Below are 57,671 nucleotides of genomic sequence, written 5' to 3' on the forward strand. Positions count from 1 at the left end.
GTACAGACCATGCTTGGCAATAGCTCAGCAGGCCCCTTCGACAACGGATCAACCACCTGAACGTGGCACTGCGCTAACGGTAACTGCTTTAAATCCTCTTCTTCTAAAATATGAAAAATGCCTGATTCCTTTGATGTTAACTGACTAAAGTACAGAAGCAACCCGCTCGATTCCCCTCTACTCGAACTCTGCTTGAGCCGCAAATCAAAATCTTGAACCCATTCAGCTGTAACACGTCCGGTCACTAGCGGATGAGGCATAAACGAATGCCAATTTCCTTCTAACGTATCCAGATTAAGCAGGAAGAATTGATTCTTCTGTTCTGATTCAGCAACTCTCGTAATGTTTTTAAACAATTCAAATACGATCACATTAGCCAACATCGCTCCTGCCGTGGAAGTGAAGCTAGGTAATTGCTCGTCATTCCTAAACACAGATTCGTGTATGCTGCGCCATGCAGACTCCCAACATCCTTCAGAGCCTGGATGAACCAAAGGACCTGCCAAACCCACTTGGTGCAGAAATATAGCAGGGAGTAACACTTTTTTCTCTTCCCTACAAATCTTATGAAGAGCTCTTAGTTCCTCTACATCGCCTTCCTGCGACACATACAAAATTGAATCAAACGGTTGCACAATCTCCCTCCAAGAATTTCCCCCGTCCTTTTCCAGGATGACTTCCTCTATTGCTACCTCGGGGTCCGTTTTTCGGGCATGCCCTACCAATTCTTCTAACCGCAGCTGATTGGTCGGTACAGAGTCCGTTATCATCACATGGAATTTAGACAATCCAGACTCAATCAATGAAGAAACCAACGAAACAAAAAAAGAGCCAGAGCCTATCGCCAACACTCTGGCCTGGCGGTAGGCTTGAAAACGGTACGCAGCTGAATCTCCAAAACTTTCTAAAAACTCAATTTGAGAAGCATACTTTTTAAGGACTGGATCCGCCAATTGATGCGGACGGTCTTGACTTGCATCCCGAGCAAACCCGTTTTGATACAGTACTTCTGCAATTTCATATACACGTTCTCGATATGGACCCGGCAATCCGTTTGTTAAACTCTCCAACGTATACTCTCCATTGAACATTGGTATCAGCTTTTTCACCCATTGATCTATCATACTGCCTTTCATATGGAACGAACTTATATTATTTCGAAAATACACACCGCTGTTTGGATCAGGGAGAAAAAAAGTATCCCTTTTCACTTTCAAACGCATAGAAGGGTTCAAATTTGTCATTCCGCTCCTCCTTATCCGTGAACTGTTCTCAACTCTAATATCACCATTTTCCATTTCCACTATAATCCTATGTACTGTAATTTGTCTCTTATGTCTAATCTTTTAGAAAAAAGCCCCTGCAACTTATGCAGGGGCTTTCCTCCATAGATAACGATGTTTTTTATTTGAAAACTAGAATTATCAGCTGCCGCAACGACCTCCGCCACAACGACCTCCACAATTGCCACCACAACGGCCTCCGCAATTGCCACCACAACGAAAGCAGTTGGAGCAACGAAAACAATTAAAGCAATTAAAGCAAGTAAAGCAAGTAAAACAGCTAAAACAACTAAAACATCGGAAAAAAATCCCAAATTGTCGATCTTGATCCATATTATTTGGATCCCAAGGAATGGCTTGATTCGCTTGGAAATCACCAACATCCAACATTTGAAGTTCATTTTGGAAATTATTCATTTTTCATACCTCCGTATTTAAATTAACAAGGTGTGCTAACACCATAAAAGAGAAGCAGAATGAAAACAACTGTATAATAAGAGGCTCAAACAATACTTCGAATACTCCCCTCAACAAAGTATGAACTCTGCTTGGGTGTTGTTACTGATTCAAATACCTATTTTGATTCATTTTTAAAATTAATACCTGACCTCGATGCATGAAAAGAAGCATAGTTCATTGGACGAGCGAAACGATTTAATGCTGCTCTTTCCAAAATGACCGTAATCCCAGCTTTACTATTTTTACAGATACTAATGCACGCTTCTATCTTTTTCTACTGACATTATGTCGCAGACAGAATGGGCCAACACAAGGGTTAAACCCTCCTGCATTAACAATGGGTTTATTTGTTGAGATGTAATTAAATGATTTCTAGCTTTGAGAGCTTTAAAGGAAGAGAACTATTTGAAAAATAGTTCTGCAACAGAAGTTGTAGAAGTACTATTCAGAAGGCTTTTAAAATAGCAAAAACTGATAAAGCAGTAGCTAAAAGGTTGCATGATAATTATGTTTCTATTTATCATATGCACAAATAAATGAATAAGAAAAAAGCACTTACCCTTTAGAGAATAAGTGCTTTTTCACTATTTATTGATTTAACATTCTTAGCGTTACATGTTTCGTTCCTACTTTCAGTTTTTCGCCGTCTTCTGTATCTTCAGTGAAACAAAGACTGTTTAGCAGTAAGTTCTCTTGCAACAAGCCTTCAAAGCTAGTGACAGCTTCCTTCACTTCCGCATCGCCGCTAAGTTCCAAATCAATGCGTAAATTCACCGGCAAATCCAACTTTTTACGATAGTCCTGTACTGCTCGAATGACTTCACGAGCTAACCCTTCCTGCACCAGTGCTTCTGTTAACGCGGTATCTAACACGGCGGTATACATGCCGTTTGATGCCACCGCAAAACCCTCTTTTGGTACTTTTTCAACCAGCACATCAGCTGTTTCAAGCGTTAGCTTTTCACCTGATGGGAGCGTGACCCTCCGCTCACCTTGTTGAACAAAATCTTTCGTTTCATCTGCTGAAAGATTTTTCAACGTTTGATTCACTGCATTAACTTGTTTTCCAAACTTCGGCCCTGCCTGTTTAAAGTTAAGTTTTAACACGTACGAGACGAGATTTTCATCATCTTGCTCCACGTTAAATTTCTTTACATTTAACTCATCTTTGATGACATCACGGTACGCATTCCACTCGATATCTTCATTCGTCACGACAAGAGACAAACTCCGTAAAGGCTGCTTCACCTTTAACGAATGCGTATTTCTGATGCTTCGTCCTAGTTCCACTACCTGCAAGACCGCTGCCATTTCTCTTTCCAGCTTTTCATTCACTTTGCCTTCATTATAAACAGGATAGTCTACTAAATGAACGCTTTTTCCCGTCAGATTTTCATGAATATCATCCGCAACAAACGGAGTAAACGGTGCTAACAACTGACTGAGCGTGACTAATACTTCGTGAAGCGTATCATAAGCTGCTGCTTTTTCTCCGTCCATTCCCTCTGACCAAAAACGATCGCGGGAACGTCGTACATACCAGTTGCTTAGCTCTTCAATGAATACTGCGATTTCACGAGCCGCGCTTGTAAACCCGTAATCTTCAAGATGTGCCGTTACTCGTTTGACCGTGCTGTGCAAACGTGAAAGAATCCATTCATCCAATTTTGTTTTTTTCAATTCATACGTTTGCTCCGGGTCATAGCCGTCCAGCTTTGCGTACAACACGTAAAAGCCGTACACGTTCACTAGAGTATCAATAACTTTTGACTTCGCTTCTTGCACCACGCGCTCTGAAAATTTCTTCGGGTTCCAAGGCGCACTGTCTGCTAAAAGCGCCCATCTAAGCGCATCTGCACCAAATGTATGAATAAGATCAACAGGGTCCAGCGCATTTCCTTTACTTTTAGACATCTTTTGACCGTTTTCATCTAACACGTGGCCAAGAGACAGAACGCGCTTATACGGTGCTTTTCCTGTAAATAGCGTTGAAACTGCCATCAAGCTATAAAACCAGCCCCGCGTTTGATCAATTCCTTCTGCGATTACGTCTGCTGGAAACTGCTTTTGAAACAATTCGTTGTTTTCAAACGGATAGTGATACTGCGCAAACGGCATCGAACCGCTGTCAAACCAAACGTCAATTACTTCCGGCGTGCGCTTCATCTCTCCGCTGCAGGCCGGACACGTCAACTGCACGTCATCTACATAAGGCTTATGCAGTTCAATACTGTCATCAACGGAATGAGACGCATGCTTTTGGAGCTCTTTGATGCTTTTTGGCGCTACTTGATGCTGACATTCCCCGCATTCCCATACGTTCAGCGGCGTTCCCCAGTAGCGTTTTCTGCTGATGTTCCAGTCCACCATATTTTCTAAAAAGTTGCCAAAGCGGCCGTGCTTGATATGCTCGGGGTACCACGTCACGCTTTCGTTGTTTTTCAAAAACTGTTCCTTCAACGCCGTCGTTTGGATAAACCAGCTTTCATTTGCATAATAAAGGAGCGGCGAGTCGCATCTCCAGCAAAACGGATAGCTGTGCTCATGCTTTTCTTTGTGATACAGCACGTCTTGATTCGCTAAATAACGTACGATATCAACGTCGCAGTCTTTCACGAAACGCCCTTGAAACGGCGGCACTTCAGCCGTGTACTGTCCTTTTTCATCCACCACGTTCACAAATGAAAAGCCGTTTTCTTTTACTACTCTGTAATCATCTTCGCCGTAAGCAGGTGCTAAATGAACGACACCCGTTCCGCTTTGATTCGTTACATAATCAGCTGTTACCACTTCATGCCCTTTTTCCACTTTCACAAAATCAAACGGCGGCTCATACGACATCCCTTTTAACTCATTTCCTTTATGACGAGATAAAACGGTATACTCTCCTTTTAACACTTTGTCTGCGAGCGCTTCTGCCACTATATACACACTGTCGCCTTGCTCAGCGCGAACATAGTCCATCTCGTTATGCACCGCAAGCGCCACGTTTGACGGAAGCGTCCAAGGCGTTGTCGTCCAGCCTAAAAAATACTCATTATCGCGGTTTTTCACTTTAAATTTCACTGTTACCGTTAAATCTTTTACATCTTTATACCCTTGCGCTACTTCATGCGAACTTAGTGACGTTTGACAGCTCGGGCAGTACGGTGATACGCGGTGTCCTTTATAAAGAAGTCCTTTATCATGAATCGTGCCAAGCACGTTCCATACGCTTTCAATGTATGAATTCTCCAAGGTGATGTAAGGGTCTTCCATATCAACCCAATAGCCAAGCTGCTCCGTGAACGCGCGCCATTGCTTTTCATACACAAATACACTTTCCTTACACTTGTTGATAAAAGCTTCTACGCCGTATTTTTCAATGTCATGCTTCCCTGAAATTCCAAGCTGCTTCTCGACACCGAGCTCAACCGGCAGTCCGTGCGTATCCCAGCCTGCTTTCCGGATTACTTGATGCCCCGTCATCGTCTTATAGCGAGCCACCACGTCTTTAATCGTCCGGCCAAGCGCATGCCCGACGTGAGGAAGACCGTTTGCTGTCGGAGGCCCTTCATAAAATACAAACGAAGGATGCCCTTCTCGGTTTTGAACCGACAGCTGAAACACATTTCCCTTTTGCCACTGCTGCTGGATACGCTGTTCTCGCTCTTGCGAAGACTCCCTTACATTCACTTCTTTCATGTGATACCACTCCTTTTAAAGTTAAAAGCACACAAAGAAACCCGTCCCTATGACTAGGGACGGGTTTCAACCGCGGTACCACCCTGGCTTCTATTGATCCGTTCATCAATAGCACTCAGCAACGTACAATCATACGCGTTCTTTTTAACGGTAGACTACCGTTCAAACTTACTTATAGTTCAGTTTGACTTCTCAGAGAGGATATTCCCCTGCAGCTTGAACACCGGCTTTCAGCTAGCACCGGCTCTCTGTGGAACAAACTTGCAGCGTACTGATTCTCTTCAACGAATTTGTGTGCTTTTATTAGTAGCTATTGTATGCGTTTTGGAAGGGAATGTCAATGTTTATGATATTTATGTATGTTTCTCCCTATAATGCAGTCGTCTGTTGCCTATAAACAATGAGAGCGTCGTTTTATTGATAGAAGAACTGTTTGCTACAATATTTACTGCCTTTTTCACGTGCTCAGGAAAGCAAAAGGAAATATACACAAAAACCCATCTCATTTAAGATGGGTTTTATTTACCTCTCTGACTTGAAAGATGATCTTTAAAACCAGTTAATAAACGGCGGGATGCTCTGAGGGAAATGAAATAGATTGAACGGATCATATGCTCGTTTCACTTCTCGAAGCTTTTTAAAATTCTCTCCATAGTACGCCGTTGGCCAATCTCTGATGAGGCGATCCGGCCAGTTCACATAATCTCCAGTTGTATATCTCGATAAAGCATTCCTTAATTCTTCGATCCATCGAATGTTTGGTCGCCCCTCTGAAGGATGGCTCCATGTAGCAAGATATTCCTGTGCTATAATAGCATCTCTATAATAGAAAGCCGTTTCATTAGAGGCAACTTCCTCTACTGCTCCTCCAAGAGACTGGTGCCAAATACTAGATTTTTCATTTGGAGCATTTTCTAAAAAATGCTTCATTGTTAAAATTGCCTCTTTCGGAAAAGTTTTATTAAGAAAAGAACCTGACCTTTTTCGGGGAGCAGGTTCGTTTCCGCTCGGATCGTCAAAAAATTGCACAGCTTCAATATATGAAACATCCTTTATTACTACTTTTTTAGGACAACCAACATCTATTAAAGGCTGCAGAAGTTCCTTCAACTTGAATGATGAACCAACGAATTCACCTTGAGCGATAATCTGATTTGCTTCTTTCGATTTTAACTCAATCTCCGAAGTTAAGCGCTTATCGGTATTCGGGGCCCAGCGCTGCCAGGCGTCAAAAGCAGCTTCAAAATCTTCCCATCCCCATGTAATTGAAAAGATTGACACCTTTGAGATAGGCTGCACCTTGAATGTAAGGGACGTAACAATACCAAAGTTTCCGCCCCCACCCCCACAACACGCCCAAAAGAGATCACTGTTGTGACTTTTATTTGCCTTAATGAGTTCAGCCTCTCTCTGTTCGTTTACTCTTGCCATTTCAACTTCAAGCAAATTATCACAAGTAAGCCCAAAAAGCCTTGATAACATCCCAATTCCTCCGCCAAGCGCAAGGCCTACAAGACCTACACTGCTTTCGGTTCCTGCAGGAATAGTCGTTCCGTTTTTCCACAATTCATTATATACTTTCCCTAGATTAGCTCCTGCTTCTATTTTTGCTGTCACGTCTTTAGAGTTGAACGTGATTCTATCCATTTCACTGACATCAATCACTAATCCACCGTTTACTAGTGAAAAATTTTCATAGCTATGCCTGCCGCTCCTTATTCGAAATGGGACATGATTTTCCTTTACCCACTTCAATGCATTTAATACATCGTTTGTATTCTGACAAAATACAATTATTCTCGGAAATTTAGGCACACCTAAATTATTATTTGTTCTAGCCTGATCATATTCCGCATCATCAGGTGTAACGATTCGTCCAGTAAGCTTTGTTTTTTCCAAGGTATAACCCCTTTCTTAAACAATACAGATAAGATGCTATATCCTATGAATTTTTTTTAGAAAAGACACACAGTTTAAAGGGAAGAAACAGAGAATAGAAAACTCACTGGAGGGGTTCAGGATAAGTGTGCTAATTTATTTTCAATGCAGCAACTCTCTTGTTGTAGATAAGTTTCCAATTGAACAAATTTTTGCTTTATATTAAAGTTTTCCTGGCGGTGTTGTAAACTGCATAAATTGAAGTACTTTTATTTTCCGTTAAATTATTTAAACGCGCTACATCACGGATTTTTTTCATTTGAGTATAGGACAATTTATATTCTTGAAATGAATGATCCGTCTCCCAAAAATGAAACTTCTTAATTATATCTGCCTAAAAAACCATTGAGCTTAGCCAACGGTTTTTGTAGCGTTCTTTATTTTATCTATTATTCAGGTATTGTATTATGCTAGATCAATATAGTACTCATCATCATCCATTACCTTCTTCAAAAACTCTTCTAAAGAATCGGCAATTTTTATATCATCATAATAAATCGCATTATGCTGCTCCTGACTTATTTCTATCAGCAGCAGCGCACTTTCGTTGGCTTCAAAAAATAGCAATTTGCCCTCTTCCAGCTCTTCGTAAAGTTCGATATCAGGGTAAAATTCAAAATCGTTCACTTTTAACCTAGCATCTCTAATGGAAGAAGGCCCCATAATGCGGTTTACATTATATTCTGAGCCCTGAAGGAAGCCATAACCCACCTCTAAAAGAAACTTCCTAAACTCAAAAGGAAACTTTAAATTTAATGTTCCTTCTACCTCTTCAATATCAGTTTCACATACGGGATAAAATTGATTATCTTCTTGATCCGCGACAAAGTCGTACCTCATCATTTCCTCTCCTTTATAACTTACACATACGTACACTCATTACACATTGCTTAACTTAATCCTCATCAGACAAAGCAAAAGCATCACTAACATCCTCTAATTCTTCCATGAGGCTATTTAAGTCACCCTCTATATGCAATAATGCCCCCATCTGGATAATCCCCACACCATCCACAAGGCAAATACCCGGATCTATGTAATTTAAATATACTTTCAAAGAAGTTATTTTTAGTACCATTAACCGCTCTACTAATTGCACAATTGTTTAAATCTGCTACGACGTCTTCAAAAAAAGCATCATAATCTTCTAGGCTCTGTCGTAAGTTTTCAGCTATAACTTCTACTATTTCTTCTAACTCACGAGGTTTTTCAGCATCCGTTAAATCATAATATCGCTCCCATACGTCACTCATTTTTAATTCTCTAATGTCTTTCCAACTGTATTCTTCTTCACCATATACCTCTTCATATGCAAGATATTCAGCCTTACCATAATCGTATATTACTTGTATTTTATCTACACCTTCTTTTTCTAGAGAAACCTGGCCATAATTTTTTGATAGCTCAATGACCTCTTCTACTAGAGTATTAAACTTACCACCATTATTCATTACTTATGGAGCCGCCTTTCCAAATTGTGATTCTTTCTTTTTTCCGAATGAAGCCTTGTATTATAACCCCCTAATCAATCCCGAGAGATTTCCACTAATCCTTTCAAATGATTTTCTTTCATAATCTTCTAGCTTTACCTCTCCGCTTTTATTGTCTACTACTAACAGCAAACCGTTAGATTCTATCCCTATAGGAATGTTGACAAGCTGATGATTATGAGCTGCTTTATAAAGCTTTGTTTCTTGTTTGAGATCTTTTAATTCTACCCCTGGTACAACAGGATCTAATACTAAGTCATATCCATTATAGGTTCCAGTCAGTTCTAAAAACCAGTAGGAATTAAAATAGGCCTTAATATCCGGATACAGCTGAACGTTAAGTTCCTTTTCTACATCTTCAAAATTACTGTCCACCTCTTTTTTCAAAGGTTTCCAAGCTATATAGCCTTCTTCATCTTTTTCACCTTCAAAAATAAACTGTTCTGTTTCTTCCGTCCACTCAATCATAGGCAAAGTACCGTTAAAAGCTTTCCATTCTTTTAGTAATTTGGTAAAGTATATTTCCATTGCTTGTTTCACATTTACTATTCCTTTCCTCATCTTCTGGATAAATTATGATTTCTTCAGCTTTATCTTTCTTATTAATTCCTCAAGAGAATTTTCCAATAAGGTTAATTGGTTTGTTTCATAATCTTCTATATAAACTTTTCCGCTCTTATTATCTATGTTAATGGCCATTTCATCCGGAGAAATAAAACCTATCTGTATGTATCTAAATTCCTTTCCTTGACTCTCATTATAATGCGTAAGATGTTTAAAATAACTTCGTACATCCTTACCTGGTTCAATAGGCTCAAGGCATATATATTTTGAATGATAAAGACCTTCTAAACTTAAAAATAAATAACTGTTAAAATACTCTTTAATTGAATGATGCAAAGGCATTTTAATTTCAGCTTCGATGACACTAAAGTTTTCAACAGCCTTTTTTTCTACTGGTTTCCAAAAAACATACTCTTCTTCATCAGGCTCACTTACATATAGCAGTGGATGTATCTCTTTATCCCACGGTGCCTTTGGAAATGTATTATAGTTTTCATTCCAATAATCTAGCAGTTTCTCAAAATAATCCGTCATGGCCGCTTTTACACTCATTTTAAGCCTCCTATTCACACTTGCAAACCGGTCAAATTCAACAGCCCCTACGTTTATCTACCTATTAATAGTTGTAACTTTCAAGGTTAGCTTTAACGTCTAGTAGATTCGTTACAACACTATATCCTGATACCCTACTTCTTCTACAACTTCATCTTCCATTTTAATTCCCATGCCATTTTCAATATCCCAAGAGACATCGCAAAGCAAACCTAGCCGTCTTTTTCCATTCTTCCTTACTCTTCTTACGATTAATTCAGTGGGCTCCACTAATCTTTTTAAACCTGAGACGGAATCAATTTTTGGAACAACCTGATCTGCTTCTGATTTATTACATACCATCTCTCTATACTCTTCATAGTTCTCACAATAGTAATCGTATATGTGCTTTTCTGCCTCATTCATTATGTTTTCCATGTCTTGAATAAAGCTAAGAAATGCTTCTCTCTGTACATTTGAAAAATCAGTATTTTCGTATGTATCAACACTTAAAAGGATTTCTTTTTCCACATCAAACATTTTAATCATAGTTTTTCCTCGCCAAAAGTTGTTTTTATATTTAAGTTTTCCAAATAATTCATCATCAATCATTGCCATTCTAATCGCTCTCCTACCTTAGCTTTTAGATTAAATAGACTTTTACATTATTCGTAGTAGCTACACCTTCTTCTACTCTTCAATTAAATCAATGTAATACTCATTATCATTTATAAATTTCTTTAAAAAATCTTCTAGTGAGTCTCCTGTTGGAGTGTCCAAATAAAAGACTGGATTATTAGGTAATTTTAAGTCTAACGATATGTACACTCCTTCATTCACTTCAAAGAAAATAAGTTTATCTTCTTCATCAAATTCCTCTAAATCTGAATCAAATTCAAAAACTCCTTCTCGTAATTTAACATTTGCTACCGTTTTTGGCCCCATAATTCTATTGATTGCAGTATTACTTGGCTCCTTAATAAATCCATATCCAACTTCTAAATATAACTGCCTTAAATCGTTAGGAAAACGAATACCCATTCTGTCTTCCGCTTGTAAAATCTCCTGTTCAGATACATGATAAATTTTATTTGCTCCATTATTAATAAACGCAAAATCCGACATTGCTATTGCCTCCTACGGGATACCGCTCGTACACTTTTTATGATCAATTAAATTGCTCCATTGATGAAGAAGTCAGAAGGAGTACGATTATTTTAGAGAAAGTATAAAATATCTATTTTACTTAAAATCTAATTGAGAAATTAGCTCTTTTAAACTGGACGACAAATATTTATAACTTTTATCCTCACCGTTTTCTACGAAAATCTCTCCAGACTCATTATTCATAACAACTAGCATACCATTGCTTTCAAAACCTACCGGAATGTACGTGCTGTTTTCTTTTTCAAAAATGTACTCCTTTACACGTTGACAAAATGCTTCAGGTTCTACACCGGGAATGACAGGATATAAATGAACGTTATACTGAGACACCCATCCAATCATTTCAAGAAACCAAAACGAGTTAAAATAAGCTTTTACATCCTCATGAAGTAACACGTTTATTTCTTGTTCAAACTGTTGAAAGTTTGTATTTTCATACTTTTCTAGAGGCTTCCAAGATATATACCCTTCTTCATCTTGAGAACCTACATAAATACGTCCATCTGCTTCTTCATTCCAAGGAATCAAAGGTAACGTTCCATTGAACTCTTCCCATTTTTCCGATAGTTTCTTAAAGTATTGTTTCATTACAAGTTTCAAAAGCTTTCCCCTACCTTATATACAACTGTATTTCCAACTCGATACTCTCCGCCCTGTTCACACGGAATATAACCGCTTAAATTCATACCTAACAATTAAAATAGGATTTCAGAAAATCAGAAAAGGTAGGCCACGTCGCCTCTAGTTCTCCTTTGAACAGCAGCTCGTCTCCTCCTTCAAAATTAACTATGTACACGTTATCGGTTAAAGTATCAAGTACTAGTACCGCATTTGCTGATATTTCACTTAAAATCAGATATTGTTTAGGAAAACCGTATTCTTTTCGGCAAATAAACGTATATGCTTCAATGTTATTTTCTTCATCTACTAAGTCGAGTAACTCAAAAGGTACGTATTCTTCCCAGAATGGTCCAGCATAGCGGTTATAAAATTCTGCAAAAGTATGGGATACCTTTACTTCTAGCCGCGCTAAAGCATCCTTTATTGAAGTTTTATCTTCACGTATATATATTTTTTCTTCAAGAACTTGGTTCAATTTATTTGGCAACATCTTGATGTAAAATTCCTCCTAAGTCTTGTTTTCTACTAATTAATTAACTAATCAACGTTTACCGAAATAAATGTAGCCACATCACTCGGAAAATCATCTGGAAATGCATCACAGGCTAACTTTTTTGTAATGATTTGATATAAAAAACCGGTCATGGACAGTGAGTAAATGTAATTTCCAGGCAATCTAGATTCATACACCGCCACTTTCCATTCTTCGGGGCTCCCTTCAGTTAGCCAATATAATTCGTCACCATTCTCCGTATATCCCCAAGGAAGAATCTATCCAGTTTCTGGATAAACATGATATTTATAATATTGAGGGAATTGAATATTAAACTTCAGTTCAAGCTCTTTTAAGGCCTCTTTATTTACTCCTGGATTTAACTTATGGATACCTTCAACATATTTATTTCTTCAACAAATAGCTTTAGTTCAAGATTTTCTTAATAAAGCTCTTCGCCCATTTATAAAACCTCCTATTTATTTAGACTTCATAGGGACCTATTGTCTAACTCCTACCATTATCACCTGCATAACCTAACTTCTACATAATTAGTAAAAGAGATACTCATACCTCTCCAACACATCAAATAAACATATACAGAATGATACCTCTATTGGGATTCGAAAGGAGAAATCACCTTTGACAAAATATCGGATTATGACCTTTGATGGAGGCGGTACTTTAGGGGCTTTAAGTTTACAGCTTTTGAATAGATTGGCTCATCAAAATCCAAAGTTAATTAGTGAAACCAATGTTTTTTCAGGAAATTCCATTGGTTCATTCACTGCTCTTGCACTAGCAAGCGGAAGATCACCAGAAGAGACGTTTCAGTTTTTCAAAGATCACATCTTACCGGCGTTCAGCGTTTCCCGACCGGGCGGACCTGTTTTTAACCAACAACTACCCTATTCTGGTTTTATTAAAGCCATACGAACGTTTTTCCCTCGAGACCTCCGCCTTAGAGACTTAAAAAAACGAATTGTTGTGCCATCCTTTCACTTATTTTCACCGGAGCTGAATCGTTGGAATCCTGTATTATTCCATAATTTTCCTGATTCTCCCTATCTTAATGAAAAAGCAAGTGACGTAATACTTAGGAGCAGCGCTGCCCCCGCAACGCAAAGAGCTTATCAAAACTATGTGGATGGGTATACAGTAGCAACTAACACCAGTACAGCTAGTATCGCCTTTGCAGTAGGAAAAGCAAAACAGCCGTTGGATCAAATTGCCGTATTATCCATCGGAACAGGTGAGCAGCCAACTCAATTAAGAAGAGATACGAAGGGATGGGGAATGCTTAGTGCCGATAACATACGACCTGAAGATATGGAGGACCTTCCGCCAAATTGGGGCGTACTTTTAGACCGGTCTCCTAATGAACCGTTGCTGCCGTTTCTTCAGATTATCTCCGGTGGATCGAGCTACTATGAATCAATGGTCAGCTCTGAGCTTTTAGGCGATCAGTTTTTTAGGTTGAATCCGAGGATTCCTAATTTCTCTAAAACAGATCCTTCGGTGGTGCCCGCCCTTATTTCGATTGCTAATAAAACTAATTTACGGCCTGCCTTTCATTTCATTGAAAAAAACTGGAAGTGTTAATATTTTTTAAGAAGAGTATTGAAATACGGAATTTGTTGTTTTATCAACACAAATTCCTCTTTCAGATAAACCCTTATATTTCAGCTAGTCATGCTAATTCGTTCGTTATTATAATCGTGCTTTTTTATTCTTGCTCGTTTCCCCTATTAAAACTTTACACTTTTCAGCATTTTCACAATCAACTTGTCTTGTTTTTCCCCTTGTTTCTCCGTTAAATGATCTCCAGTGTATTTGTAATAAAGCTCGATTACTTTATCCGTATTTTTATCTGCTATATATGCTAGATATGTATTTGGAACATACTTAATATTGTCCTTTACAACTTTTTCTTCAGTTCCTTTAAAATATGTATATGCTGAATCGTAATATATACTGATATGCGCTGTTTCTATCTTTTTTGGTTGATTCACATGTAGGTTCTTTTTGAACAGACTCTCTACATTTACCTCCTCATTTTCTTTTACCTTCTCTGCCAGTTCTACGTTCATGTATGAAATTTCATTTTTATGTTTAAGGAAATTTTCGGAAGAAGCCACCCATCGCTCATAAAACTGACCGTTGATAGCATAGTCTTCTTTATTTTCATGAATTAACTGATACTCCTCTGGAAACCACATCGTATACTGCCCTGTCTTTGACTTAAACTCGTAAAACTCGTTATCTGCTTTTTTGCCTTTATCTAAGAATTCTCGTGTAAAGTGATCATTAAAAGCGGGGACGTTTGGATAACGGGTTTCATTTATCATCCATATACCTCCTATTAAAATAGTAGCTCCAGCAATGACTGCACTAACTATTTTTGTGCGTTTTTTCATCATAGCACCTCCTTTTACTTATGTTACGACCTATATTTTATACATGTTCGATACTACCACACTTATACTAGGAGAGACATGAGCTTAATGAATGAAAGACTCACAAATAGTCGCTACCACTCTACAAAAAAAGGAAAAGTCGCCTCCAACCACAACAACCGCTAGCCCTCAAAAGGAACTAGCGGTTATTCATAATCTCTCAGAAACCACTCACTCTTCCACCGGCGTCTGTTCATCTGTTAACGTATCAATTTTAGTAATTTGAAGTTTATCTTTGCCAGCAGCTTTCACATGATAAATTCGTTCTTTTTTAAACTGCGTACTTGCGTCATATGAGTCGGTGAACGTATATACTTCGTTTGTATAAATGTTGTAGGTTCCGTTGTCATGTGATTCTGTTTTTGTCACGAGAAACTGATCGTTAGCAAACGATACGTTTTTTCCGGCGAGCGATATGATATAGCTTTTTAATTGTTTATACACTGGCTGATCCGAGTCAATATAGGGCGCCATCGCACTAAAGTCGCCGCTATTTAAGCTTGAAAAGTAAGCGGCTTTATAGGAGATAAAAAAGTTTTCAAGATCTGTTTTGCTTACGTCAGCTGGTTTAGTCTCTTCATTTTTTAACGGCTTGGTGCTGGTTGTAGCTTTTATATTTGAGCTGGTTTCTGCCGTTTGATTGTCACGATTTATATATACAATTGTCAGTAATAGGACAAGGACGATAGCGCCTCCTATTAAAACAGGAAAAGTGCGTCGTGATGATTGATGCTTTTTGAGCACGGGAAAGTCTGCGTAAGATGGTAGCGTAACAGGTTTTATATCTACCTTTAACCGAGCTAATGGCTTTAGCATCTCCGTGCTTTTTATACTGTTAAGCGGCTGAAGTGCTAAAAATTCTTCGTATGTAACAATAAATTCGTTTACTGCTATTCCTTTATACATGCCGTAAATTCGATTCCACAGTTCTCGACACCGAGTATCCTTTATATCTTCACTCAGTTCGTTAAAAAATGGTCGTGATTTTTTAATAAAAGCCGCTAACCACGTTTGATGAACGTCAACTTCATGGACTCCATTTAGGTCCGTAAGTGATTGCTTTAACTTGGCGTGTTCATTGGCATCATGTTGGGTAATGACTTCCATACTGCGTTCCGTTTCTTTCAGCACGGTAGAAAGAATTCCGCTCATTTTTTCTTGCAGCGCATCAAACAGACTGCGAATATCAGGCCAGTGAAGTTCGAGTAACTGTTTTTGTGCAGTCGTGGCTTTTCGAATACTTTCATTTAGCTCATGCTGCTTTGTGCGAAAGGCGGTCGCTTTTTGTTTGGTCACTACTTTATTTTTGCTTAGCTGATGCCATTCTTGCTTCAAGCTCTTGTCTTCTTCGAGTACTGTGGCTATCGCTTGTTTTACATGTTCATGCTTTTTTTGAAAGTCAACGAACGCTGACAAATACGTATTCCAGTTTTCCTTCATTTCTTTTAGCAATGACGTGTTAGCGTGTTTTTCTGTTAGTTGAAAAAAGTCGTTTCTAAACGCTACCATATCCGCTTCAGAAAAAAGTTCTTTTCCGAAAAGCTCTGTCACATTCCTATGTATGCTTGTTAACTGTTCAATCTGTCTCATATTGCTTTGATGCTTTTTTATGTACTCTGGATAGTCGCTTGAAAGAAACGTCACCATTGTATATTCACTGTTGTTCATGTTGTCCTCTGTCCGTTCTTTTCCCAGTTCGTCATACACTTTCTGCAGATGACGTTCTACTATGGAGAGAAATTTTTCTTTGTCCATCCCGTCTACTTCTTCTTTTAGCATGTTTAAAGATTTCGTTTCTTCAATAAGAAATCCCTTTTCTTTATATAGCTGTATCCATGCTTCTAGCAGCTGCGCTGCTGATTCATTCCAGTGGCTTGTATTCATCGTTCGCTTCACCTGTTGTTTTTATTTTTATCCTTTTTTAACTATACAGGAATTTAACAGAAATTCTATTACAGTTTTATTACTCTTGAAAAATGAGGTTTAAGCTTTCTAGAGCCGCTTCTATCGTTTGTTTGTCTCCTTGGTCGTAGCTGTGTGCCACAACCACTACGGTTGTAAATACGGCTTTCCATTTTGCCAGTCTGTGCGTTTCTTCGTCTACTTCTCCGTATTCTTTAAAAAAACGCGTTCTTCCTTTAGAGGGTAGGAAGCTATAGGCAATCGCTAGGTCAACTGCCGGATGACCAATATGAACATCTCCCCAGTCAATGATTCCTGAAGCAATATTGTTTTGATTGACAATCATGTTTCGAATATGAAGATCTCCGTGAACAAGTACGTTTTTCTCTTGATAGTGAATTTCTTGTATGTCGTTTACATACCTTTCAAGAATATCTTGTTTAGAATAAAGGTTACGCTCCTTCATTTGCTTGACATACTTTTCTAACACCGGCTTTCGCTTCATCATATCAAGCCGATTTAACTCATCAAACGGCACACCGAGCTCTTGCGCTTTTGAATAAGGATAGTGATGTAACGTGCGAAGAAATCTTGCTAGTACAGAAGCGGATTGTATGCGTTCTTCTTCTGTTAATCTTGCAGGCGGATTTCCTTGCACATAGTGATAGCCCGTAAACGGCCAAGGATATTCTGCATTCGGCTTACCGAAAAAAATGGGCTCGGCAATTGATAGAGGCAGCTGAGAAGCAAGAGTTGGTAAAAGCTGATTTTCCGTTTGTAATAATCGGGCTGCGAGTGCTCTTCTAGGAAAACGAAAAACAAAGCGGTCGTTTACTTGATAAACCGTATTGTCAAAGCCGTAGCCAAGCAGCGAAATCGCAGTGGGCGCAAGTTCTGGAAACTGCGTTTCGATTAGCGTTTTGGCAAACGGTGCTGATACAATTTGTTCTGCATCCCATGCATTTGGCATTGTGATCACCTTTCTTTAACGTGTAGTTTGTATGTAAAGTATACTATAAATAATTTTGACCCTAAAAACCCTCTGACGCAAAGCCAGAGGGTTTCAGTGAATATATGTAACGCCTTCTTTTTACATAAATAAGATAGATGCCTTAGAACGGTACAACAAGCCTCTGAGTTAGTAGCTACATGTACGTTTACTATTTAATACGTACACCAAAACACCTCATCAACCGTTTCTTCAACGTGCACAATCTCAGTAAAGTTCAATAAAAGATTCGTTCCATCATTTCCAGTGTACTCATCTTTGTCGACATTATAAAATTGAATAAAATCGAACTTGTACACACCGTTTTTAATATCAATTCTATACTTAGAACAGTTTTCGTCGGGCACTGAATGATCTTCAAACTGAGCGGCCATTGTAAGGCAGTCATAATCTACGAGATACAATTGATTATTGGTTACGTTTATATAACCTGTTGCTTTCCTAAAGTATGTACCGATATCGGACTCTGTTCCAATCTTCACTTCCACGTTCCAAGAGCGTTCAATTCCTTCTTCCGTCATTTGACATACTAGGACATTTCCTTTTTTCATTTCACTGCCGAAGTGGTTCAAGAGCTGATCTAGCTCCCAATCCTCATCGACAAATGAGTGATATTCTTTTGCGTTGGCTACTCCAATAAAATTAGTATCGCCAAAATTCATACAAAACTTCACTTTATCTCCTCCCAACTTTAAAGTAATTTTTATTATCAATTAACATATATCCGCAAACTTCTTACACGCTTTCTCTAACTCTTCTTTTTTAGCAAGCTGACGAACCCACTCTTCAGGAATACCATCCAACTGATAATACATTCCTGCTATAGTACCTGTTATAAATCCAATTGTATCTGTGTCTTCTCCAAGATTTACAGCAGTAAGTACAGCTTCTTTGTAGTTATTACTTTGAAGAAAAGACCAAAGTGATGCTTCTAGCGAGCTGACGACGTAGCCGGTAGATTGGATTTTATTTCTCGCGGCGTGCGGCAAGCTTAGGTTTAGTACTCGTTCATACGCGGAAAACCCTTCTTCATATTCCGTGCCTGTTAACTGCTTTTGACAGAGATTTATCGTTTTTTCATATGCTTCAAAGGGCTCGTCGCCGTGAAGAAGACGAATGAGCATTTCCACATATATAATACAGCCAAGCGTGGATCGCAAGTGGCGGTGCGTGACGTGAGCAATTCTTTCTATTTCTTTTTTTCTTTTTATAAAGCTAGATTCATCACATAGTGTAAACGCAAGCGGGGCAATACGCATAAGCGCTCCGTTTCCGTTGTCGTACTCAGCGCTTCCTCCCCACTCTTCTTTAGGAAGTCCGCTTTTATAGCGGCGAATCGCTTCGCTTGTTGCGATGCCAATATCAAACATTTCTCCGTACGGCGTCCAGTAGCCATCCGACCAATAGTTCGCAAACTTTTGCATCAAATCATATTCATCTTGTTTGTCTATTAGATTATCAATCAAGCACATCGTTAAAGACGTATCATCTGACCATGTTCCTTTAGGCTGGTTATATGTACCGTAGCCGGTCATAGTCGTAATTCGAAATGAATCGCGCTTTTTAAACTCGACTGGAACGCCTAAAGCGTCTCCAACAGCTCCTCCTAGGATCGTAGAAAGGACTTTGTTATGTAGCGTCATGTAATCAACTCCTTTCTATTATTTTAATTGTTTGATTTTGGAATTTGCAAGAGACAGCCTGCCTAGACGCTTTTTCCTCTTTTTAAAAAGGAATTTAACAGCGTTCATCTAATTTAATAAGAGGTAAAAAAACATGTGAGGTGCGGTAGATGATTCATTTTTTTGAATATAATTGGCAAGTGAGAGATGAATGGTTTAGCTGGTGTTATCAACTTTCAAGAGAAGAACTGTTGAAGGAGCGTACTGGAGGAGTGGGCAGCATTTTACAAACTCTTTTTCATATTATTGATGTGGAATACAGCTGGATACGCGCCATCCAAGGTAAACAAGATATCGTGCTTTCTTTTGAAGAACACGATACGCTTGAAAAGCTTCAAGCGCTCTCTTCTGCACATAGACCCAAAATTGCCGGCTTTCTAAGTCATTTGAATTTTTCTAACAAAAGGTACGTAACAGCCCCTTGGGATTCTAGTTCTTACACAGAAGCTGACATCTTGCATCACATCATCATTCATGAAATCCATCACATCGGTCAGCTTTCTATTTGGGCAAGAGACGTGAATAAACAGCCTATTTCTTCTCACTATGTAGGAAGAAACATAAAGGACATTCCTTCATACTTCTCTAAAAACAATTGACCAATAAGAACAAATGCTCTATAATCACTCTTGTAAATATATGGAGGTAAAAACGATGAGACCTGAACTTACAAATGACTTATCTATCAATGACTTTACGGATTTTTACTGGCTCAAAACAGAGCTGCAGCAATTTTGCCGTGAAAACACCATGAGTCCGTCCGGATCTAAAATGGAACTGTCAAAAAAAATAAAAGTGTTTTTAACAACCAGTGACACTCAACAATCAAAATCACCGTCTAAAAGACGCTCGTCCTCTAAAACGCAAGCTCCGCTAACATTAGATACCGTCATTACTAAAAATCATCGATGCAGTCAAGAAGTACGGGCATTTTTTAAGAAAGCCATTCATCCTACATTTCATTTTTCCACGTATATTCAAAACTATCTTAAAGAAAATACAGGGAAAACCTATCGAGATGTGGTAAAAGCGTGGTATGAGGAAGAAAAACGAAAAAAGCAGCCTTCCTATCAAAAAGAAATTGCGCCTCAGTTTGAGTACAATCGCTTTATCCGTGACTTTTTTAACGATCCAAAAAACAAAGGAAAAAGCCGTGATGATGCGATTGCGGCGTGGAAACACTTAAAACTTCAGCCAGGAAGCAATCAATACCGCTCTTAACTATTTGCTGGGGAACAAATTTGAGGCAAATCTACATATAAACGCCATTAACACACCACCTTAAGAAAAGGTGGTGTGTATGTACGCCTGTAGATTTCTTCACATACACATGTGCTTTTTGTTACGGCAACATGTATTTAAAATCTTTAACTATAAACAGACTCTTTTTTAATTAAACCAAGCGTCTGTGATGTAGAAGCATGAATCTCGTTAAAGAAGTCTGGGTGATCAACTAATGACATGCCGTAGGAAGGAATCATTTCTTTTATTTTTGGCTCCCACTTGTTCATGTTTTGCGGGAAGCATTTTTCCAACACTTCAAGCATAACGTGAACGGCTGTTGATGCACCAGGAGAAGCGCCAAGAAGTGCAGCAACAGAACCATCAGCGGCACTTACAACTTCTGTACCAAACTGAAGCGTTCCTTTTCCGCCGGCTTCCGTGTCTTTGATTACTTGCACACGTTGGCCTGCTACAACGATATCCCAGTCTTCGCTTTTCGCATTCGGGATGAACTCACGCAGTTCTTCTACACGTTTTTCATTTGATAACAGCACTTGCTGAATTAAATATTTCGTTAACGCCATTTCTTTGACGCCTGCTGCTAGCATTGTTAAAATATTATTCGGCTTTACAGAACTGATTAAATCCAAGTTTGAGCCTGTTTTTAAGAACTTTGGTGAAAAGCCGGCAAACGGACCAAACAACAGCGTCTTTTTGTTATTAATATAGCGCGTATCAAGGTGCGGAACCGACATTGGCGGAGCTCCGACTTTGGCTTTTCCGTATACTTTCCCGTGATGCTGCGCAATCACTTCAGGGTTATTGCATACCATAAATAATCCGCTTACCGGGAATCCTCCAATATGCTTGGATTCAGGAATACCTGTTTTTTGAAGTAAAGGCAAGCTTCCGCCTCCGCCCCCGATAAAGATGAACTTTGCCGTGTGGTATTCAACTTTGCCGCTGTCTACATCGGAGACTTTTACTTCCCACATACCGTCACTTTTACGTTTGATATCTTTTACACTTCGTTTGTAGTGCACATTAACGCCTTTATTCTTCAGGTGGTCAAACAACATGCGTGTTAAAGCACCGAAGTTTACGTCTGTTCCCGAATCAATCTTAGTTGCTGCAATTGGTTCTTTTGACGTACGCCCCTTCATAATTAACGGAATCCATTCTTTTAGCTTTTCAGGACTATCGGAATACTCCATTCCTTGAAACAACGGATTGTTTGACAGCGCTTCAAAACGCTTTTTCAGAAACGATACATTTTTTTCCCCTTGTACCAAACTCATATGCGGAATTGGCATGATAAAATCTTGCGGATTGCGAATCAACTTGCTGCTTACAAGATAAGACCAAAACTGTCTTGACAGCTGAAACTGCTCGTTAATTCGGATCGCTTTTGTTATATCTATAGATCCATCAGCTTTTTCTGATGTATAGTTTAGTTCGCACAGCGCAGAATGGCCCGTCCCTGCATTATTCCATTCGTTCGAGCTTTCTTCCCCTGCGTCTGCGAGTTTTTCAAATACTTTAATGTCCCATTCAGGTGCTAACTCTTTGAGTAATGACCCCAAAGTTGCGCTCATGACTCCGGCACCAATTAAGATAACGTCTGTTTTTTTCTGTACGTTGCTCATTATAACCTTCCTCATCCCCTATATTTGTAAAAAGATGTAGGCGCTCCTGCTTACGTAGTAAAAAAATTCAGGTGCGACCTAAGAACACACCTTTTTCTGTCTCACTTATAACTATATCACAGTATAATTGTCTGATGATTATAAACTATTCAAAAATGATAAAAAAGTGAGAAAATCGCCCACAAATTCCAAAAAACTTATTAAATTCCCTCTGCATTTTCTTTTATTAGTAAACTTTTATACCTACTTCTAAGTGTCAAAACAAGAATTGATAAAATAACAAACTATTCCAAAAATTCAGCTTAAAAACCAAAATAACTTTCTTGAAAATTTCACCTACTATAACTATACTCACTCGAAAGAACAATCAGCACTATAAATAGAAATGCCTTCATTCTTTTTGACTAGTTATACGTAGACGTATATATGTATAGAGCACCAGTTCGTTCAGGTGCATATTTAGAAAAATAAGTACATTTTACAACAGCTGATTTTCAGCTCATATTGTAAATTACAATATCTATGTCATATAACATACCATGAAATAAGTGAATAAGTAAATGATTATTCAGAAATTTATGTTATAAAACCTAACATGTATGTTGACTTTTACATAGGACATACTTAACAGTACTTTACATGCTTCTTTCATTTTAAATTTGTTTAATTGCCTTGTTCATGCGCCATGGTTGTTGCTGAGTTCAATCAAAATAAGCCACGATTAGCACGTGACTTGTTTTGCTTCTTATTGAGCTGGTTGAATATCATCTTGTGTAAACGTCCAAATACCACGATTTTTACTAAAACCGCTAAATTCAAACTTGAAATTTCCTTCTTTTGATATATCAAACGTCGCAATCCCGCTTTGTTTTTCTCCTGGTGAAATGTTTCCATTCAAATGATTCTCTGTTGCACTAGAAACAACCGTAGCAAAGTATTGAGTGTCTCCTTTTTGAATATTAAAATGAAGTAGCTCACTTATTTTATGATTTTTCTTTCCTTTATTCTCAATCGTAATATTCATTTTGATAAACTGTCCGTTTTTGTTTTTAGATAACTCATCATCCGGTACGACTTGTGGAGATTCTACTGTAATAGTAAGATCATCAACATTAGCAGTTTCACCTAATTTTTTGGTGACCGTATTGTAGAATTTATCTGTTTTTTCTTTATCAAACTTCGCATCAACATTTAGCTCTTTATCGTCCGATTTCTTTTCTGATGACTCAGCTGAGTGTTTCTCATTTCCACTAGCCTTTTCTGATTCTCCGCTCGAACAAGCCGCAAGCCCTAATACTAGGAAACATGTACTTGCTCCTATTAACCATTTTTTCTTACTCATTACGGGTTCTTCCTTCTTTCAATTAGTATTTTATTAGTATTTTATGTATAAAGAGTTAAATCTACGTAACTCTTAATCCAAAAATAGGATATACCAAATACTAACAATCTGTCAAAAGTAAATATATTACAACTGTTCTATATATTAAATAAGGACCTGTATTGTGCTACTGTGTTAATAAATATTATGATTCTTTCCTTAAATTCAATCCCTTCAGAATGCTCTGGAAGATCATATCCCATCATATGATTTTACCACGGCTCTCTATTAGACAAACACTCTAGTAGATTAAGTAGATCACTCTTCATCAAAGAAAAAAAGTCTTGGATGACTGGCTGTTTGTCTATTAACATGAAAAACCTCCTAATAGCCTAGTAATATACTATATCCCCTAAGACCGTACTTCTTTTTCTATTTTATCATTGTATAAAGCACTCCATGAGCGTACATTCATCGTGAGTTTGCTATTTCACACAACCTTGTTTACTTCGTCAAACAAATTATAATACATGCAAAAAAGCACCTTTTGTCATTAGACAAGAAGTGCTTTTTTCTTCAGATAATATATTAATAAATATACTTAGGTTCTTTAATTCAAACTCTAATCTTCATAAATAACAGAACCCATATATTTAAGCTTCCTACCATCAAGTTTTGCTTCCTCAACAAGTTCTTCATATTCAAAATCATATAACCGAATAACAATATTGTACGGTTCTTCTAAGCTTTCACCATAAAAGTCTTCAAGTTCACTTATAAGTGAATCAGAATACGAAGCATTCTTTAGTAATTCGGACAAAGAAGATGTAGGATATTCATTGTAGGTACATTCTAATAAGTCTTGATTGTACTCAAGGAAATTTATTTGAAAATCATTCATAAAGCTCGAAGGAATTCTATCTCCCTCATTATCATATTTTATTTCTACATACTTGCTTAACAAATCCTCATCACTACAATTTCCAAACCAAAGAGAAACAGCTCCTGGGTTTTCCATCATAATCCCCCTTTTCTAATTACCTAAGTCCTTCTGGCAATGAATCAATTCCACCTTTTAACCTATAATGTGCCCAATTTCTTAATTTCCTTTTAAATGTATCGTAGTCAAGTGAGTAATCAATTAAATTGAGAAGCTCTCTATGAGCTTTGCCAGAACCATCAAACCCATGTCTTCCTACCGGATTAACAAATTCAACATCTTTCGTTAACGTTCTCATTTCTGCTATATCTTCAGCCGTTACACCCCACCGCTTAAAAATTGGCGCTCGTGATACTAAGTGCCATTCATGGTACCCACCAGGATAACGAATTCTACTCTCAATAATAGTCCTTAGTTTTGGAGTAGACCAAGCTAGTTCAAATTCATCTACGCTCAATTCATTAAACCATTTTGCAAAGGCTTTACTTCCGGGCATAGTCTCTGATGTAAAGGTTCTAGTCCTCGCGGTTTCTTTTACAAAATGGTCTTTTACCAGTTTATTTACTTGCGCATTTGATAATTTTTTTCCTTCTGTTTTTTATTAGCAGAAGGTTTTTTTCGAGTGTCAGGTTTCACTCTACTTGCTTTAGGTCTTACCGGCTTCGGTATACTAGTGTTTGATCTGCTTTTGAAACGGTTCATACACCTTTTTCGACCAATTTCTTACTACTTTTTTACTGACGACATTATACCTATCACTTCATATTTTGGTCGTTTTAGGTGTATATATGCCCGGAACTTCTGTTACTTTTGAAACAGATTTTATGGCACCTGCAGATTTTGCACACCCTACATTTGTAAACCGGACGAGTTTATTAAATAAAAGCAAATAAGCACCTATTGTCTAGAAGACAATCAAGTGCTTTAAGTTCATCTGTTTTTAAGCATCATTAAATTTGTAAGTGTTATAGTAACAGTATTACATCAAAACTTACTAGTTTGTACGAGTTCGTTAATTTCATGTCCATTCTATGTGTTTGTTTATATTCATCACCCAGTAAAACGTCATCTCGCCTAATCTCGTACTTCTTTTTCTATTCTATCATTGCACATCATACTCCATGATGGTACAACCATCATGGAGTATGCACTTTTTAATAGTCTACTCTTTTTCTTTCGACTGCAAATACACTTTATTTTCTACTCACCCACATATATATTTGTTATCTTTGACTACAAACCACATTTTTTGGCGTTCTCATGTGTAAATTATAGTTTTAGCATTTATAAAGTCACTGTAATCCATTTCGTATATTTGCTTAATCTCTTAAATTATTAATTACAACATATAAAATTTGGTAACTAAGGATTCTTCAATCCATTAATAAAACCCTTAAAGCTATCAGCTATTTTATACGTATTTTCTTCTTCACTAGACTGCGGAAAATAAAAAGAGTGATCCCAATAATATACACCATGGTTTTCAGTATCTGTAATAAGTACAATTAATCCTGAACCTGGATCATCTCCTATTATTAAACTATTCGGTAACATATCTTCTTCAAACTCTTCATAGCATTCACTTAAATCAAAAGTTCTTTTTACACCTATACCATACAAGACATCTAAAGGGATTTCCTGATTTAATTCTTTAACAAAAAATTTACTATACCTAACTTTCGAAGTCCCCCCGTTATATTCACTTAAAAATTTTTTATAATCTTCCGGAAGTAAAAATCCTAAAAACTCTTCTAATTCTTCAATCGATTCTTCAGTTGCTTTACCAAAAGCATTTAAATTCATTTATTTCACTCCCATTTAATCTTTTAACTTCTTAGCTAATGACATTCCACCCATATGTCGAAATCTTCTGTGCATCTCTTTATTAACTTCTTGCATTGTTGTTAAATCTTGATGATGGTGCCACGTGTTTTCATCTAATTTCGGTCCATTTGGAGCTAATTCATCAGCCTTAGCAAAATCAATGTCATATCTATTAAATTCACCTATCGGAACTTCTTGTCTTACCAACCCAGCAGATTTAAAGTCCGGAAAACCTCCAGGATAAGAAACTTGATTTGGAGGAATATCCCAATCAATATAAGTCCATATTCCTTCCTCGCCAATTTCGATTTTCCCACCTTTTTTCTGCCATTTTTCAGGATCTCTAGAATATGGGGGTTTAGTAGATAATTGTTCCTCTGTAAACTTCACTATTTCTGAATTTTTACCCGTACCCCTAGCAACAGCCTCCTGATCATAAGCCCCTTCAACATTCGCCTTACCACCAGGCTTTTCCACTTTCTCCAACGCATTCGACTGCCCTTTTGAAACACGTCCAATCTTATACGTCGTTAACCCATGTAACGCTTCACCAACGGTCTTTCCAGGTAACGCCTCTCCTATCCCTACCAGTTGAGGTTGAGGACGTAAAGTCGGTATCTCAGCATCTAATAAAGGTTGAAGCTTCTTCTGAACAGGTTCATACACCTTCTTCGACCAATTGCTTGCTGCTTGTGTGCTGACGACATTCCGCATGTCACTTAATGTTTTGGTTGCTTTATGTGCAGGTACACGCGGAACGTTTGTTACTTTTGGAACGGATTTTACGGCGCCTGCGGGTTTCGCTCCTCCAATTACGCTCGCAAACAGAAACATACTGCTTTCCCAGTGCTCTTTTGAGAGAGGTTTGTCAGGATTAAGTGCCTGCTTTCCTACATCTAAGAGTCCCATCGTTGCGTGATTGACAAAGTCATACGGTGAATCCAACGATTTTTTCCCTCGTTCATTCAACCCCTCTTTGAAGGAAACAGCTCCATCAAATCCACCCATCGTTATATAGTTTCCAAAGTCATACAAGGAGTTGTGCCGTTTATCTGCTCGCTCTCCCATACCGGCCCAAACGTCTTGTGCTACTCCTTTAGTACCCGTAACTGTACCTTTTGCTAAAGTTATAGCACCTTCTCCTACGTCCTTGACTACAGCTTTTATACCGGTTTCTTCTTTTTTAGCCGCAGGGTTCTCGCAGATTTCTGTAAAGTCAAAGGATTCAGCAGTTTTTTCAGGTGCCACATCTCTAACCTGCCCCTGACTTACCACCGACTGCATAAGCATTCCCTCAACGCCCGTAGCGTTTTGAAGAATCTGTTGAGACGTTAGCATGCCCACAGTTGAAGAATCGTTGAGCGCCTGCAGGTATGGACTTTTTTCAAGTTCCACTGCTTGCTCTGCAGGTGACAGTTCCGCTAGTTTTTTCATGTTAGCAGGTGCTGTATCCTGCTGGATTTGCGTTAGCACTTCTCTTATGTAAGGCGACGTTTTTTCAAGCCTGTGAATTTCTTTTAACTGTTCAGCAGGCGTCATCGCCTGAAGCTGAATCAGCTTTTCAAGGCCTACTTCCTTTATCACTTTCTCTTGTTTTTCTTTTCTTGTCAAGGTTGTTTGAATGCCTTTTTCAAAAACCGAGACGCCTCCTGCATCATTCATCGCTTTTTTCGCCAACGCGCTCAGCTCACTTACATTGCCTGGCTGAATGGAACCATTTTGAAACCCAGCTTTCACTTTAGAAAGCAGCGAGTTTAAAGACGTCAGCTGATCTTGAATGCCTGAAAGGCTTTGCGTTTGCTGTTCGTCAAAACGGACTAAATCGTTCATCGTTTTGTCCGCTTTGTTTTTTGCTTGTTCTACTTCTGATAAAAAACCTTGATCGTTAAGCACTGAGACAGAAGCAAGGTGACTTACTTTTTGAATCGCTGCATTCGCTTGATCAACAAGCGAAACGGTTGTATTTCTTGTTTGATTTAAATGCGCAGGAATAGTGTCTTGCAGAAACGGCTGCGTGATGTAGCCGTCTTCGCTCGGTTCAAATGAGCGCAGCGCATGTGTGATTTGAGTTAATCGAGTTTCATAGGAAGTGAGTAATGAATGATACAGCGTTAAAAAAGAAGCATGTCCCGTTTCGTAAAAAGACCGAATCGCTTCTCCTCCTTTTCCTTTAAACGCATCATCTAAGCTTGAAAATGCCTGAACCTGTGAAATCAGGCCCTGAATTTGGTCTTTTTGACTTTTAATAGAGTCTAAGATAGCTTGAATATTTTCGTGAAAAGCATCGACATCAAGTGTTTTCAATAACCTGTAACCTCCTAGCTGTATCGATGTAGAAAAACAACGAACGGTTAAAGAACAATCCCTCGTCATTTTTCTAAACCCAAGCGGACGCTCCCCCCTTATAGGGCTTGCATCATCCGCTAAATAAAACCTTTTTATTTGAATGCTAAATCTATGCTGTTTGAAAGATTGTTTTTGATAGCTTTATATGAAATATGAACATTATTTAGCGGCGTTTGCAGCGTTTGCAGCTTTTTCATCTGCTTCTTTTATGGACTGTACGGATTTTTTGGTGGCGTTCAAATCATCGAGGAGCGTTTGCTTGTAGTCCACAATTAACGTTTGAAGCTGCTGGTTCAGCTGATTTAATTCATCGAGCACCGCTAGTTCTTGTCCGCTTCCTACGTGAAACGGAAAAAGCGGCTGAAACTGCTGCGCAGCAGCGCTTAGGTCAATAAGCGTTCTATTAATTTCACCATCTATTACTTTAATTTCGTCTGCCATACTGCATCACACCTTATCTTTTGCTTCGTCTTCTTGCATTTTAATGGCGCGTTCCATCCCTTGTATATCTGATTGAAGCGCCGTAATTTTTGCATCAATTGTCGTGATGGAATCCGTCAGCTGACGGGTCAGCAAATCATCGTATTCGTCTAACATAGACGTGCGGATGTCTTCAAACCCAACAGCAAGGCTGCCTGACCAAGTGGCGGAAGTGAGCTCTGGTTCTTTTACCTTTTCCTTTGCACGTTCGAGCTCTCCTTTGACTTCCGTTAACGTGTTTTTACTAGCCGTAAGCTGCTGGATATCTTCATGTGCCTGCTTCACTTGGGTATACAGATGAGCAACAAACATCTCATTCATATGATGACACTTCCTTTATATCTATCTCTTGGATCTTCTAACAGTAATTCCCTTTTATAGCATATCAAATAAAGAAAGAGAGCACATCGGCACGTTTTCTTATATTTTTTGGGAATAATGTAGGTTTTTAGTTCAATACCCACTCTTCAGGATAAAATAACCAAAACTATCTTACCATTTACAATTTATCAAGATTTTTGGACTACTTCATTTGTTATTTCCATGCCAATAAAAGGCCTTTTTACACAATTTTTTTGTTAAAACGCATTCATTCTTTCTATTCCCAAATATTTAAACATGCGCTAGTATATACATAATATAAAGAGGAGGTTGAGTATGAGAGAAAAGCTCGTAAGACTCGGTTATTTACTGGGGTTGGCTCTTGTTTTGTCCGGCATTTTATATTTCTTTGCATCGAACTGGCAAGGCTTTGACCGCTACACTAAAATTGCGCTGAGCGTGGGGCTGATGATGCTGTTTTACGGAAGTGCGTTTGCAGTGCGAAAGCTGCTTCCTCAGAAGGCGTTTTTAAGTCACTGGACGCTTTTGGCCGGCGCTCTTTCATTTGGATTAAGCATCGCGCTTCTTTCTCAAATTTACAACACGCACGCTGAATCGTACTGGCTGTTTTTAATTTGGCTTGTGCCGGTTATTTTGTTTAGCTTTTTTACAAAGTATCAGCCGTTTTACGTGTTATCGTTTGTTTTATTTCAATTCACCATGGCTTTTTTTATTTCACCAACAGGCGCAGTTTCACAGCGAGGCGAACACGAGACGCTTTTACTTTACGCAGGAATGGCGTTTGTGAACTTAATTATTTTTTGGATCATAAAAAAGAAACAGCGCTCGTCTCCTGTGATCATGTATGCGGCGTTTTGTTTGTTTCACTACATTTTTTTAACTCTTTCCCTGCCGGATTTCACAGGCAGCTCTAGCTTACGGATTGGTCTTATTATTTTTTATTTGCTGTTTTTACTAAGCTCCTTTTTTTATTTTTCAAAAGTGGAGCCGCAAAGGTCGTTTTTAGGGATTTCCATTGTGGCATTTGCTTTATTTGTTATTGAACAATTTTTCTCTTTTATTTTCAAACACTACGCTGAATGGTCACTGTTCTTAGCTTTAGGATTCGTGATTTTATTTATTGGTGCAAGCGTATGGTTTGTCAAATGGCTCACTGCCAACACTTCAGCACAAAAAACCTCGCTCCGCGTAATCAAACGAATAGCGGTGATTGGGATTACTGCCATTGCATCGGTGATCGGCAGCAGTTCTTTAGGAGGACTTGTCACTCTTATTACAGGAACGTACCCAACAAACGGAATGCTTGTGATCGGCGTTTTGCTGATTGTGGCATGTTATTTGATTAAAGCAGATATTCCAACGGTGAAATATACGCTTTTAATGATGGGGATATTAATTAGCGCCGGCGCTTCTTTTTTTGTGCACGACATTCTATTTTTTATCTACGTCATCGCACTTGTGGCACTTTTCGTGTTCACGAAGCATACGCCCGTTCGCCTGTTGTTTTTTGTACTAGTGCAAGGGCTTCTGTTAATAAAGGTTCCGACTACTTACTATGACACTATCAAAATAGATTATGTGCTGCTCGCTTTGTTTCTATTAAATGCAGCTGTGTATACAATAAAGGTACATCACGCGTTTAAAAAAGCAGCGCTGCTTCTTGCTTTGATCTTTTTACTGTCCCTGACTGAATTAAGCGAACCGTCTTTTTTAAATATCATTTACTGCATGGTGTTTTTTGTGATTTCGACTGTCTTTTTATTTGTGACGGTACGAAAAGAGCCAAAATATGATTTTATTGTCGGCATGATTTTCTGGTTTGTTTTTTTAGCGATGAAATATTACGACTTTGTGTGGGATTTATTTAATAAGTCACTTGTGCTTATTATTCTAGGTCTTATCTTTCTTTTCCTAAGCAGGAAATGGGACCTGTCAACGCCTGATCAGCCGCAGCCTTCGTTTCTTGACCGCAGTCGAATCGCTGTATGGGTCATCATTCTTGTTCAGCTCATTATTCTTAGCGGAATCTTCACTAAAAACGAAGTGGTTCTTCAAAACGGAAAAGAAATTAAGCTCGCTTTACAGCCGATTGATCCGCGCTCGCTGCTGCAAGGCGATTATGTCGAGCTGAATTACGACATTGCGCACGTTACATTACCTCATGTGAAAGACGGTGAAAAAGTGAAACTCGTTCTTCGCCCGAACAAACAAGGCGTGTATGAATACGCAAAAATCTATCAAGCGGATGATGACTGGAATAAGCCGTACACTTCTAAAGAAAAAGACGTTGTCATTACGGGCAGCTATCATGACTGGGGAATCCATTACGGGATTGAGCATTACTTTATTCCAGAAGGAACCGGCACCAAAGTGGAAAGCGAAGCTCATTTTGCCACTGTACGAGTTGGAAAAAACGGAGATGCAATCGTTACAAAAGTGGGTAAATAAAAAAAGCAGCCGCTTCAACATCGAAGCGGCTGCTTTTTATTTTAATTGATAAATACGCCGATGATCATCGTTAGAATAAGGATCACAAAGAAAATAATTATTCCGTAGCCAATCCATTTTATTCTTTTTGGCGTTCCTTTTACATTCATATCCGTTATTTTTCCTTCAATACGTTTTTGATGTTCAGTAACATCATCGTATTTGTTGTTAGGCGAAGTGATATTATCCTTCCTTTCTATTCAGTCGTTTTCTCTCTTTTAACAGCTCTTCGTATCTTTTTTCAAGCCGCTGCTTTTCTTTTCCTTCTGGGGTGATGGAAAGCTCGCTAATAACTTTTGTTACTTCTAGTTGAATCGCTAGTTTCTCCGCTTCATTTTGCTGCTGTGACGCTTTTTTGCTTTTACCCGTATCTTCAATCGCCGTGAGCTCCGCTTTGGACTGTTTTAGCGTCAAAACATGCGTCGCAAGTTTTTTAACAAAGTAGCGGTCGTGCGTCACAAATAAAATCGTCCCTGGATAAGCTTTTAATACTTCCTGCAGCGCTTCTTTTGTATGAAGATCAAGATAGTTGGTCGGTTCATCTAAAAGAAGAACGTTATAGTTTCCTAAAAAGACTTTTGCTAATGCCGTTTTTACTCGTTCTCCTCCGCTTAGCATCTCTACTTTTTTATACACGTCTTCACGTTTAAAAAGTAAGCGCGATAGTACCGTACGAATAAACTGCTCGGTGTACGGACTGTCTTCTTTAATGTTTTCTAAAATACTTTTAGCGGGATCTAGATTTTCAAGACGCTGATGGAAAAAGCCGAGTTTTACAGGCTTTGCAACCGTGATGCCTTCTGCTTGCTGCTCGATCATATTCAAAAGCGTAGATTTTCCGGCACCGTTTTTACCGACAATCGCTACTTTCGCCTTTGGCTTCACACCGCCTTTTAGACCTTGAAACAAGATATGGTCCCCAGCTGATGCCGAGACTTTGTCAAAGCTCAGTACCTGCTTGCTGTGAACTTGGTGAAACTGAGATAAATCAAAATGAATTTCTTCCATTTCTTTTGGCTTTTCTTTTTTCTCCAGCTTTTCAATTCTTGTTTCAATCGCTTTTGCGCTTCTATCTAGCTTGGCTTTTTGTTTTCCGACCGCTCGTTTATGAAGTCTCGCTTCAGAGTTCCCCATACGGCTCGGCGCTTTTTTAAGCGACTTTGATTTTTGGTTTTTTTCTTCAGACGCCAGTTCAAGCCTCTGCTTTTCTTTTACATACTGCTCATACTCAAACTGCTGTCTTTCAACTGCATGTTTTTTTTGCGTCACATACTCTTGATAATTGCCTTCGTAGCAGTGAACTTTGCCGTCTTCTACTTCCCAAATAGACGTACAGAGGCGGTTTAATAATTCTCGATCATGTGAAATCAGCAGCAAACTGCCTGTAAAAGCCTTCATTTCTTCTTCAAATTTCTCTACGCCTTTTACATCTAAGTGGCTCGTTGGCTCATCGGCTGCAAGTAGTTCCGCGCCCGATGAAAGAGCAGCAGCAATTTTCTTTCTGGTTTCTTCTCCTCCGCTAAGAAAGTCGGCTTCATTTGGCACGTTCCACTGACTTTTCATCTCGGGAGATACAGCTCCTGTAGTTTGAACGTCAAGCTGCGGAATCAGTGAGGAACGGCCATACGTTTGCACAATTCCTTGATCCGGACTCATTTTTTTCATTAAAATATGAAGCAAAGTCGATTTGCCTTCTCCATTTTTTCCAACAATTCCAATTCGCTCTCCGCGATGTACTTGAAGCTTCTCTGCTTGAAACAGCAGGCGGTCTCCATAGCTTTTTTCAATATTTATAGCTTCTAACAATAACATAAAAAAACCTCCCTAGGATTTCTAGAGAGGATTAGAGGTCATAATTAGGCATACGCAAATATGCACCCTTTTTATAGAGTAAAAAAAGGGAGAAATCAATTCATATAAGACATATAGAAATGGCACCTAAAAATGTACAGACTAATCCTATCTAGACAAATGTTCATTTAAAATAAAGTTTTAAAAGAATGTCTAAAAAAATAGGATTACTTATCCATTGTCTACGGTACCTTTCCTTTCTTAGTATAAAATGACTTGCTTCTTATAGTGTATGATGAAGTTTTTTAAATGTCAATATCGATTTGGATGATATTCCCTTCTTTTCCTAAGCACAAAAGAATCCTCAGCTGATCACAGCCGAGGATTCTTTTATTACACGTATTGGTTCACTTTACCTGTAAAATCAGGCAGCCACTCACCGTGAGCTTCAATTAAATCATCGCACATACGAATGATGTCATCCATGGATAATTCCGCATTTGTATGAGGATCTAGCATCGCAGCTTGATAGATGTGCTCTCTTTTTCTAGTGACAGCTGCTTCAATTGTTAATAATTGCGTATTAATATTCGTACGATTTAACGCCGCAAGCTGCTCAGGTAAGTCTCCTACATAAGTCGGCATAATGCCGCTTCGGTCTACAACACATGGAACTTCTACGCACGCTTTTGTCGGCAGGTTACTAATTAAGCCTCCGGTATTTAATACGTTACCGGCAAATTTAAACGGCACGTTTGTCTCTATCGCTTCAATGATTCTAGAGCCGTACTCATGTGAACGCGTATGAGTTAGCTGACTGTTGTTGACCATTTCTTCTCTCATTGATTCCCAATTGCTAATTTGCTCTTCGCATCGGCGCGGGTATTCATCAAGAGGAATGTTAAACTGATCAACAAGATTTGGATATTTATGTTTAATAAAGTATGGATGATATTCTGCGTTATGCTCAGACGATTCGGTAATATAATAGCCGAACTTATCCATTAGCTCAAAACGCACCATATCTTGATGCTTTGTCTTTTGCTTTTCTTTTGCTAGACGCTTGATTTCTGGATATAAATCTTGTCCATCTCTTTTTACTTCTAGCAGCCATGCCATATGGTTAATGCCTGCGATTTTCTCTTGTATTCCTTCATGATCCATTCCGAGAGAATCAAATAAATCTTTTGTACATACTTGAACACTGTGACAAAGGCCTACCGTCTTTACATTGGTATAGCGCAGCATTGCACCTGTCAGGGTTGCCATTGGATTGGTGTAATTTAAAAACAGCGCATCCGGACATACTTCTTCAATATCTCTTGCAAAATCAAGCAGCACCGGAATCGTGCGCAGTGATCTGAAAATCCCTCCAATTCCTACTGTATCTCCAATCGTCTGACGCAAGCCGTATTTTTTAGGAATTTCAAAATCAATGACGGTGCTTGGTTTGTATCCGCCTACTTGAATCGCGTTGATCACATACTTTGCTCCTGTTAAAGCTTCTCTGCGGTTTAAATAGGCTTTAACCGTAATATTCACTTTATAGTTTTCTTTTAAATTGTTTAGCATATTTTCCGAATCTCTTAAACGCTCAGCATCTATATCGTAAAGAGCAAATTCAAAGCCAGCTAAGGCAGGCACAAACATGCAGTCTCCTAAAATATTTTTTGCAAAAACTGTACTTCCCGCTCCGATAAATGTGATTTTAGACATCGTCATCTTCCTTCCTCGTATTGGTTTTATCCTTTCACAGATCCTGATGAAAGCCCTGCAATAAAGTATTTTTGTAGCACTAGAAATAAAATAGTCATTGGAAGCATCGCAATAATAGCTGCTGCTCCTACTAAGCTAAGATTATTTTGATTTTCAGCAAAAAAGCTTGCTAATGTAACGGTCAATGTATGCATTTCCTTATCTTGAAGGAAGAAAATTGCAAACTGATAGTCGTTCCAAATATAGACGCTGGCAATAATTAAAATAGACGCAGTGACGGGCTTTAACAGTGGAAATACGATTTCAAAGAAAATCGTTAACGTACCGGCACCGTCAATTCTTGCTGCTTCCTCGAGCTCTTTAGAAATAGTGGAGCGAATGAAGCCTGCATACAAAAAGATCGTTAGCGGCAAAAATGCTGCGACATTATTTAAAATGGCAATTTGGTACGTATTCATCATTCCCATATTCACAACCATTTTGTACAGCGGAACTAGCGCTGTTAAAGGCGGTATTACCATCACGGCAATAAAGATAAAATAGACGTACTTATTTAATTTCGTTTGTCGGCGCGCTAAAGGATACGCAGCCATTGATCCTAAAAAAATAAGCAAAATTGCCGAAACGAACGTAATAATAAACGTATTCATAAAAGAGTTTCCTAAATTAGCTTGCTCCCAAGCTGTTGTGAAATTTTCGAAATGTATGCTTTTTGGAAATACCCATTTGGAACTAAAATCCCCGGTTTCTTTTAAAGAAGTTGTAACTAGAATATAAAAAGGGACAATATGAACGAGCGTTATACAAAGAGCTAGAAAGGTAAAAAATCGTTTTTTCCGTTTATTTGTATAGTCCATCACGCTTCTGTCTCCTTTCGTTTAAAGTACACAAGTGCTGATAAGCTAATGACTAAGATAATAAGCGCCATGCAAACACCTTGAGTTGCTGCATAGCCAGCGTCCTGTCTTCTAAAATATAAGTCATACATAAAAGTAGACATCGACTGTGATGCATCTCCAGGTCCTCCTCCTGTCAGCGCAACAATTACGTCAAACAGTTTTAAACCCCCGATAATATTTAAAACGACGTTAATTGTAATAGAAGGCATAAGCAATGGCAGAGTGATATTTTTAAACTGCTGAAGAGCAGATGCTCCGTCAAGCTGTGCTGCCTCGTAGTAATCTTTTGAAATACTTTGCAGCCCCGCTAAATAAATAATCATCGCAATTCCAACGAATTGATACGTATTGACGAACACGATAATCCAAGAGTTAAGCTCCGGAGTTCCCAAAGCATTAATCTTCTCAAAGCCTAAAAATACAAGAAGGTCATTTAAAGCGCCTCCTTGGTAGGCAAAAAAGAAGTACCAGATATACCCCATAATAATTGGGCTGATAATAACCGGAAGGTAGACAATTGTTCTTGTTACAGCTTTCATTTTAATGCTTTGATTCAGAAGCAAAGCATATAACAAGCCAATAATATTTTGAAAAATAGTACTGCCTATTCCGTAGAGCAGCGTATTTTTTATCACGAGCCAGGTCGTTGGATCTGCAAGCAAACGTTTATACTGCTGGAGCCCAATCCAATCGTACGTTTGTGAAAATCCATTCCAATTAGTAAAGGAAAGTCTAATTCCGTTAATAAAAGGATAGATAATAAAAACGGTGATAATTACTAAGCCGGGAAGGTACATCCACCATAAAGAGGACTCTGTTTTTAATTTTTTCTTTCGTTTTTCCGTATCTCTTACTACAGAAACCGGCTCTTTCCTGACTAATTCATTCATCGTGTTCACTCCTATTTCAGCTTGTGTTGAAAAGAAGCAGAAGCCTATCTCCCTGCTTCTTAGCGAACAAGGAACTTTTGCACACTATTTTATTGTTTACTGAGACGCTTGTACTCTTTTTCCATCTCATTTGATAATTGCTTTGGCGTTAAACTTCCCGCTAGCAATTCTTGACCTGTAGAAGACATCACTGCCCACATGCCGCTCGGTAAATACTTTCGGTCGAAGTATGGCTCAACTTTAATATCGTTATACTTATCGTAGTATTCAGAGTAGTAGTTTTGGGTTTTATTGTTTGTCAGAGCCGATGCTGAAGACGTTCCTTCGGCAATCTTTTTGGCAACTTCCGGCTGTGACACAAATTCAATAAATTTCTTCGCTTCTTTAAGGTGCTTAGAATCCTTCCAAGCAGCAAGGGTAAAGCGCTCTCCGCCAATCCAGCTTTGCGTACCATCTTTATGAATAGCTGGCACCGGTACCGTTCCTACTTTTACTTCAGGATTTAATTCTGTTGCATCCGGTCCAAGAGATCCGCCCACAAATGTAAAAGCAATTTTATTTTGAGCCATTAATTCCGTTGCTTGAGATACTTTTGCGGTTAATACATCTTCATTCAGCAACCCTTTTTTCTTCATTTCTGCCATTGTTTCCGCTAGCGGCGTGTAGTTTGACCAATTAAATGTTCCTTTTTCTAACTGCTTAGCGTAGTTCTTATTTTTTGCTGTAATAAGCTGAGGTGTGGCGAGCTGATCAAAAACTTGAGCAATATTGCCGTTTTCTCCTCCTGGAATCCATAAAGGAGCTACTTCTCCTTTACTTTTCTTCTTTACTGTTTCTAACGCTGTTATAAATTCATCCATTGTGTTAGGAGGCTTTATTCCGTATTTTTCTAATAGCGTCGCATTATAGCTAATTCCGTCTTTTGCTTGATTTAAAGGGTACGCATACACTTTGCCGCTTTTATCTTTTAAAATTTGATTCAGCGCCGGATCTAAATGCTGAACCCAATCCATATCTTTTAAATCTGCTACATATTCCCCGTAGCGAAGCTGAGACCAGCCGTGCGTATCAAATAAATCGGGCATATCATTTGCACCCATTTTCACACGAAGCATATCTTCATAGCCGTTACCCGGAAAATTCGCATCAATTTTAATATCTGGATTTTGTTTTTCAAATTCTGCAATCGCGTTTTGAAGCGCTTTTCTCTCGCCTTTATTACTCATCGTAGAAAAAAGCGTTAACGTTGTTTTCCCATTTCCGCCTGTTGACGCTTCTTTATTTCCGCAGCCTGCTACCACAACAGAAAAGACTAGTAATAGAACGAAAAGATACGTAAGCTTTTTCATTTATCTTCTTTCCTCCTTATACTCTATCAAGACATAAATAACTGAATATTCAGTATTTTAATCATAGACAAATTTATTGCACAACGAAATAAAGTCACTTATAATTTAGTCCTATACTTTTACAAAGGTTCAAAGAGTCCTAGAGATGAAAAAGCTTTTTCATTTACATACTTATCTGCCAATAAGTATGTAGTTTCTAGGGCTTTTTAACCTGCTTTTTCTATGTTTTTTTCTATTTTTCTTCCCCCTTATCACTCTTTATGTATGAATTCTTCTTTTCTATCACCCCCTTTCAAGTTATAACTTTTAGGCTACTGTTTTTTGAGTAAGGCTCCGCAGCTTTCACGATAAATTAATTTAGTCGGCACCATGACTTTTAAAGGAACGGATCTGCCGCTTAGCCGATCTACTAGCATTTTAACAGCCTGCCTTCCCATTTCTTCAGTATATACTTTAACCGTTGTGAGCGGCGTGCTCGCAAATGCTGCGATATCCACATCATCAAAGCTTACAATCGCTACGTCTTCAGGAACCTTTATATTGGATTGCTGCAAGGCACGCATTGCTCCTATTGCCATTGCATCACTTGCGATAAAAAATGCCTGAGGAAGATTTCCTTGCTTAATCGCTTGTCCCATCAGCTCATATCCTTCATTCATTGAATATTCGCCGACATAAACTTTCTCAGAATCAAGCAGTCCTTTTTCATACATAACGCGTTCAAAAACCGTTTGACGCTGATCTTCAATAATAGAACTTCCATTGATATAATGTTCTCTTTCTGTCCCTCCGATATAGCCAATTCTTTTATAACCGAGGTCAAATAAATGATTTAATGCATGTTTAGTAGCTTTCTCAAAATCAATCATGACCGAATCGTACAAATCCTCATCCGCTTTGTGATTGATAAAAACAATAGTATCTAAATGATTGCTCACTTCTTGAACCGTTTCTGGACTAACTCTTCCCACTACAATCACTCCATTAAGATCCTGCAGCAGCTCTTCTTGTTTCATGCCTTTTAGCCTAAATGACTTTACTGTAAAAATTTCTTTTTCTGAGCATTCACTCTCTATTCCATGGCGAATAGAGGAGAAAAAAGGGTCTACTAACTCTTCTTCAAGAGATTGAGCAAAAATAATACCTATCCTTGGAGCTTCTATGTCTTTTCCGTTTGCCGTTCCTTTGCGTATCTTCACGGGTGTATATTGCAGCTCCTTGGCTGCATGAAGAATGCGCTCACGGGTAACCTCAGATACAGAAAGCGTATGATCATTATTTAGTACTCTTGATACGGTTGAACTCGAAACATTAGCGTACGCCGCTATATCTTTTAAAGTTGCCATCTTTTTACCTCTCTATTATAATCTTCTATTTTTACTAAATATTTATCTCTTATATTGGAAGAATAGCACATTAATAAAACGCTTTCAATAAATAATTTTAAAATTTCAGTAAATTCATTAAAATATTCCCCAAAATCCTTCATTTATTTTGATGATCCTCCCTGTAAAATGACAAAAATACTACTATCATTACTTTATTTTTATTGCACCTTACTAAGACCGAAGTAAACTTTTAGTAAATATTAATTTTCATAATAATTTGTTCGTTGTTGATATAAAACGATTTTGTTGGGGAAAATAAAAGAAGAAATACTTATAAAGAAAGAGAGCCCATATGATTAGCCAACATTCTTATTTTCAACACTGTCTGCCTGCCATTCAACAATTGCATAATATAAATTTCACTAAAGAAAAGCTGTTGCAAAAAGACTTTTTGATCGGTCAAGAACATGAACTAACCATGTACTACTCGCCTCATAACGACTACATAAATCCAGACGCTCATATTGTTATTGCAGGTATCACACCAGGGTGGTTTCAAATGAAAACAGCTTTTAAACAATGCATTTTCAGCCTGTCTCATCATCATTCACTTGAACAAGTACTGTACGAAACAAAAAAAGCCGCTAGCTTTAGCGGAACGATGAGAGTAAATTTAATAGAAATGTTAGATCGGTGCGGCATTCCAAAAGCCATGGACATTAACAGTGCCGCTGAGTTATTTGCTTCACAGCGAGATTTGCTGCATACAACGTCCGTATTAAAATATCCCGTATTTTATAAAGGAAAAAACTATACCGGTCATCAGCCGCCAATCGAACGCTCAGCGCTTCTTTCTCGCTATGCCTTTGAAGTGTTCCAGCATGAGTTGAACGAAATGAAGAATGCGTGCTTAATCGTTCCGCTAGGAAAAGCGGTTGAGAATGTTTTAAGAAAACTTTTACTTGAACCTTCGCTTTCTCGGCATACGTATCTATTTGGCTTTCCTCATCCATCCGGAGCAAACGGACATCGAAAAAGGATATTTGAAGAACACCTAAGTGAATTTACGGAAATTGTGGAGGATTGGGCTGCAAAGAGAAAGAGCTAAAAACTAGTTTTGGCTCTTTCTTTTTATAACATCTCCTTCTCTTTCTTCTATTTCTCGTTCAGTTTGTTCTTCATGAAACTCCTCTTCTGTTTGTGCAGCAAGATAATCAAACGGCGTGTAGTAATTACGAGGAAGCTTTCGGTGCCAAACCGTTTTAACGATAATGATCATCAGCGGAAAACTAACCATTAAAATAGCGACTAAAATTAGTAACGAAAAAGCCATGGGTTATTTCCTCCTACTCTAATACGCTGCTTACGTTTAGTTATTGCACTTTTCTTCTAAAACGACAAAGCAAATCCCCTACATTCTTTCCCTTATATTCAATCTATATTTACCGTCATCAATATACGGAATTCATGGATGATAAAACCCTTCTTTTCAAAAGACGTGCTGGTTTGCCTTGACCTCTTTCAGTAGACACATATGCTTCTTTTACCTTCCTTTGTACAAGCAATTCTTTCAGAAAAGTTAAAAGGCTTGTTCCTACTCCAGTCTGCTGAATGCTGGTTAACACACAAATTTCATTTAAATAAAACGTCTTATAGTTCGCCCATTGTTCTTCATTTCCTACTATAAATCCTATGAGTTTATTATTTTCACTATGGAAGTAACCTATCCCTATGTACCCTGGAGTTTTACTAATATCATATAAACGGGCATAAGCAGTGTTCCTACTCCAAGGCTCATTCCACGGTGAACCACTAAAAACGCTTGTATAGATAATTGCTGCTTCTTCTAATTCTTTATCTCTCAGTAAACGAACTTGATTTTTCATCATGTTTCTCCTTTTCCTATCAACTTTTTTGAAACTCATTTATATATAAATCATTTTAACAATTGGTTAATTATAACATTAAAATTTCAAAAGAATGATAGCAGCCTACTTCAGCCCTAAACGAAAAAAAGGTCCCTTCTGATGGAGGAAACCTTCTAACATTTATTAAAAAGAGAATAAGAAGAACTTTAAGTCCTTTATTTTATGGCTAAACGTATAACTGACGCTACATTTTTAGCCGTTCGTTCAATATTTTCATCGGCTTTTTCCAGCGCTTCTGACAGAGCCACTGCGCCGGGCACGACGCTGAATAAAGCATGAATACCGTGTTCATATACAGCTTCGCTTCCCGCTCCAATGCTTCCCGCTATGGCTATCACGGGAACACTGTGTTTTTTTGCTGTTTTGGCTACGCCGATGGGTGTTTTTCCGTAAATGGTTTGACCATCTATTCTTCCTTCACCCGTAATCACAAGATCAGCATTCTTAACATAGCTTTCTAGCTGAGTTGCTTCAATGACAATGTCTACCCCTGGTTTTAACTCAGCAGATAAAAATGCCAGCAAGCCGCCGCCAAGTCCTCCTGCCGCTCCAGCACCAGGAACACTTTGGATATGAGTATCCATTTCTTTTTCAATAACCGCTGCGTAATGAGCTAAATTACGGTCAAGCTGTTCAACCATATAAGGAGTTGCGCCTTTTTGAGGACCAAATACCGCAGATGCCCCGGTTTCACCTGTTAACGGATTGTCTACATCGCACGCCACTTCTACTTTGACTTCAGCAAGCCGAGAATCCAAGTTTGCAAGATCAATAGAGGCTAACTGATCTAAACTGCCGCCTCCTTCTTTAATTTCTGCTCCGTTAGCATCAAGAAGTTTTGCCCCTAAAGCTTTTGCCATACCGGCTCCTCCATCATTTGTAGCACTTCCTCCGATGCCAATAATGATATGCTTCACTTTGTGATCTAACGCTTTAAGAATGAGCTCGCCGGTTCCCCTCGTTGTTGTTATAAGCGGATTGCGTTTATCCACAGGAACATGATGAAGGCCTGAAGCGGCTGCCATTTCAATAACAGCCGTTTTGCCCCCGCCAAGAATTCCGTAAAAAGCTTCCACCGTTTTTCCTAACGGTCCGGTTACCTTTGTTTGTATAATCTCTCCACCCGTCGCGTCTACAAGCGACTGAACGGTCCCTTCTCCTCCGTCTGCCATAGGTACTTTACTGATCTCCGCGTTGGGAAAATGAGTTTTTATTCCTTTTTCCACGGCTTCACAAACGTGCAGAGCCGTTAAGCTTTCTTTAAATGAATCAGGTGCAATAACAATCTTCATAGGAACACTCCTTTTTGTTTTTACCCATATAGCTTTAATACACCAAATATAAGCGTGGATACAATTGCCATAATGAGTCCAATAAGCGATTCGTAAGGTATTAATTTTAAACGTTCTTTCATTTTCATGTTTACACTTCCTCCCGTTGCGTGGAAAAAGCTTCCGTGCGGGAGGTGATCAAGTACGGTCGCTCCGGCATGAACCATAGCAGCTCCGGCTAAAGCAGAAACGCCTAGTTCTAAAATCGTCGATCCAAAAACTTGGCTTGCTACGGCTGTTCCTGCAGTTGTCGAAGCAGTTGCCGCTGACATAAAGATACCTGAAACCGGAGCTAAAACATAAGCTGGCAACCCAATTGCAGACAAGCCTTGAATAATAACGTCTTTTAACTGAGAGTTAGCAATGATTCCTGCCAATGTCCCTGTTCCAAGCAGCATAATGGCTACGCCTGACATTTTTCCTAATCCCGAAATAGCGTATGTATTAAGCTGTTTTCCTTTTTTCATCACAATGGCACCAACAATTCCTCCTGCAGGAAGCGCAACCATGGGATCAATATTAAGATCAAAAAGCGGTCGCAGCGCCAGCAGCACGATTGTAACAATTGGTGCTATGATGGCCGTTAAAAATAGCGGCAAGCTCTTTGCATCCACGGTATCTATTTCTTCAACTTGAACCATTGTTCCTTTTTTTACTAATCGTTTGGCTACTATATAAGTGGCCGCTACCCCAAATATAGCGGGAATAATTCCTGCAGCCATAACGGATGTAAGCGGAATATTAAATGCATCTGAAGCAGCAATGGCATTGGGGTTAGGAGACATTAGATTTCCTGCCTTTCCTCCTCCAATCATCGCTAGTAAAATAGCGGGCTTTGACATCCCCGTACGTTTAGCAATGGCTAAAGCAATAGGGGCTACTGTGATCACAGCCACATCAACAAACACACCTACCGTCGTAAGAATGAGTGTGGCTAGCGCAAGAGCTAAAAGAGCTTTTTTTTCTCCTAGTTTTTTTACAATGGTTTCTGCTATAACCGCTGCAGCACCTGATTCTATTAATACGCCAGCTAATACCCCAGCTGCAAGAATTCGCAGCACTGCGGGAATGATGCCTTGTGCTCCTTCAATCATTAAATTAACGGTATCAGCAATATTAACTCCGCCAATCAGCCCTCCAATTAATGCTCCGGCTATCATTCCGTATGCGGGAGCCACTTTCTTTAAGATTAATATAATGGCAATCACTAATGCACAAATCGCGCCTAATGCGCTTACTTGAACGTCCATAAAGCATCCCCTTTCTTGTTTCTCCTATCCTTAACGTTAATTGTAAGCGTTATCTTTTTTTCTTTCATTAGTCATTTCAACAGAAAAAGACCTTACTATCGCAAGATCTTTTATGCACATGCACAATTATGAAATGGTTGATAGAAGCATCGCTACATACAGTTCGAGAAGATCTTTTACTTTTCTTGGATCTTTTCCCGTAATATCTTGAATTTTATCTAGACGGTAGCTTAGCGTATTTCGATGTATAAAAAGCTTTTTAGCTGCCGTGCTTCCTTCCCCATTTTCTTCTATATAGACTGTTAACGTTTCAATAAGTTCTTTTTTCTTGTCATATTCCTTAAGCTTTTCATAGTGATGCAACAAATCATGATTTTCTTGAAAACCGGCACGTCGACGTAACAGCACGGGAATTTGATAATCAGAATAGCTGTAGAAAACAGCTTCTGGATGAAGCTTTGAACCGACCGCAAGCGTATCTTTCGCCTGCTGATACGATACATGAAGGCCTTTAAAGTCAGCTTGAACAGATCCTGTAGATAGCTTATAGGGGAAATCGGACGCACGAAGCTGTTTTTCCAGCTGTTTAGCATAACTCTTAGCGCTGCCGGATTCCAGATATTTTAATAGGACCACTCCGTCAGGAAGCATAGCATATAGGTCATGATTAGCTATGTATTTCTTTACAAGTTTCATAACTTTATGGCGGTTTTCAGCTGTAATAATGAGTGCCATTCTTGGAAGGTATAAGTTAATATTAAAGCGATTCGCTCGTTCAAAAAATAAGGAATCAAGAGGCTCTTCTTGCTGAAGAAGCTGATGAACCAGCTCTTCTTTTAATCGTTCATCCCATTGAATTTCCTCTATTAAAATCATTTCTTGAAAAATCATTTCAGCCGCCATGCGCACAAGCTCTCCGTAATTACGAATCTGCTCTGGCAATCCTGTTAATCCCACGACTCCAACAATTTCTCCGTTAAATAAAATAGGCAAATTCACCCCCGGTTTGACTCCGCGCAGCGAGTCAGCCTGCTGCTGAGTAATTTCGTAGGAACTGCCGCTTTTTAATACCATCAACGCTCCTTCGTGGATTTGATCGAGTCGATTTGTGTCACCAGAACCAATAATGACTCCTTTTTCGTTCATTACGTTAATGTTGCAATCAATGATTTCCATCGTTCTACACACAATTTTTTGAGCTAATTCTTTTGTTACGTATCTCAACATTTTCCCACCCTTTGCCTCTGTGAAGTAAAGCTCAATTTTTTCGTGACAGCTAATTTGCATTCCATGAAAAATTTGCGATACTTCATTATAATATACGTAGAAGCAAAACCACATCTTTGAAACCGCCAACAAAACAGCGTCTATAGGAGGAAGAAAGAATGACTGTGTCAAAACTAGTTTTTACCCCTCTTAGCTATACAGGATGGGGATCACTTCAGCAACTGCTTCCGGAAGTAAAAAAATATCACCCTTCTCATATTTTAATCGTCACAGATCCTGTTTTAAAAGACATTGGACTTGTAGATAAAGTGAGTTCTCCCCTTATCAAAAATGGATACGAAGTAGATGTATATGCAGATACGGCACCAGAACCGCCTTTAGCACTTGGTGAAAAACTCGTATCCTATGCAAAAAGCCGAAAATTTGATTTAGTCGTCGGAGTTGGCGGCGGCAGCGCATTAGATTTAGCAAAGCTTACGGCCGTTTTAGCCGTTCACGACGGAGCTGTAGAAGAATACTTGAACTTAACTGGCACGAAACAAATTACGAAAAAAGGGCTTCCAAAAATTTTAATTCCTACCACCTCCGGCACGGGTTCAGAAGTAACGAACATTTCTGTCCTGTCTCTTGAAAGCACCAAAGACGTTGTTGCCCACGACCATTTGCTTGCGGACGCTGCAATTGTAGATCCCGAGCTTACGCTGAGCGTGCCTCCTAAAGTGACGGCAGCTACAGGGATTGATGCATTAACTCATGCCGTTGAAGCTTATGTGTCGGTAAATGCAAATCCAGCAACCGATGCTTTAGCACTAAAGGCTATACGCATGATTAGCTCTTCTTTAAGAACCGCTGTAGAAAACGGTGAAGATAAAGAAGCGCGAACTCAGATGAGCTACGGAAGCTATTTAGCAGGGCTTGCTTTTTTTAACGCAGGTGTTGCCGGTGTTCATGCGCTTGCTTATCCACTAGGCGGTCAGTTTCACATTTCTCACGGTGAATCAAACGCCGTATTGCTTCCATATGTGATGGGCTATATCCGCAGCAGCTGCGTGGCAAAGATGCAGGATATTTTTGAAGCCCTAGGCGGAAACGCTAACTCTTTATCAACAGAAGAAGCTTCTTATCAGTGTGTAAAACAGCTGCAGTCACTTGTCAAAGACGTCGGCATTCCTCAAACCCTTCGTGGATTTGATATTCCAGAAGATGCATTACAAAAGCTGACCGAAGATGGCGTCCAGCAAAAACGCATTCTCGCTCGCAGTCCTTTGCCTCTTCATGAAAAAGACATAAGAGCCATTTATGAATCGGCTTATGATGGTGCTATAGTAGAACCTGTGCACTAAAAAACTCCCCCTTATGTAAGGGGGAGTTCTATTTATGCTGCTTTTGCCGTTGTACCAAAACGATTCTCTTTAGGATCGCTAGGCTGGCAGAATAAAATAATTAGCCAAATTCCGCCGATGAGTGGAACCAATGTAATGAGCTGCCACCATCCGCTTTTTCCCGTATCGTGGAGCCTTCTTGCCCCTACCGCTAACGAAGGGACTGCAATCAATAACGAATAGATAACCGGCAGAAAAAGAGGCTTATCAATAACAAACTGAATGAACGAAAGAATAAATGAAATAACAAAGTTAACTAACACAAACATCCAGTATTCAGTTCGGCTTGCTCGACCAGAAAATACCCCATAATTTTTTAATACCTTTATATACCATTTTATTTACATAATACTCCTTTTTAGTATAAAATTGTAAATTTATAGTTTATATATCCTTTTTATTCAAAAAACAAACCGTTAAACGAACAAATAACGACATTTTTTACACAAAAAAACTTCTTTTTAAAAAAAGAAGTTTTTCTTCATCCATCATGCTTTTTTTCTATTTAATTAAATCATTTCGGTCTTCCATACTTGGAGGTTCCTCAAGCCATCCGTTTTTGACCATGATTTCCCCCCCGTCTTGCCCGTATGTTAAAATGTCTTTAGCCGTACTGACAAGTGTAAGAGGAAGATCTCCACGCAAGCTAAACGCAGTGCCTAAAGCATTGCTACCTAACCCGAAACTGCAGAATAAACTCACGCAGTACATCATTAATTTATCTGAAAAAGGTGCTACTTTTGACTCCGTCGCTTTCGCTCCCCACGTCGCAGGCGTTTGGATATCGCTTTCCAAAAGAATTTTGCTATAATCACTTACAATTTTCTTAGCTAACTCTTTACCTTTTACAAAATACTTCTTTACTTCAGGCTCACTTGCTACTTGAGCGAATCCTGTAATCATTTGCATGCCAAGAATGTTGCTTTCAATAGCGTAATAAATATGTGCTACCTCTACAGTATTTAATGCACGTTTACTGGAAAATAAATGGAGGCCATTCATGTAATCTGTACCTTCAGCAAACTTTGCTGTTTTAGGTACTGAAACAGCTGGAGGCCTTGGAAGCACATTTTTTTCCTGTAGATAATCTACACATTTGTCATAGCCACTTTGCGTGAAAGCGGTAAGCTCTTTATATAGAGAGATCATATCTTTTCTGTAGGACATGGTTAAATGAAGCGTATGTAGCCCCATGCTAATTTCTTTTAAAAGGCGAAGAAACATAATATCAAACATCTTATCATAAAGCTTAGGAACACCGACATTTACGTCTTTTTCTGTGTATCCTACCGGTATGGCTGCCCCTTCATTTTTTAGAATCGTTTTGATATCCTCAATATAGTTCACCACTTGCATATGCGTATCTTGCATAATTTCTTTTGCTTGGTCATCTTCTGCGTGCGCAATAAAATATTCTAAAATTCTTCGGATCATTGTCTTTTGCTGATAGGTCATCCAAAGAGTAGCAATTTCACTTGAACTTAACGGTATTTCTTGACTCATATACTAAACCTCCTGCTAGGGCTACATACGTATAGCTTTATTTATTCAAGAGTGGGTATCTGTACAAATGAAGATTGTATTCTACTTTAATGTTCATTCACGTAGTCAGATACAAAACTCTATCTCTTCCTCAATTAATTCTGCTTCATTTACTATGCACAAACTGGAAGAATTCTATGTATTTGCCTTCGCTTTTAAATGGAGGAAACAAAAAAAGCCCCTTTCCATTAAAGGCGCTTTTTCGAAGAAAACGTTTTTATTCCATCGTATCAGAAATTCTTCTGTAGCTTCCGCATTTTTTTAGATATTGAATAATATCTTGATTTTTTACATGCTGAATAGCTGATCCGAACAGCTCTGCTGCTACCTGCATACGTTCATGCTTATGTTCAATGGTCATAATATATCGAAGCGCATCCACAACCGGTGCATTGTGACGTGTACGACGAGTTATGTACTCGTGAATGGCTTCATTTAACCCTTCCGATTCTGCTTGTTGAAACTCAGGTTTTCTTACTGCTTGACTATATACCACTTTTTTGCCACTCCTTCTCCTCATTTTTAATCTTTTTTTATCTTTCTTTTATTTCCAGTTCCCTAACAAAAAGGAAACAAAACATGCAATCTTAACTTTTTTTATAAAAAAACAATTATTTTTCATAAAGCTCTAACAAGCGTTTGTGTATCCAAATAGCGGCTTGTAAACCTTCTCCCATCGCTACCGTAACTTGTTCAGAATGAGCCACAATGTCTCCTGCTGCCCACACGTTTGAAACATTTGTTTCTTTTGTACGCGGATTAACGATAATGTGCTGATTTTCTAGAAGTTCTACTCCGAGCTCATGGGCTAATTCTGTTCGAACTTTATTTCCTCCGAACGCTAAAAAACCTCTTTCTCCATAGATAAATTCATTGTTTTCGAGGATGACTCCTTTTAACATTTCTGCTTCAGCTATGACTTTTTTTATTGCCGCTTCTTTATAGGTAATTCCCTTTTGCATCAAGGTATCTGCTAAAGGTCCAATCTCTTTTTTGTCATGATTAATGTACGTAATGTCATTTGTCCAATATGTTAACGTAAGAGATAAACTGGCTCCTGCTTTTCCCGACCCTAGTACTAATACCCTTCTATTATTTACTTCGTATCCGTCACAGTCGGGACATACATATACTGTTTTTCCCATACAGGGATATAGCTCTTGCTGAAGTTCAGGCGGAACCCGGTCTACTACTCCCGTCGCAAACAGTAAAGTAGCTGCTTCGTAGTTAGCAGAGTTTGTGATGACGTTAAACCCATCTATTTCTTTTTGACAGTGAATGACACGGTCTTCTGCAAATTGAATGCCGTAGCTTTTTGCTTGCTTCCTTCCCGTTTCTCTTAGAGTTTGCCCACTTATTCCCTCAGGCCATCCCAATATATTTTGATAATTTTTGCAAAGATTGGAACGTCCATCGTTTGAATCAATAACCAATACACTGCGCTTATATCTTCCAAGCTGAATAGCGGCTTGAAGTCCTGCAATTCCTCCACCTATAATAACGCAGTCATACTTGTCTGCCACACCACATCACCCCAGCTTTTACTATTTTTTAAACGAAAGCTTCAGTTTTTCATTATCTGTTTTTTTATTATTTTTATACGCTTTATTGTCTTTATTTTTTGAAGTCATTCTACATACAAAAAAACCGCCTCGTCAGCTGCCCTGCCTAGAGACGGTTTTTTATAAAATAAAAAAAGATGATATTACTCATTTTTCTTTCCTGCTTCTTTTTCATTAATTTTAGTAATCAGCTCTTCTTTATATACTTCACTATCTTTCCCGTAGCGTAGACGACTATGACAGTTGGGACATAGTGCCGCAGCGTTCTTTGGCTTAGCAAGTCCGCCCTCTGACAGCTTTGAAAGATAATACATTTGCAAAAAGGAGCTTCCATCTTTTGCGATAAACGGCGCGCTTTCTCCGCAGGCTTCACAAATACCTGCTGCGCGTTTGTGAACATATTGTTTAAGAGCTGCCGTTTGCTCATAAACACTTGTCTTTTTTTCTTCCCCTAATGCTATATGACGAAGCTGTTCAGTTGAATAAGGTGAAACATCCAGCTTTGCTGCTTTTTCCTCAATCACAGGATTTCGTTCAAGTTCAAAAATAATGGCTTCACGAAGCTCTCCGTCTGAGTCCCACATAATTTCTAATTGATGATTAATATACGTCACTTCATCAATAAACTCGACTACTCCAGGCTCCACGTAGTGAAACAAGTAAACGGCTTTTCCTGATAAAAAATGTTCACGAAGCGCTTTATTGCCTTTGATGAGCTGCATCGATCCTCTTTGACCTTCTCCCGTATAGAAAAAAGAGGTTTTATCTCTATTCCATCCGTGTCCTGTTCCGTATTCACTTCCGCTTTCTTTTGTGAAAATAAAAATATATGGATGCGCTTTTGGCGTTGATATTTCGCTTTGTTCCTGTCCTTTATAAAGCTTATGAATTTGTTTTCTGCGATAACGATGTCCTTTTTGAAAGAAATCTCCGCGCTGTAAATCCGTAATCAATGAATTGCCTCCTACTGCGGTCCTGCTTTTATAGTACTTATAGCTCTACTATACACTAATTTTTGTTTTCTTTGCAGATCGTTTCTTCTATCTATTGGATTTATATCATACAAAAAAAACAGCTGTATGGGCAGCTGCTTTTTTGCTATAGTCAATTTTGCACCGTATAGTCTTCTCCTAGCCATTTTGTGCTGAGTTTTTTTAACGTACCATCTTTTTTCAGCTTTTTAATCGCCTGATCGACTTCCGATTTTAGCTTTTCGTCTTTTTTGTTAAACATAAAATACACTTTTGAATTAATCACGATATCTCCAACCGTTTTTTGCTGAAATTTCAGCGCTTGATTGCTAAAATCGATGGAAAATGGGGTCGCAAGCGTAGCATCTGCCCGGCCTGTTTTTAATTGAGTGGTAGCATCATCCGCACCTTGACCGGCGTAAACTACATCGATTTTATTGCCGTGTTTTTGATTGTATTTGTCTAGATAGACAGCCGCATTGCTTGTAGCTCCTACAATCATTTTTTTACCTTCTAAATCTTTTAATGAATGAATATCATTTCGATTTTTAGGAACTGTTACATAAAGCGGAGAATAATTATATGTTTCATCATTAAATAAAAACTTTTTCTTTCGCTCAGCGTTCTGAGCCATGTTATGAGCAATCATATCAATTTTATTACTTTCTAAGCTGAGAAGCAGATTTGAAAATTCCATCGTTTTAAATTCAAATTTATAATCCTTTAACTCTTTGTCGATTGCTCTTACTACTTCTACATCATAGCCGGTCAGTTTGCCTTTATCATCAATAAAGCAAATATTAGGAAACTGAGTGCCTGTTCCAACAACAATCGTTTGAACATCTTTTTCTTTCTTTTCTCCTGCACTTGAAGATGCGTTTGTGCCGCACCCTGCCACGCTCACAGCTACTACAATTGAAAGTAAAAACAGCCAATATTTTTTCATACGTTCCTCCCCTAAATCCCTATGTTTGTAATAAAAAGAGGCTCTTGATAAAGCATCTGCTTCATCAAGAGCCTCTGGTTAACCAGTGGGCTTACTTCGTGTAAGATTATTCACATCATAATACTAGTTAACCGATAAATCAAGTAGGTTTTTCAAAAAAAGATTATCTTGACAGCTCGGTGTCTACCGCTTAAGATACAACTAATAAAACAATGAAACTACATATCTACCAGTCAACTGGAGGCAAATGGACACGATAATGAGTGTACGTTTGCTTTTTTTTATTGTCGTCCACCATTTTATCTTTTGGAGGTAAAACGTATGAAATTTGCTTTATTTAGTCTTATTCAAAACATCCCAAACCCGGTTACTGGAGAAACATTAACTGCTCAAGAAAAATTTCAGCATGTGTTAAATCAAGCAGTGCTGGCAGAAAAATTAGGTTTTGATGCTTACGGAGTCGGCGAAAGACACGGAGCTCCTTTTTTGTCTTCTTCTCCTCCCGTTGTTTTAAGTGCAATCGCTGCTAAAACGTCACACATTCGTCTCCTTACTACCGTTACTGTTCTAAGCATTTTAGATCCTGTACGAGTAGCTGAAGATTACGCAACGCTTGATCACCTGTCGGGTGGACGCCTTGAACTGATTATTGGAAAAGGCAATGACCCGCGTCATTATCCGCTTTTTGGCATTACAGAAGAAGAACAATGGGAGTCTCTTGCTGAAAGATACGCTCTTTTGAAACAGCTTTGGACAGAAGAAAATGTCACGTGGAGCGGCCGGTATCGTCCGCCTTTAACTAACGTTACGACTCAGCCTCGACCGTTTCAGCCTTCTATTCCCGTTTGGCATGGAAGCGCGTCAAGCCCGCTGTCTACAGAACTTGCGGCTAAATACGGAGAGCCGCTATTTTCATCTAATTCCTTCCACCCTCAAGCTAAATATAAAGCGCTGATTGACCATTACCGCGAACGTTTTGCTTATTATGGGCATGACCCAAGCAAGGCCATCGTCGGTTCGGGGGCGAGCAGCCTATATATTTCTAGTACAGCGGAAGAAGCGATTCGCCGCTATCGCCCGTACTATAACGCATTTAGCAATACGGAAGCAGCCAAACATAATCAATCGCCGTTCACGTCACTCGAAGAGATTGTTCAACACGGCCCTGCTTTAGTAGGAAGCCCGGAGCAAATCATTGAAAAAATAATAGACTATCACCATGCTTATGGAAACGAAGTGCTGAGCATCAGCGTAGACGGTCTAAATGAAGCAGAACAGCGCGAACAGCTAGAGCGCTTTGCAAGTGATATTGCACCTGTTCTTCGAAAAGAAATTCCCAGCAGCGTGTGGGAAAATGAAAAAAGAGGCCGGGACATAACGAAATGAATCTAACCTAAAGACGAACAAATCAGATACATGAGCTGAACCGCTTATGACACCGCCGTTGATTTCCGTGCAAGGCTTCGCTTTCCGCGGGCGGGCGCTGAGCCTCCTCGTCGCCTGCGCTCCTGCGGGGTCTCATCTGTCCCGCTTTTCCCGCAGGAGTCTTCGCCTTGCCCTCCAATCAACTGCTAGAAGAACCTACATACATAAAATTTACGTTCACCATCACACTATGAAAAAATCCGAACTAAACTACTTTTGTCCCAACCTCTTTTTAATTAGAAACAATTCGCACGTTTAGTTTACTAACTTTTTAAACTAATAAACTACTCTGGTTAAGATGCCTGCGTGTCTGTGTCGTAAATATTGGCTGTTACTTCGCTTCTTTGACAAAATAAGATAAGCAGCCAAATGCCTCCGATAACTGGAACAAAGTTAATTAAATACCACCAGCCGCTTCTTCCTGTATCATGCAGTCGGCGAACAGTAACTGCAAGTGAAGGCAGAATCATTGCTACTGCATAGGCGAATGCTAAAATAGCTCCAAATAAAGCAAGTGAGTCAATAGCAACAAAGATATATGGAACGAACGCAAAGATATAACCAAATAATGTAAACACCCAATACTCCGTACGCGTTGCTCTTCCTCGAAACGTCGCGTAATTTTTTAACGCTTTTATATACCAGTGCATTTTAAACCCTCTCTTTGTTCATTAAATTAAACTAGCTAACGGTTAAAAGCCTACGCAACTTTATTAGGTACATCAAACCGATTTAACTGCGACTCACTTCTTAGACAAAGAAGAATTAATAGACAAATAGCTCCGGCAATCGGAATAATACTAATGAGCTGCCACCAACCGCTTCTTCCTATGTCATGCAATCGGCGTGCCGTCACAGCAAGAGATGGAATGAAGACTGCAACAAGATAAACTATACGCAAAAACGGAGGCATATCTGTTATAAGTTCAATAGCTGAAAGCACACACCACATAATAAAATTAAATAAGACAAACATCCAATACTCTTTACGCGTTGCTCTTCCTTGAAACGTTGCATAGTTTTTTAGTACATGTAAATACCATTTCATACAAAAACCTCCTTTTCCAAAACGAATTTTGTAAGACAAGCTTACTAGCAGTAATTGCCTTAGCATACAAAAAATTAATTTCATATCCTATTTTTTAAAAAAATCCCAAATGGTAATATAGATATAGGAGAGAGATGGATAATATTTAGCAATAAATACCCAAAACTTTTAGATTAAAAACCATTTTATTACTATAATTACTTTTAATTAATAAAATGTTCTTTTATAGAAAAAAACCGCCATATTAATAAACACGGCAGGCTCTATCTTTATTATGTTTGGTAAAAGTAAGGTCCACATGAGCTTTCATGGGTAATCACGTAAGTCCATGTGAAATCTTCATCAACCACATATAAATCTTCTAAATACATGTTTGTATTTTTACTTAAATCAGCGCTTGTTAGATGCTTACATTTGGATAGCTGCAGCACCCGTTCATCATGCTCAAACAACAAATAACAGTCGTTCTTTATTTGTTGTTCGAACGCTTGAATCGCTTGTTCTCCTTGTAAGCAAGGGAGCTTTTCATAGCTAAATGCATGCCACAAGAACTGGTCCATATAAATTTTCTTTTTTTGCGATGCGCTTAAAGCACTTGCAAATTCATGTTCCCACCGTTTCCGAAAGAGTTCTCCTTGATTCGGTAATTTTTTAACAAACATTCCTTTTTTCTTTAACGCATCTTTCATTTTCACTGTGCTTTCTCATCCTTTATCCTGTATTCATTTCTTTTTATCGGCTTCTTAGCTTATTTGTCCACTAGTACCCGTGCGTTAGATTCCCTGCTTTTTGACCAAATTCACTTTATAAAACGTCGGCTTTAACGTGCACAAAAACAACACAATCGTACTTAAAAGCATGATCAGGCTTCCACCAATTACAGCTCCTTGAATTGAAAAGATGTGCGCAGCCATGCCGCATAAAAAAGTCATGATAATGATCAGGAGTGACTCAAGCAGTCCATATATACTTCCTACTCGACCCATCATGTCAACGGGAATACTGTTTTGATAAAAGGTTTGAAAACCAGCACTTGCAAAAGCTAACGCAAAAGATAAGCTAAAAAACCCTGTTCCGATAGTTTGAAAAGAAGACGAGCAAGCATACAGCAAATAGCCAAGCGACACTCCTAAACTGCCGGCGCCTATTAGAAAGTTCGTCGACAGCTTCTTAGCAAACAGTGTATTAATAACGGCACCAATCATAATGCCTGCACCTGCTACGCTCACTAAAAATCCGTACTCGCTTTCAGACAAGTTAATTACGTTTGTTGCAAACGAAACTTCAAGCGAATCAATTGCCGTAGCCATGACCATTAAAAAACTAAATAACACATAAATTGGCATAATATATTTGTTTGTTTTACTAAAACAAAACACCATTTTCCAGTCTTCTCGAATAGTGTTTACAGAAAGCTTATTTGCTTTAACTTCTGTTTTTGTATCTAAGTTTGGCATAAACAGAGTAACCACGCCTGACAACACCAGCGCTGCAGCATTAGTATAAATGGCAAACGCGGGCGTTCCAATCATAAATAGCGCACCTGCTGCGGCTGGTCCAAGAAGAAAACCGCCTGAGTCAATCAAACTGCGCAGCGAATTAAATCTTTTTCGTTTTTCATGTGGAATAAGCTTTGTGATATAGACCATCGATGCCGGCCGAAACATTGAACTTGCCATACTGATGATAAACACCAGCGTATAAATGACAAAGATGGATGAGAAAAACGGAAGGCAAGCAATAATCCCGGCGCGCATCCAATCTAAAAACATCATAAGCTTCCGTTTGTTCATGCGGTCAATTAAGCTTCCAGACCATATGTTTGTACATAGCGCAGCAAGCGGTTTTATCATGTATAGCCCTGAAACTGCAAGCGGCGAATTCGTCATATCAAGCATCAGTAAATTTAAGGCGATTAAATAAATCCAGTCGCCGATATTGCTAGTGCCAATTCCAAACAGTAATAAAAACGGGTATTTCCAAGACAACAGCTTATTTTTCATAAAACAAAGGCCTCCGCTCCATTATTGATTACAGTCAATAAAAAAATCCCACCCCCAAGACATGTGTCTTAGGGGCGAGATTATTAATCGCGGTGCCACCCTAGTTTGTTCATATGTCGCCATATAAACCTTATCGAGTACGGCTTTCGCTTATACTCTAGCTTTGTAACGGAAGCAGCCGTCGCACTATCACGTTAGATCCAATGCGCTGCTCAGAGGCTTGCTTCAACAGCGTTTCTCTTGCTCCTTTTCAGCTTCCGGAGCTCTCTGCTAAGAATACGCGCTGTCTACTTTTCTCTTCACGGCATTTAATTTCTAACATCTTACCATTATTATCTATTTTTTGTAAATACTTATTTTAAAATCATTTTTTGCGGCTGAGAAAAGAATAGTCGATACCCTAGATATACAAAATAAATGATGGAAGCTACCAGCACGATTCCCCACATATTGTACATATCCTTATTTCCCCATACGCCTGTTAGTGAAAACAGCGCTGGAATCGTTAACGTCACCCACGACTGTACAATCGCTACTTTCCCCACATATGCAGATACATCTTTTTTGCTCGTATTAAGCACATAAAATAAAAACCATAAAAACGACCAAAGAATCCATGTAATAGCGTTAACTACGTCATGATAATGAACAAGAGAAACGGTCACGTACACTAAAGCGATAATCGATACCCAAAGCGAGTAATAGCCAAGTCCTGTTCCCTGCATTCCTTTTAATACCGTCACCCCTACATACAAATACGTAAGGCCAAATAAAAAAATCGCCGTTCTTTCATACAAAATCCAGTTGCTTTGATCTGACGTAATAATTAAATAAAACGGAACAATAACTTGAAAAGCTCCGACAAACAAGTTGAATACGCCTACGTTTTTTTCATCTGCTTTTCCAAGCAGCATGAGTCCGTTTAAAAATAACGCTGCACCTGACAGCAACAGTCCAATTTGATCCATTTTTCAGTAAGAAAAGCCCCCTGCTTTTCTTGTCCTCCTCTGCGTCGATGTTTTTCTTTAGGATGTGCGGAGTTGTGGTTTACATGTAAAAAAGAAAAAGCAATTCCTTTTAAAAAGGAAACTGCTTTTCTTTCCATTTCTATTACACTTATAAAATGAAGCTGACAACAATCGCTGACAGTATGCTTACAAGCGTAGCTCCGTACAGTAAACGAAGACCAAAGCG

The 57,671-nt window shown here is 38.7% G+C and carries 56 protein-coding genes, 1 pseudogene and 2 other annotated features (2 of these 59 cut by a window edge); of the genes and pseudogenes, 7 read left to right on the forward strand and 50 right to left on the reverse strand.

Annotated elements, in window-relative coordinates:
• The 12 genes from LIS78_RS14365 to LIS78_RS14420 form a co-directional block, all read right to left on the reverse strand.
• Positions 1–1,244: the 5' portion of a putative thiazole-containing bacteriocin maturation protein gene (locus tag LIS78_RS14365; RefSeq protein WP_252283858.1), read on the reverse strand. It extends 709 nt beyond the left edge of the window; only the first 1,244 of its 1,953 coding nucleotides appear in the window; the start codon lies at positions 1,242–1,244; its stop codon lies off the left edge, out of view.
• Positions 1,245–1,424: 180 nt separating this feature from the next.
• A complete protein-coding gene (locus LIS78_RS14370; protein WP_252283859.1) occupies positions 1,425–1,700 on the reverse strand; it encodes a heterocycloanthracin/sonorensin family bacteriocin in 276 nt (91 codons plus the stop codon).
• A 630-nt stretch (positions 1,701–2,330) separates the two neighbouring features.
• The gene (gene ileS, locus LIS78_RS14375; protein ID WP_252283860.1) at positions 2,331–5,426 is read right to left on the reverse strand and encodes an isoleucine--tRNA ligase; all 3,096 of its coding nucleotides are present in this window, start codon (positions 5,424–5,426) and stop codon (positions 2,331–2,333) included.
• 52 nt (positions 5,427–5,478) lie between these two features.
• Positions 5,479–5,720 (reverse strand) — a binding site (T-box leader).
• Positions 5,721–5,975: 255 nt separating this feature from the next.
• Complete coding sequence (locus LIS78_RS14380) at positions 5,976–7,325, reverse strand: FAD-binding oxidoreductase (RefSeq protein ID WP_252283861.1); 1,350 nt, start codon at positions 7,323–7,325, stop codon at positions 5,976–5,978.
• Positions 7,326–7,769: 444 nt separating this feature from the next.
• On the reverse strand, positions 7,770–8,204 hold the full coding sequence (locus LIS78_RS14385) for an SMI1/KNR4 family protein (RefSeq protein WP_209151746.1): 435 nt from the start codon (positions 8,202–8,204) through the stop codon (positions 7,770–7,772).
• A 122-nt stretch (positions 8,205–8,326) separates the two neighbouring features.
• Positions 8,327–8,815, reverse strand: a complete 489-nt coding sequence (locus tag LIS78_RS14390) for a hypothetical protein (RefSeq protein ID WP_209149906.1) — start codon at positions 8,813–8,815, stop codon at positions 8,327–8,329.
• Positions 8,816–8,875: 60 nt separating this feature from the next.
• Positions 8,876–9,394: a SecY-interacting protein Syd gene (locus LIS78_RS14395; protein ID WP_209149907.1), complete on the reverse strand. Its 519-nt coding sequence runs from the start codon at positions 9,392–9,394 to the stop codon at positions 8,876–8,878.
• 33 nt (positions 9,395–9,427) lie between these two features.
• The gene (locus LIS78_RS14400) at positions 9,428–9,970 is read right to left on the reverse strand and encodes a SecY-interacting protein Syd (RefSeq protein ID WP_252283862.1); all 543 of its coding nucleotides are present in this window, start codon (positions 9,968–9,970) and stop codon (positions 9,428–9,430) included.
• Between the two features lie 111 nt (positions 9,971–10,081).
• Positions 10,082–10,567, reverse strand: a complete 486-nt coding sequence (locus LIS78_RS14405; protein WP_252283863.1) for a DUF6985 domain-containing protein — start codon at positions 10,565–10,567, stop codon at positions 10,082–10,084.
• Between the two features lie 72 nt (positions 10,568–10,639).
• On the reverse strand, positions 10,640–11,074 hold the full coding sequence (locus LIS78_RS14410; protein WP_252283864.1) for an SMI1/KNR4 family protein: 435 nt from the start codon (positions 11,072–11,074) through the stop codon (positions 10,640–10,642).
• A 117-nt stretch (positions 11,075–11,191) separates the two neighbouring features.
• Positions 11,192–11,716: a SecY-interacting protein Syd gene (locus LIS78_RS14415; protein WP_209149910.1), complete on the reverse strand. Its 525-nt coding sequence runs from the start codon at positions 11,714–11,716 to the stop codon at positions 11,192–11,194.
• An 88-nt stretch (positions 11,717–11,804) separates the two neighbouring features.
• Positions 11,805–12,227 carry an SMI1/KNR4 family protein gene (locus LIS78_RS14420; RefSeq protein WP_434092308.1) on the reverse strand — a complete coding sequence of 141 codons (423 nt, stop codon included), beginning with the start codon at positions 12,225–12,227 and terminating at the stop codon, positions 11,805–11,807.
• Between the two features lie 645 nt (positions 12,228–12,872).
• Here LIS78_RS14420 and cotR point away from each other — a divergent pair.
• Entirely contained in the window at positions 12,873–13,832 is a 960-nt protein-coding gene (cotR, locus tag LIS78_RS14425; protein WP_252283865.1) for a sporulation hydrolase CotR, read from the forward strand.
• Between the two features lie 146 nt (positions 13,833–13,978).
• On the opposite strand, the gene LIS78_RS14430 is transcribed toward cotR, so the two are convergent.
• From LIS78_RS14430 to LIS78_RS14450, 5 genes are all read right to left on the reverse strand, one after another.
• Positions 13,979–14,647, reverse strand: coding sequence for a YvcA-related protein (locus tag LIS78_RS14430; RefSeq protein WP_252283866.1), 669 nt, complete (start codon positions 14,645–14,647; stop codon positions 13,979–13,981).
• Positions 14,648–14,857: 210 nt separating this feature from the next.
• Positions 14,858–16,570 (reverse strand): TcaA NTF2-like domain-containing protein, encoded by a 1,713-nt coding sequence (locus LIS78_RS14435; protein ID WP_252283867.1) that lies wholly within the window; start codon positions 16,568–16,570, stop codon positions 14,858–14,860.
• Between the two features lie 79 nt (positions 16,571–16,649).
• On the reverse strand, positions 16,650–17,558 hold the full coding sequence (locus LIS78_RS14440) for a phosphotransferase (protein WP_252283868.1): 909 nt from the start codon (positions 17,556–17,558) through the stop codon (positions 16,650–16,652).
• A 194-nt stretch (positions 17,559–17,752) separates the two neighbouring features.
• Positions 17,753–18,259, reverse strand: coding sequence for a hypothetical protein (locus LIS78_RS14445; RefSeq protein WP_350495076.1), 507 nt, complete (start codon positions 18,257–18,259; stop codon positions 17,753–17,755).
• A 51-nt stretch (positions 18,260–18,310) separates the two neighbouring features.
• The gene (locus tag LIS78_RS14450; protein WP_252283870.1) at positions 18,311–19,240 is read right to left on the reverse strand and encodes an ADP-ribosylglycohydrolase family protein; all 930 of its coding nucleotides are present in this window, start codon (positions 19,238–19,240) and stop codon (positions 18,311–18,313) included.
• 149 nt (positions 19,241–19,389) lie between these two features.
• On the opposite strand from LIS78_RS14450, the gene LIS78_RS14455 reads away from it, so the two are divergent.
• Together LIS78_RS14455 and LIS78_RS14460 are read left to right on the forward strand one after the other, a co-directional pair.
• Positions 19,390–19,878, forward strand: a complete 489-nt coding sequence (locus LIS78_RS14455; RefSeq protein ID WP_252283871.1) for a DinB family protein — start codon at positions 19,390–19,392, stop codon at positions 19,876–19,878.
• A gap of 55 nt (positions 19,879–19,933) precedes the next feature.
• Complete coding sequence (locus LIS78_RS14460) at positions 19,934–20,500, forward strand: DUF6434 domain-containing protein (protein WP_252283872.1); 567 nt, start codon at positions 19,934–19,936, stop codon at positions 20,498–20,500.
• Between the two features lie 146 nt (positions 20,501–20,646).
• Here the strand turns inward: LIS78_RS14460 and LIS78_RS14465 are convergent, their stop codons facing one another.
• The 9 genes and pseudogenes from LIS78_RS14465 to LIS78_RS14500 form a co-directional block, all read right to left on the reverse strand.
• Positions 20,647–22,149: a malate:quinone oxidoreductase gene (locus LIS78_RS14465; protein WP_252283873.1), complete on the reverse strand. Its 1,503-nt coding sequence runs from the start codon at positions 22,147–22,149 to the stop codon at positions 20,647–20,649.
• Positions 22,150–22,894: 745 nt separating this feature from the next.
• Positions 22,895–23,491: a DUF4352 domain-containing protein gene (locus LIS78_RS14470; protein WP_195782940.1), complete on the reverse strand. Its 597-nt coding sequence runs from the start codon at positions 23,489–23,491 to the stop codon at positions 22,895–22,897.
• Positions 23,492–24,092: 601 nt separating this feature from the next.
• Complete coding sequence (locus LIS78_RS14475) at positions 24,093–24,488, reverse strand: immunity 22 family protein (protein WP_195782939.1); 396 nt, start codon at positions 24,486–24,488, stop codon at positions 24,093–24,095.
• A gap of 19 nt (positions 24,489–24,507) precedes the next feature.
• On the reverse strand, positions 24,508–24,906 hold the full coding sequence (locus LIS78_RS14480; RefSeq protein ID WP_141541286.1) for a hypothetical protein: 399 nt from the start codon (positions 24,904–24,906) through the stop codon (positions 24,508–24,510).
• 866 nt (positions 24,907–25,772) lie between these two features.
• Positions 25,773–26,213 carry an SMI1/KNR4 family protein gene (locus tag LIS78_RS14485; RefSeq protein WP_013057446.1) on the reverse strand — a complete coding sequence of 147 codons (441 nt, stop codon included), beginning with the start codon at positions 26,211–26,213 and terminating at the stop codon, positions 25,773–25,775.
• A gap of 15 nt (positions 26,214–26,228) precedes the next feature.
• Positions 26,229–26,624: an HNH endonuclease gene (locus tag LIS78_RS31695; protein WP_434092360.1), complete on the reverse strand. Its 396-nt coding sequence runs from the start codon at positions 26,622–26,624 to the stop codon at positions 26,229–26,231.
• A gap of 1,326 nt (positions 26,625–27,950) precedes the next feature.
• Positions 27,951–28,607, reverse strand: a pseudogene (locus tag LIS78_RS31700) (T7SS effector LXG polymorphic toxin); the annotation flags it as partial.
• 132 nt (positions 28,608–28,739) lie between these two features.
• Positions 28,740–29,021 (reverse strand): DUF5344 family protein, encoded by a 282-nt coding sequence (locus LIS78_RS14495; protein ID WP_252283875.1) that lies wholly within the window; start codon positions 29,019–29,021, stop codon positions 28,740–28,742.
• Between the two features lie 6 nt (positions 29,022–29,027).
• Positions 29,028–29,381, reverse strand: a complete 354-nt coding sequence (locus tag LIS78_RS14500; RefSeq protein ID WP_252283876.1) for a YwqH-like family protein — start codon at positions 29,379–29,381, stop codon at positions 29,028–29,030.
• A gap of 336 nt (positions 29,382–29,717) precedes the next feature.
• Here LIS78_RS14500 and LIS78_RS14505 point away from each other — a divergent pair, with 336 nt between their 5' ends.
• The gene (locus LIS78_RS14505; RefSeq protein ID WP_252283877.1) at positions 29,718–31,850 is read left to right on the forward strand and encodes a GDYXXLXY domain-containing protein; all 2,133 of its coding nucleotides are present in this window, start codon (positions 29,718–29,720) and stop codon (positions 31,848–31,850) included.
• A 222-nt stretch (positions 31,851–32,072) separates the two neighbouring features.
• Here the strand turns inward: LIS78_RS14505 and abc-f are convergent, their stop codons facing one another.
• The 6 genes from abc-f to LIS78_RS14535 form a co-directional block, all read right to left on the reverse strand.
• Positions 32,073–33,701, reverse strand: a complete 1,629-nt coding sequence (gene abc-f, locus LIS78_RS14510; protein ID WP_252283878.1) for a ribosomal protection-like ABC-F family protein — start codon at positions 33,699–33,701, stop codon at positions 32,073–32,075.
• Between the two features lie 372 nt (positions 33,702–34,073).
• Complete coding sequence (locus tag LIS78_RS14515; protein WP_252283879.1) at positions 34,074–35,396, reverse strand: alpha-glucosidase/alpha-galactosidase; 1,323 nt, start codon at positions 35,394–35,396, stop codon at positions 34,074–34,076.
• 26 nt (positions 35,397–35,422) lie between these two features.
• Complete coding sequence (locus LIS78_RS14520; RefSeq protein WP_252283880.1) at positions 35,423–36,253, reverse strand: carbohydrate ABC transporter permease; 831 nt, start codon at positions 36,251–36,253, stop codon at positions 35,423–35,425.
• A complete protein-coding gene (locus tag LIS78_RS14525) occupies positions 36,253–37,185 on the reverse strand; it encodes a carbohydrate ABC transporter permease (protein WP_016766148.1) in 933 nt (310 codons plus the stop codon). Before LIS78_RS14525 ends, LIS78_RS14520 begins: the two co-directional genes overlap by 1 nt.
• An 89-nt stretch (positions 37,186–37,274) precedes the next feature.
• The gene (locus tag LIS78_RS14530; RefSeq protein WP_252283881.1) at positions 37,275–38,534 is read right to left on the reverse strand and encodes an ABC transporter substrate-binding protein; all 1,260 of its coding nucleotides are present in this window, start codon (positions 38,532–38,534) and stop codon (positions 37,275–37,277) included.
• Positions 38,535–38,845: 311 nt separating this feature from the next.
• Positions 38,846–39,880 carry a LacI family DNA-binding transcriptional regulator gene (locus LIS78_RS14535; RefSeq protein ID WP_252283882.1) on the reverse strand — a complete coding sequence of 345 codons (1,035 nt, stop codon included), beginning with the start codon at positions 39,878–39,880 and terminating at the stop codon, positions 38,846–38,848.
• 334 nt (positions 39,881–40,214) lie between these two features.
• On the opposite strand from LIS78_RS14535, the gene LIS78_RS14540 reads away from it, so the two are divergent.
• Positions 40,215–40,970: a uracil-DNA glycosylase family protein gene (locus LIS78_RS14540; RefSeq protein ID WP_252283883.1), complete on the forward strand. Its 756-nt coding sequence runs from the start codon at positions 40,215–40,217 to the stop codon at positions 40,968–40,970.
• Positions 40,971–40,973: 3 nt separating this feature from the next.
• On the opposite strand, the gene LIS78_RS14545 is transcribed toward LIS78_RS14540, so the two are convergent.
• From LIS78_RS14545 to LIS78_RS14565, 5 genes are all read right to left on the reverse strand, one after another.
• Positions 40,974–41,195 (reverse strand): DUF3951 domain-containing protein, encoded by a 222-nt coding sequence (locus LIS78_RS14545; RefSeq protein WP_252283884.1) that lies wholly within the window; start codon positions 41,193–41,195, stop codon positions 40,974–40,976.
• 118 nt (positions 41,196–41,313) lie between these two features.
• Complete coding sequence (locus tag LIS78_RS14550) at positions 41,314–41,748, reverse strand: GNAT family N-acetyltransferase (protein WP_252283885.1); 435 nt, start codon at positions 41,746–41,748, stop codon at positions 41,314–41,316.
• A gap of 197 nt (positions 41,749–41,945) precedes the next feature.
• The gene (locus LIS78_RS14555; protein ID WP_252283886.1) at positions 41,946–43,082 is read right to left on the reverse strand and encodes a glycerate kinase; all 1,137 of its coding nucleotides are present in this window, start codon (positions 43,080–43,082) and stop codon (positions 41,946–41,948) included.
• A 20-nt stretch (positions 43,083–43,102) separates the two neighbouring features.
• Positions 43,103–44,371 (reverse strand): GntP family permease, encoded by a 1,269-nt coding sequence (locus LIS78_RS14560; protein ID WP_252283887.1) that lies wholly within the window; start codon positions 44,369–44,371, stop codon positions 43,103–43,105.
• 126 nt (positions 44,372–44,497) lie between these two features.
• Complete coding sequence (locus tag LIS78_RS14565) at positions 44,498–45,598, reverse strand: sugar diacid recognition domain-containing protein (protein WP_252283888.1); 1,101 nt, start codon at positions 45,596–45,598, stop codon at positions 44,498–44,500.
• A 158-nt stretch (positions 45,599–45,756) separates the two neighbouring features.
• Between LIS78_RS14565 and LIS78_RS14570 the strand changes: the two genes are divergently transcribed.
• Positions 45,757–46,941 carry an iron-containing alcohol dehydrogenase gene (locus tag LIS78_RS14570; protein ID WP_252283889.1) on the forward strand — a complete coding sequence of 395 codons (1,185 nt, stop codon included), beginning with the start codon at positions 45,757–45,759 and terminating at the stop codon, positions 46,939–46,941.
• A gap of 32 nt (positions 46,942–46,973) precedes the next feature.
• Here LIS78_RS14570 and LIS78_RS14575 read toward each other — a convergent pair whose 3' ends face one another.
• The 6 genes from LIS78_RS14575 to LIS78_RS14600 form a co-directional block, all read right to left on the reverse strand.
• Positions 46,974–47,321 (reverse strand): DUF805 domain-containing protein, encoded by a 348-nt coding sequence (locus LIS78_RS14575; protein WP_057245185.1) that lies wholly within the window; start codon positions 47,319–47,321, stop codon positions 46,974–46,976.
• A gap of 160 nt (positions 47,322–47,481) precedes the next feature.
• The gene (locus tag LIS78_RS14580; protein ID WP_252283890.1) at positions 47,482–48,483 is read right to left on the reverse strand and encodes a DUF3231 family protein; all 1,002 of its coding nucleotides are present in this window, start codon (positions 48,481–48,483) and stop codon (positions 47,482–47,484) included.
• A gap of 256 nt (positions 48,484–48,739) precedes the next feature.
• A complete protein-coding gene (locus LIS78_RS14585) occupies positions 48,740–49,018 on the reverse strand; it encodes a hypothetical protein (protein ID WP_252283891.1) in 279 nt (92 codons plus the stop codon).
• Between the two features lie 115 nt (positions 49,019–49,133).
• Positions 49,134–50,045 (reverse strand): NAD(P)/FAD-dependent oxidoreductase, encoded by a 912-nt coding sequence (locus LIS78_RS14590; RefSeq protein ID WP_209149947.1) that lies wholly within the window; start codon positions 50,043–50,045, stop codon positions 49,134–49,136.
• A 182-nt stretch (positions 50,046–50,227) separates the two neighbouring features.
• Positions 50,228–51,037: an SRA domain-containing endonuclease gene (locus tag LIS78_RS14595; RefSeq protein ID WP_209149948.1), complete on the reverse strand. Its 810-nt coding sequence runs from the start codon at positions 51,035–51,037 to the stop codon at positions 50,228–50,230.
• 151 nt (positions 51,038–51,188) lie between these two features.
• Positions 51,189–52,001 carry an amino acid ABC transporter substrate-binding protein gene (locus LIS78_RS14600; protein ID WP_025751375.1) on the reverse strand — a complete coding sequence of 271 codons (813 nt, stop codon included), beginning with the start codon at positions 51,999–52,001 and terminating at the stop codon, positions 51,189–51,191.
• Between the two features lie 321 nt (positions 52,002–52,322).
• Here LIS78_RS14600 and LIS78_RS14605 point away from each other — a divergent pair, with 321 nt between their 5' ends.
• Positions 52,323–53,387 (forward strand): LLM class flavin-dependent oxidoreductase, encoded by a 1,065-nt coding sequence (locus LIS78_RS14605; protein ID WP_252283892.1) that lies wholly within the window; start codon positions 52,323–52,325, stop codon positions 53,385–53,387.
• 44 nt (positions 53,388–53,431) lie between these two features.
• Here LIS78_RS14605 and LIS78_RS14610 read toward each other — a convergent pair whose 3' ends face one another.
• The 7 genes from LIS78_RS14610 to LIS78_RS14640 form a co-directional block, all read right to left on the reverse strand.
• Positions 53,432–53,569 (reverse strand): hypothetical protein, encoded by a 138-nt coding sequence (locus LIS78_RS14610; RefSeq protein WP_252283893.1) that lies wholly within the window; start codon positions 53,567–53,569, stop codon positions 53,432–53,434.
• Between the two features lie 150 nt (positions 53,570–53,719).
• Positions 53,720–54,076 (reverse strand): DUF805 domain-containing protein, encoded by a 357-nt coding sequence (locus LIS78_RS14615; RefSeq protein WP_252283894.1) that lies wholly within the window; start codon positions 54,074–54,076, stop codon positions 53,720–53,722.
• A gap of 50 nt (positions 54,077–54,126) precedes the next feature.
• Complete coding sequence (locus LIS78_RS14620; RefSeq protein ID WP_252283895.1) at positions 54,127–54,474, reverse strand: DUF805 domain-containing protein; 348 nt, start codon at positions 54,472–54,474, stop codon at positions 54,127–54,129.
• Between the two features lie 272 nt (positions 54,475–54,746).
• Positions 54,747–55,163, reverse strand: a complete 417-nt coding sequence (locus LIS78_RS14625; protein WP_252285347.1) for a DUF4275 family protein — start codon at positions 55,161–55,163, stop codon at positions 54,747–54,749.
• An 84-nt stretch (positions 55,164–55,247) separates the two neighbouring features.
• Positions 55,248–56,477: an MFS transporter gene (locus LIS78_RS14630; RefSeq protein WP_252283896.1), complete on the reverse strand. Its 1,230-nt coding sequence runs from the start codon at positions 56,475–56,477 to the stop codon at positions 55,248–55,250.
• Positions 56,478–56,544: 67 nt separating this feature from the next.
• Positions 56,545–56,789, reverse strand: a binding site (T-box leader).
• 41 nt (positions 56,790–56,830) lie between these two features.
• Positions 56,831–57,445: an AmiS/UreI family transporter gene (locus tag LIS78_RS14635; protein ID WP_025751370.1), complete on the reverse strand. Its 615-nt coding sequence runs from the start codon at positions 57,443–57,445 to the stop codon at positions 56,831–56,833.
• Between the two features lie 148 nt (positions 57,446–57,593).
• Positions 57,594–57,671, reverse strand: partial view of a NupC/NupG family nucleoside CNT transporter gene (locus tag LIS78_RS14640; RefSeq protein ID WP_209149954.1) — the end only. 1,104 nt of this gene lie beyond the right edge of the window; the window shows 78 of its 1,182 coding nt (coding positions 1,105–1,182); its start codon lies off the right edge, out of view — the gene reads right to left on this strand; its stop codon occupies positions 57,594–57,596.

Origin of the sequence: Priestia megaterium (genome assembly GCF_023824195.1) — a bacterium.
Lineage (GTDB): Bacteria > Bacillota > Bacilli > Bacillales > Bacillaceae_H > Priestia > Priestia megaterium_D.

Coding starts and splice junctions, on each gene's coding strand:
- LIS78_RS14370 (WP_252283859.1), bottom strand. CDS start 1,700: ATGAATAATTTCCAAAATGAACTTCAAATGTTGGATGTTGGTGATTTC.
- ileS (WP_252283860.1), bottom strand. CDS start 5,426: ATGAAAGAAGTGAATGTAAGGGAGTCTTCGCAAGAGCGAGAACAGCGT.
- LIS78_RS14385 (WP_209151746.1), bottom strand. CDS start 8,204: ATGAGGTACGACTTTGTCGCGGATCAAGAAGATAATCAATTTTATCCC.
- LIS78_RS14390 (WP_209149906.1), bottom strand. CDS start 8,815: ATGAATAATGGTGGTAAGTTTAATACTCTAGTAGAAGAGGTCATTGAG.
- LIS78_RS14400 (WP_252283862.1), bottom strand. CDS start 9,970: ATGAGTGTAAAAGCGGCCATGACGGATTATTTTGAGAAACTGCTAGAT.
- LIS78_RS14405 (WP_252283863.1), bottom strand. CDS start 10,567: ATGGCAATGATTGATGATGAATTATTTGGAAAACTTAAATATAAAAAC.
- LIS78_RS14410 (WP_252283864.1), bottom strand. CDS start 11,074: ATGTCGGATTTTGCGTTTATTAATAATGGAGCAAATAAAATTTATCAT.
- LIS78_RS14420 (WP_434092308.1), bottom strand. CDS start 12,227: ATGTTGCCAAATAAATTGAACCAAGTTCTTGAAGAAAAAATATATATA.
- LIS78_RS14430 (WP_252283866.1), bottom strand. CDS start 14,647: ATGAAAAAACGCACAAAAATAGTTAGTGCAGTCATTGCTGGAGCTACT.
- LIS78_RS14435 (WP_252283867.1), bottom strand. CDS start 16,570: ATGAATACAAGCCACTGGAATGAATCAGCAGCGCAGCTGCTAGAAGCA.
- LIS78_RS14440 (WP_252283868.1), bottom strand. CDS start 17,558: ATGCCAAATGCATGGGATGCAGAACAAATTGTATCAGCACCGTTTGCC.
- LIS78_RS14445 (WP_350495076.1), bottom strand. CDS start 18,259: ATGAATTTTGGCGATACTAATTTTATTGGAGTAGCCAACGCAAAAGAA.
- LIS78_RS14450 (WP_252283870.1), bottom strand. CDS start 19,240: ATGACGCTACATAACAAAGTCCTTTCTACGATCCTAGGAGGAGCTGTT.
- LIS78_RS14455 (WP_252283871.1), top strand. CDS start 19,390: ATGATTCATTTTTTTGAATATAATTGGCAAGTGAGAGATGAATGGTTT.
- LIS78_RS14460 (WP_252283872.1), top strand. CDS start 19,934: ATGAGACCTGAACTTACAAATGACTTATCTATCAATGACTTTACGGAT.
- LIS78_RS14465 (WP_252283873.1), bottom strand. CDS start 22,149: ATGAGCAACGTACAGAAAAAAACAGACGTTATCTTAATTGGTGCCGGA.
- LIS78_RS14470 (WP_195782940.1), bottom strand. CDS start 23,491: ATGAGTAAGAAAAAATGGTTAATAGGAGCAAGTACATGTTTCCTAGTA.
- LIS78_RS14475 (WP_195782939.1), bottom strand. CDS start 24,488: ATGGAAAACCCAGGAGCTGTTTCTCTTTGGTTTGGAAATTGTAGTGAT.
- LIS78_RS14480 (WP_141541286.1), bottom strand. CDS start 24,906: ATGCCCGGAAGTAAAGCCTTTGCAAAATGGTTTAATGAATTGAGCGTA.
- LIS78_RS14485 (WP_013057446.1), bottom strand. CDS start 26,213: ATGAATTTAAATGCTTTTGGTAAAGCAACTGAAGAATCGATTGAAGAA.
- LIS78_RS14495 (WP_252283875.1), bottom strand. CDS start 29,021: ATGGCAGACGAAATTAAAGTAATAGATGGTGAAATTAATAGAACGCTT.
- LIS78_RS14500 (WP_252283876.1), bottom strand. CDS start 29,381: ATGAATGAGATGTTTGTTGCTCATCTGTATACCCAAGTGAAGCAGGCA.
- LIS78_RS14505 (WP_252283877.1), top strand. CDS start 29,718: ATGAGAGAAAAGCTCGTAAGACTCGGTTATTTACTGGGGTTGGCTCTT.
- abc-f (WP_252283878.1), bottom strand. CDS start 33,701: ATGTTATTGTTAGAAGCTATAAATATTGAAAAAAGCTATGGAGACCGC.
- LIS78_RS14515 (WP_252283879.1), bottom strand. CDS start 35,396: ATGTCTAAAATCACATTTATCGGAGCGGGAAGTACAGTTTTTGCAAAA.
- LIS78_RS14520 (WP_252283880.1), bottom strand. CDS start 36,253: ATGGACTATACAAATAAACGGAAAAAACGATTTTTTACCTTTCTAGCT.
- LIS78_RS14525 (WP_016766148.1), bottom strand. CDS start 37,185: ATGAATGAATTAGTCAGGAAAGAGCCGGTTTCTGTAGTAAGAGATACG.
- LIS78_RS14530 (WP_252283881.1), bottom strand. CDS start 38,534: ATGAAAAAGCTTACGTATCTTTTCGTTCTATTACTAGTCTTTTCTGTT.
- LIS78_RS14535 (WP_252283882.1), bottom strand. CDS start 39,880: ATGGCAACTTTAAAAGATATAGCGGCGTACGCTAATGTTTCGAGTTCA.
- LIS78_RS14540 (WP_252283883.1), top strand. CDS start 40,215: ATGATTAGCCAACATTCTTATTTTCAACACTGTCTGCCTGCCATTCAA.
- LIS78_RS14545 (WP_252283884.1), bottom strand. CDS start 41,195: ATGGCTTTTTCGTTACTAATTTTAGTCGCTATTTTAATGGTTAGTTTT.
- LIS78_RS14550 (WP_252283885.1), bottom strand. CDS start 41,748: ATGAAAAATCAAGTTCGTTTACTGAGAGATAAAGAATTAGAAGAAGCA.
- LIS78_RS14555 (WP_252283886.1), bottom strand. CDS start 43,082: ATGAAGATTGTTATTGCACCTGATTCATTTAAAGAAAGCTTAACGGCT.
- LIS78_RS14560 (WP_252283887.1), bottom strand. CDS start 44,371: ATGGACGTTCAAGTAAGCGCATTAGGCGCGATTTGTGCATTAGTGATT.
- LIS78_RS14565 (WP_252283888.1), bottom strand. CDS start 45,598: ATGTTGAGATACGTAACAAAAGAATTAGCTCAAAAAATTGTGTGTAGA.
- LIS78_RS14570 (WP_252283889.1), top strand. CDS start 45,757: ATGACTGTGTCAAAACTAGTTTTTACCCCTCTTAGCTATACAGGATGG.
- LIS78_RS14580 (WP_252283890.1), bottom strand. CDS start 48,483: ATGAGTCAAGAAATACCGTTAAGTTCAAGTGAAATTGCTACTCTTTGG.
- LIS78_RS14600 (WP_025751375.1), bottom strand. CDS start 52,001: ATGAAAAAATATTGGCTGTTTTTACTTTCAATTGTAGTAGCTGTGAGC.
- LIS78_RS14605 (WP_252283892.1), top strand. CDS start 52,323: ATGAAATTTGCTTTATTTAGTCTTATTCAAAACATCCCAAACCCGGTT.
- LIS78_RS14615 (WP_252283894.1), bottom strand. CDS start 54,076: ATGCACTGGTATATAAAAGCGTTAAAAAATTACGCGACGTTTCGAGGA.
- LIS78_RS14620 (WP_252283895.1), bottom strand. CDS start 54,474: ATGAAATGGTATTTACATGTACTAAAAAACTATGCAACGTTTCAAGGA.
- LIS78_RS14625 (WP_252285347.1), bottom strand. CDS start 55,163: ATGAAAGATGCGTTAAAGAAAAAAGGAATGTTTGTTAAAAAATTACCG.
- LIS78_RS14630 (WP_252283896.1), bottom strand. CDS start 56,477: ATGAAAAATAAGCTGTTGTCTTGGAAATACCCGTTTTTATTACTGTTT.
- LIS78_RS14635 (WP_025751370.1), bottom strand. CDS start 57,445: ATGGATCAAATTGGACTGTTGCTGTCAGGTGCAGCGTTATTTTTAAAC.